This is a genomic window from Micromonospora saelicesensis (genome assembly GCF_900091575.1).
Classification (GTDB): Bacteria; Actinomycetota; Actinomycetes; order Mycobacteriales; family Micromonosporaceae; genus Micromonospora; species Micromonospora saelicesensis.
The window spans coordinates 785,132-841,543 of record NZ_FMCR01000003.1; the positions used below are offsets into that span (position 1 = coordinate 785,132).

General features: G+C 72.0%; 49 protein-coding genes and 1 pseudogene (1 of these 50 running past the window's edge). 23 read left to right on the top strand and 27 right to left on the bottom strand.

Annotation, left to right across the window (positions count from 1 at the left end; genetic code table 11):
* Window positions 1-66 precede the first annotated feature (66 nt).
* From GA0070561_RS16585 to GA0070561_RS16615, 7 genes are all read right to left on the bottom strand, one after another.
* A complete protein-coding gene (locus GA0070561_RS16585; RefSeq protein ID WP_091401520.1) occupies window positions 67-1,236 on the bottom strand; it encodes an MBL fold metallo-hydrolase in 1,170 nt (389 codons plus the stop codon).
* A 124-nt stretch (window positions 1,237-1,360) separates the two neighbouring features.
* Entirely contained in the window at window positions 1,361-2,365 is a 1,005-nt protein-coding gene (locus GA0070561_RS16590) for a serine hydrolase (RefSeq protein WP_244166268.1), read from the bottom strand.
* Between the two features lie 112 nt (window positions 2,366-2,477).
* Window positions 2,478-3,398, bottom strand: a complete 921-nt coding sequence (locus tag GA0070561_RS16595) for an SDR family NAD(P)-dependent oxidoreductase (RefSeq protein ID WP_244166269.1) — start codon at window positions 3,396-3,398, stop codon at window positions 2,478-2,480.
* A gap of 64 nt (window positions 3,399-3,462) precedes the next feature.
* Window positions 3,463-4,647, bottom strand: coding sequence for a zinc-dependent alcohol dehydrogenase (locus tag GA0070561_RS16600; RefSeq protein WP_091401527.1), 1,185 nt, complete (start codon window positions 4,645-4,647; stop codon window positions 3,463-3,465).
* A 239-nt stretch (window positions 4,648-4,886) separates the two neighbouring features.
* Window positions 4,887-5,651: a succinate dehydrogenase/fumarate reductase iron-sulfur subunit gene (locus tag GA0070561_RS16605; protein WP_091401529.1), complete on the bottom strand. Its 765-nt coding sequence runs from the start codon at window positions 5,649-5,651 to the stop codon at window positions 4,887-4,889.
* Window positions 5,648-7,585, bottom strand: coding sequence for a fumarate reductase/succinate dehydrogenase flavoprotein subunit (locus GA0070561_RS16610; RefSeq protein WP_091401532.1), 1,938 nt, complete (start codon window positions 7,583-7,585; stop codon window positions 5,648-5,650). Before GA0070561_RS16610 ends, GA0070561_RS16605 begins: the two co-directional genes overlap by 4 nt.
* Window position 7,586: 1 nt before the next feature.
* The gene (locus GA0070561_RS16615) at window positions 7,587-8,270 is read right to left on the bottom strand and encodes a succinate dehydrogenase cytochrome b subunit (RefSeq protein WP_084597936.1); all 684 of its coding nucleotides are present in this window, start codon (window positions 8,268-8,270) and stop codon (window positions 7,587-7,589) included.
* Between the two features lie 83 nt (window positions 8,271-8,353).
* Here GA0070561_RS16615 and GA0070561_RS16620 point away from each other — a divergent pair, with 83 nt between their 5' ends.
* Window positions 8,354-9,286: a LysR family transcriptional regulator gene (locus GA0070561_RS16620; RefSeq protein ID WP_091401535.1), complete on the top strand. Its 933-nt coding sequence runs from the start codon at window positions 8,354-8,356 to the stop codon at window positions 9,284-9,286.
* 79 nt (window positions 9,287-9,365) lie between these two features.
* Here the strand turns inward: GA0070561_RS16620 and hrpA are convergent, their stop codons facing one another.
* Entirely contained in the window at window positions 9,366-13,430 is a 4,065-nt protein-coding gene (gene hrpA, locus GA0070561_RS16625) for an ATP-dependent RNA helicase HrpA (RefSeq protein WP_091401537.1), read from the bottom strand.
* A 143-nt stretch (window positions 13,431-13,573) separates the two neighbouring features.
* Here hrpA and GA0070561_RS16630 point away from each other — a divergent pair, with 143 nt between their 5' ends.
* Window positions 13,574-13,966 (top strand): cytidine/deoxycytidylate deaminase family protein, encoded by a 393-nt coding sequence (locus GA0070561_RS16630; RefSeq protein ID WP_091401540.1) that lies wholly within the window; start codon window positions 13,574-13,576, stop codon window positions 13,964-13,966.
* A 12-nt stretch (window positions 13,967-13,978) separates the two neighbouring features.
* Here the strand turns inward: GA0070561_RS16630 and GA0070561_RS16635 are convergent, their stop codons facing one another.
* The gene (locus GA0070561_RS16635) at window positions 13,979-14,338 is read right to left on the bottom strand and encodes a YciI family protein (protein ID WP_091402189.1); all 360 of its coding nucleotides are present in this window, start codon (window positions 14,336-14,338) and stop codon (window positions 13,979-13,981) included.
* Between the two features lie 118 nt (window positions 14,339-14,456).
* Between GA0070561_RS16635 and GA0070561_RS16640 the strand changes: the two genes are divergently transcribed.
* From GA0070561_RS16640 to GA0070561_RS16660, 5 genes and pseudogenes are all read left to right on the top strand, one after another.
* A complete protein-coding gene (locus GA0070561_RS16640; RefSeq protein WP_091401542.1) occupies window positions 14,457-16,442 on the top strand; it encodes a multicopper oxidase family protein in 1,986 nt (661 codons plus the stop codon).
* 60 nt (window positions 16,443-16,502) lie between these two features.
* Complete coding sequence (locus tag GA0070561_RS16645) at window positions 16,503-17,549, top strand: FecCD family ABC transporter permease (protein WP_091401545.1); 1,047 nt, start codon at window positions 16,503-16,505, stop codon at window positions 17,547-17,549.
* A 59-nt stretch (window positions 17,550-17,608) separates the two neighbouring features.
* Complete coding sequence (locus GA0070561_RS16650) at window positions 17,609-18,682, top strand: FecCD family ABC transporter permease (RefSeq protein WP_244166270.1); 1,074 nt, start codon at window positions 17,609-17,611, stop codon at window positions 18,680-18,682.
* 19 nt (window positions 18,683-18,701) lie between these two features.
* A pseudogene (locus GA0070561_RS16655) lies at window positions 18,702-19,472 on the top strand (ABC transporter ATP-binding protein); the annotation flags it as partial.
* A 224-nt stretch (window positions 19,473-19,696) separates the two neighbouring features.
* Complete coding sequence (locus tag GA0070561_RS16660; RefSeq protein WP_091401547.1) at window positions 19,697-20,644, top strand: ABC transporter substrate-binding protein; 948 nt, start codon at window positions 19,697-19,699, stop codon at window positions 20,642-20,644.
* A 226-nt stretch (window positions 20,645-20,870) separates the two neighbouring features.
* On the opposite strand, the gene GA0070561_RS16665 is transcribed toward GA0070561_RS16660, so the two are convergent.
* The 4 genes from GA0070561_RS16665 to trmB form a co-directional block, all read right to left on the bottom strand.
* Window positions 20,871-21,773, bottom strand: a complete 903-nt coding sequence (locus tag GA0070561_RS16665) for an endonuclease domain-containing protein (protein ID WP_141710393.1) — start codon at window positions 21,771-21,773, stop codon at window positions 20,871-20,873.
* Between the two features lie 262 nt (window positions 21,774-22,035).
* Window positions 22,036-22,680 carry a hypothetical protein gene (locus GA0070561_RS16670; protein ID WP_091401551.1) on the bottom strand — a complete coding sequence of 215 codons (645 nt, stop codon included), beginning with the start codon at window positions 22,678-22,680 and terminating at the stop codon, window positions 22,036-22,038.
* 157 nt (window positions 22,681-22,837) lie between these two features.
* Entirely contained in the window at window positions 22,838-25,351 is a 2,514-nt protein-coding gene (locus GA0070561_RS16675) for a DEAD/DEAH box helicase (RefSeq protein ID WP_091401553.1), read from the bottom strand.
* Window positions 25,352-25,463: 112 nt separating this feature from the next.
* Complete coding sequence (gene trmB, locus GA0070561_RS16680; RefSeq protein WP_373861691.1) at window positions 25,464-26,171, bottom strand: tRNA (guanosine(46)-N7)-methyltransferase TrmB; 708 nt, start codon at window positions 26,169-26,171, stop codon at window positions 25,464-25,466.
* A 130-nt stretch (window positions 26,172-26,301) separates the two neighbouring features.
* Here trmB and GA0070561_RS16685 point away from each other — a divergent pair, with 130 nt between their 5' ends.
* Both GA0070561_RS16685 and GA0070561_RS16690 read left to right on the top strand, forming a co-directional pair.
* On the top strand, window positions 26,302-27,069 hold the full coding sequence (locus GA0070561_RS16685; protein WP_208603799.1) for a hypothetical protein: 768 nt from the start codon (window positions 26,302-26,304) through the stop codon (window positions 27,067-27,069).
* A 296-nt stretch (window positions 27,070-27,365) separates the two neighbouring features.
* Entirely contained in the window at window positions 27,366-28,031 is a 666-nt protein-coding gene (locus GA0070561_RS16690; protein ID WP_091401558.1) for a class F sortase, read from the top strand.
* Window positions 28,032-28,068: 37 nt separating this feature from the next.
* Here GA0070561_RS16690 and GA0070561_RS16695 read toward each other — a convergent pair whose 3' ends face one another.
* The 4 genes from GA0070561_RS16695 to GA0070561_RS16710 all read right to left on the bottom strand — a co-directional run bounded on the left by GA0070561_RS16695 (window position 28,069) and on the right by GA0070561_RS16710 (window position 31,369).
* Window positions 28,069-28,944 (bottom strand): alpha/beta fold hydrolase, encoded by an 876-nt coding sequence (locus tag GA0070561_RS16695; protein ID WP_091401561.1) that lies wholly within the window; start codon window positions 28,942-28,944, stop codon window positions 28,069-28,071.
* Window positions 28,945-29,194: 250 nt separating this feature from the next.
* The gene (locus GA0070561_RS16700) at window positions 29,195-29,512 is read right to left on the bottom strand and encodes an antibiotic biosynthesis monooxygenase family protein (protein ID WP_091401564.1); all 318 of its coding nucleotides are present in this window, start codon (window positions 29,510-29,512) and stop codon (window positions 29,195-29,197) included.
* 101 nt (window positions 29,513-29,613) lie between these two features.
* The gene (locus GA0070561_RS16705) at window positions 29,614-30,411 is read right to left on the bottom strand and encodes an exodeoxyribonuclease III (protein WP_091401567.1); all 798 of its coding nucleotides are present in this window, start codon (window positions 30,409-30,411) and stop codon (window positions 29,614-29,616) included.
* A 37-nt stretch (window positions 30,412-30,448) separates the two neighbouring features.
* The gene (locus tag GA0070561_RS16710) at window positions 30,449-31,369 is read right to left on the bottom strand and encodes a proteasome assembly chaperone family protein (RefSeq protein WP_091401570.1); all 921 of its coding nucleotides are present in this window, start codon (window positions 31,367-31,369) and stop codon (window positions 30,449-30,451) included.
* A 419-nt stretch (window positions 31,370-31,788) separates the two neighbouring features.
* On the opposite strand from GA0070561_RS16710, the gene GA0070561_RS16715 reads away from it, so the two are divergent.
* From GA0070561_RS16715 to GA0070561_RS16720, 3 genes are all read left to right on the top strand, one after another.
* The gene (locus tag GA0070561_RS16715) at window positions 31,789-32,649 is read left to right on the top strand and encodes a peptidase M23 (RefSeq protein ID WP_091401572.1); all 861 of its coding nucleotides are present in this window, start codon (window positions 31,789-31,791) and stop codon (window positions 32,647-32,649) included.
* Between the two features lie 106 nt (window positions 32,650-32,755).
* Window positions 32,756-32,902, top strand: coding sequence for a hypothetical protein (locus tag GA0070561_RS33625; protein ID WP_167362424.1), 147 nt, complete (start codon window positions 32,756-32,758; stop codon window positions 32,900-32,902).
* Between the two features lie 49 nt (window positions 32,903-32,951).
* On the top strand, window positions 32,952-33,707 hold the full coding sequence (locus GA0070561_RS16720) for an EcsC family protein (protein WP_091401575.1): 756 nt from the start codon (window positions 32,952-32,954) through the stop codon (window positions 33,705-33,707).
* 18 nt (window positions 33,708-33,725) lie between these two features.
* Here the strand turns inward: GA0070561_RS16720 and GA0070561_RS16725 are convergent, their stop codons facing one another.
* Both GA0070561_RS16725 and GA0070561_RS16730 read right to left on the bottom strand, forming a co-directional pair.
* On the bottom strand, window positions 33,726-34,577 hold the full coding sequence (locus tag GA0070561_RS16725) for a GDSL-type esterase/lipase family protein (protein ID WP_091401577.1): 852 nt from the start codon (window positions 34,575-34,577) through the stop codon (window positions 33,726-33,728).
* A gap of 120 nt (window positions 34,578-34,697) precedes the next feature.
* Window positions 34,698-35,291, bottom strand: coding sequence for an antibiotic biosynthesis monooxygenase (locus GA0070561_RS16730; protein ID WP_091401579.1), 594 nt, complete (start codon window positions 35,289-35,291; stop codon window positions 34,698-34,700).
* 122 nt (window positions 35,292-35,413) lie between these two features.
* Between GA0070561_RS16730 and GA0070561_RS16735 the strand changes: the two genes are divergently transcribed.
* Genes GA0070561_RS16735 through GA0070561_RS16755 form a run of 5 tightly spaced genes read left to right on the top strand, consistent with a single transcriptional unit; the run spans window position 35,414 to window position 39,980 of the window.
* Window positions 35,414-35,677 (top strand): DUF6343 family protein, encoded by a 264-nt coding sequence (locus GA0070561_RS16735; protein ID WP_091401582.1) that lies wholly within the window; start codon window positions 35,414-35,416, stop codon window positions 35,675-35,677.
* Window positions 35,678-35,689: 12 nt separating this feature from the next.
* Window positions 35,690-37,105 (top strand): NADP-dependent succinic semialdehyde dehydrogenase, encoded by a 1,416-nt coding sequence (locus GA0070561_RS16740; RefSeq protein ID WP_091401584.1) that lies wholly within the window; start codon window positions 35,690-35,692, stop codon window positions 37,103-37,105.
* 52 nt (window positions 37,106-37,157) lie between these two features.
* Complete coding sequence (locus GA0070561_RS16745) at window positions 37,158-38,123, top strand: TIGR03885 family FMN-dependent LLM class oxidoreductase (protein ID WP_091401586.1); 966 nt, start codon at window positions 37,158-37,160, stop codon at window positions 38,121-38,123.
* Window positions 38,124-38,154: 31 nt separating this feature from the next.
* Complete coding sequence (locus GA0070561_RS16750; protein ID WP_091401588.1) at window positions 38,155-39,726, top strand: Na+/H+ antiporter; 1,572 nt, start codon at window positions 38,155-38,157, stop codon at window positions 39,724-39,726.
* On the top strand, window positions 39,723-39,980 hold the full coding sequence (locus GA0070561_RS16755) for a UBP-type zinc finger domain-containing protein (RefSeq protein WP_091401591.1): 258 nt from the start codon (window positions 39,723-39,725) through the stop codon (window positions 39,978-39,980). Before GA0070561_RS16750 ends, GA0070561_RS16755 begins: the two co-directional genes overlap by 4 nt.
* Window positions 39,981-40,134: 154 nt before the next feature.
* Here the strand turns inward: GA0070561_RS16755 and GA0070561_RS16760 are convergent, their stop codons facing one another.
* On the bottom strand, window positions 40,135-41,385 hold the full coding sequence (locus tag GA0070561_RS16760) for an HNH endonuclease signature motif containing protein (protein WP_091401594.1): 1,251 nt from the start codon (window positions 41,383-41,385) through the stop codon (window positions 40,135-40,137).
* Between the two features lie 154 nt (window positions 41,386-41,539).
* Window positions 41,540-42,499, bottom strand: a complete 960-nt coding sequence (locus GA0070561_RS16765) for a hypothetical protein (protein ID WP_208603782.1) — start codon at window positions 42,497-42,499, stop codon at window positions 41,540-41,542.
* 243 nt (window positions 42,500-42,742) lie between these two features.
* On the opposite strand from GA0070561_RS16765, the gene GA0070561_RS16770 reads away from it, so the two are divergent.
* Window positions 42,743-43,399, top strand: coding sequence for an HAD family hydrolase (locus tag GA0070561_RS16770; protein WP_091401597.1), 657 nt, complete (start codon window positions 42,743-42,745; stop codon window positions 43,397-43,399).
* Between the two features lie 66 nt (window positions 43,400-43,465).
* On the opposite strand, the gene GA0070561_RS16775 is transcribed toward GA0070561_RS16770, so the two are convergent.
* A complete protein-coding gene (locus GA0070561_RS16775) occupies window positions 43,466-46,075 on the bottom strand; it encodes a glycoside hydrolase family 9 protein (protein ID WP_091401600.1) in 2,610 nt (869 codons plus the stop codon).
* A gap of 274 nt (window positions 46,076-46,349) precedes the next feature.
* Here GA0070561_RS16775 and GA0070561_RS16780 point away from each other — a divergent pair, with 274 nt between their 5' ends.
* On the top strand, window positions 46,350-47,075 hold the full coding sequence (locus GA0070561_RS16780; protein ID WP_091401603.1) for a PP2C family protein-serine/threonine phosphatase: 726 nt from the start codon (window positions 46,350-46,352) through the stop codon (window positions 47,073-47,075).
* Window positions 47,076-47,083: 8 nt separating this feature from the next.
* Here GA0070561_RS16780 and hrpB read toward each other — a convergent pair whose 3' ends face one another.
* The 3 genes from hrpB to GA0070561_RS16795 are packed head-to-tail and all read right to left on the bottom strand — an operon-like array spanning window position 47,084 to window position 50,719.
* Complete coding sequence (gene hrpB, locus GA0070561_RS16785; protein ID WP_091402197.1) at window positions 47,084-49,624, bottom strand: ATP-dependent helicase HrpB; 2,541 nt, start codon at window positions 49,622-49,624, stop codon at window positions 47,084-47,086.
* 28 nt (window positions 49,625-49,652) lie between these two features.
* The gene (locus tag GA0070561_RS16790; protein ID WP_091401605.1) at window positions 49,653-49,853 is read right to left on the bottom strand and encodes a DUF397 domain-containing protein; all 201 of its coding nucleotides are present in this window, start codon (window positions 49,851-49,853) and stop codon (window positions 49,653-49,655) included.
* 41 nt (window positions 49,854-49,894) lie between these two features.
* Window positions 49,895-50,719: a helix-turn-helix domain-containing protein gene (locus GA0070561_RS16795; RefSeq protein WP_258395541.1), complete on the bottom strand. Its 825-nt coding sequence runs from the start codon at window positions 50,717-50,719 to the stop codon at window positions 49,895-49,897.
* A gap of 183 nt (window positions 50,720-50,902) precedes the next feature.
* Between GA0070561_RS16795 and GA0070561_RS16800 the strand changes: the two genes are divergently transcribed.
* From GA0070561_RS16800 to GA0070561_RS16810, 3 genes are read left to right on the top strand one after another with little or no spacing between them, the layout of a single operon-like run.
* On the top strand, window positions 50,903-51,529 hold the full coding sequence (locus tag GA0070561_RS16800; RefSeq protein WP_091401608.1) for a GOLPH3/VPS74 family protein: 627 nt from the start codon (window positions 50,903-50,905) through the stop codon (window positions 51,527-51,529).
* Between the two features lie 46 nt (window positions 51,530-51,575).
* Entirely contained in the window at window positions 51,576-53,087 is a 1,512-nt protein-coding gene (locus GA0070561_RS16805) for an APC family permease (RefSeq protein ID WP_091401611.1), read from the top strand.
* The gene (locus tag GA0070561_RS16810) at window positions 53,084-53,674 is read left to right on the top strand and encodes a GNAT family N-acetyltransferase (RefSeq protein WP_091401614.1); all 591 of its coding nucleotides are present in this window, start codon (window positions 53,084-53,086) and stop codon (window positions 53,672-53,674) included. Before GA0070561_RS16805 ends, GA0070561_RS16810 begins: the two co-directional genes overlap by 4 nt.
* Window positions 53,675-53,798: 124 nt before the next feature.
* Here the strand turns inward: GA0070561_RS16810 and GA0070561_RS16815 are convergent, their stop codons facing one another.
* Window positions 53,799-54,623 carry a SigB/SigF/SigG family RNA polymerase sigma factor gene (locus GA0070561_RS16815; protein WP_091401616.1) on the bottom strand — a complete coding sequence of 275 codons (825 nt, stop codon included), beginning with the start codon at window positions 54,621-54,623 and terminating at the stop codon, window positions 53,799-53,801.
* 389 nt (window positions 54,624-55,012) lie between these two features.
* On the opposite strand from GA0070561_RS16815, the gene GA0070561_RS16820 reads away from it, so the two are divergent.
* Window positions 55,013-55,762, top strand: coding sequence for a hypothetical protein (locus GA0070561_RS16820; RefSeq protein ID WP_091402199.1), 750 nt, complete (start codon window positions 55,013-55,015; stop codon window positions 55,760-55,762).
* Here the strand turns inward: GA0070561_RS16820 and GA0070561_RS16825 are convergent.
* Window positions 55,711-56,412, bottom strand: the 3' end of a protein-coding gene (locus GA0070561_RS16825; RefSeq protein WP_091401619.1) for a phospholipase D family protein. Its footprint extends 888 nt past the window's final position; the window shows 702 of its 1,590 coding nt (coding positions 889-1,590); its start codon lies beyond the right edge, outside the window; its stop codon occupies window positions 55,711-55,713. The genes GA0070561_RS16820 and GA0070561_RS16825 overlap by 52 nt on opposite strands.

Below are 56,412 nucleotides of genomic sequence, written 5' to 3' on the forward strand. Positions count from 1 at the left end.
GCCTGCCTGGCCTGACTCAGGCGATGCCTGCCTGGCCTGACTCAGGCGATGCCTGCCTGGCCTGACTCAGGCTACGGCCTGCCACCAGCCGTCGACGGCGGGCGGCTCGTCGACGACCACCCGCTCGCCCGGCCGGGGCACGGCGAGCCGTACGTCGCGGGCCTTCGCCTCGGCCCACAGCCGGTCGACCGGCTCGGACCAGTCGTGCAGGGCCAGGTTGAACGTCGCCCAGTGCACCGGCACGAACAGCCCACCGCGCAGGTCGAGGTGGGCGCTGACCGCCTCCTCCGGGAACATGTGGATCGTCGGCCAGGCCCGGTCGTACGCGCCGATCTGCATCAGCGTCACGTCGAACGGCCCGTGCTCGGCGCCGATCTCGGCGTACCCGTCGAAGTAGCCGGAGTCGCCGGTGTAGAAGACCTTGCGGTGCGCCCCGGCCACCACCCACGAACTCCAGAGCGTGCCGTCGCGGCGCAGCCCGCGTCCGGAGAAGTGCTGGGCGGCGGTGGCGGTGATCTCCAAGCCGGCCACCTGGTGCGACTCGGACCAGTCCAGCTCGATGATCCGTTCGGCGGGCACGCCCCAGCGGTCCAGGTGTGCGCCCACGCCGAGCGGCACCAGGAACGGCGCGGACTGCCCGGCGAGCAGCGCCCGCACGGTGGCCATGTCGAGGTGGTCGTAGTGGTCGTGCGAGATCAGGATGGCGTCCAGCGGGGGCAGCTCGTCGATGCTCACCGGTGGCTCGTGCAGCCGGCGCGGGCCGACTATGCCCGAGGGGGAGCACCGCTCGCTCCAGACCGGGTCGAGCAGCACCCGCCGGCCCTCGATCTCGATCAGGGTCGAGGCGTGGCCGTACCAGACGATGTTGAGCTCGCCGGTGGTGTCAGTGGCCGTCGACCCGCTGGCGGGCCCGGGCGGCACGGACGCGCTGGGGCGCAGCAGCGGCACGGGCGCGGTGGGACGCCGCTTCTGCTTGCCGAAGATCAGCTCGCGGACCAGGTTGCGCCCCGGCTCGGCGATCATCGTGCGGGTGCCGGCCCGGTTGTGGAAGGTGCCCTCGCGGAACTGCGGCGAGCGGGCCGCCCGTTCGGCCCGCGCCCCGCTGAGCCGGCCACCCAGGGCCGCCGGCACATCCCGGGCGACCCACGCCAGGCCGGCCAGCGCGGCCAGGCCAGCGGCGCCCCGCATCCGTCGCCCGAGCGACCGTTCGACGTCCGTGTTCTGCGCTCGTGCCATTGCCGTCCCTCCGACGTGTCCGCCCTACACGGTAGTCACCCGGGCCGACCCGTGCCTCGGTGGTCGCCACGCCGGGTCGGTCGCCGACAGCGGCGACCGACCCGGGAAGGGCTGACGGTGTGCCCTAGCCGCCGTTGCTGGGGCGTCGGGCGGTGATCCGGAACGTCCTGCCCACGCCCGCGATCCGGTCCACCGCGGCCAGGAACTTCGGGCCCATGGCGGCCCGGGCCTGCACCGCCGGGTGGGTCGCCCCGAAGTCCTCCGGGTTGGCCTGCCCGTCGGCGAAGAGGGCGTAGGTGAGCACCGCCGCGCCGGAGCGGTCGAAGATCACGCCGGCCTCGTGCCGGGCGTCGGCGTACCAGCCGGCCTTGGTGGCGATCCGGGCCCGCTCGTCGGAGGACATGGTGCGCCGGATGCCGTCGGTGAACGCCACCGGGGAGCGCAGGATGCCCAACAGGTACGTCGTCGAGGCGGGGGAGAGCAGCGTGCCAGCGACCAGGGCGCGCAGCAGGTCGTGCGTCTCCCGGGGGGTGCTGGTGCCGAGGAAGAACCGGTTCGGGTTGGCCACCGGCTGGACCTGGGTGTTCGGGAAGCCCTTGGCGACCAGGATGGAGTTGATCTCGGCGGCCGGGGCGACCAGCCCGCACAGCCGCACCGCCGTGTCGTCCGAGACGGTCAGCAGGTTGGCCAGCACATGCCCGATGGTCACCAGGCTCGGGTACGCGCCGTCCAGGCTGAAGATGCCGTCACCGCCCGGTACGACGATCGCCGCGCTCACCTCGACCTGCTGGTCCAGGGTGAGCAGCCCTCGGTCGACCTTGTCGAGCACCGCCGTGGCGACGGCGATCTTGTTGACGCTGTACGCCTCGATCCGCCGGTCCGCGTCGGCCTCGACCGCGACCACCGGCGCACCGGCCGGGTCGGCGACGCTGACGTACGCCTGCCAGTTGCCGCCGGCCTCGGCGCTGTGCCTGGTGAAGACGGAGGCGACCCGGCGGGCGGCCCGAGCGGGGGTGGTCGGCGACGCCTCGGTGGTCTCGGCGGCGCTCGCCGGGGCGGCAGCGCCCAGCACCGTGCCGGCGGTGGCCACCGTGCCCAACCCGAGTGCCGTTCTGCGGTTCAGTCGCATGGTCAATCGTCTCCCCGATCGTGATGTGCCAGAGCGCTTGCTGGCCCACCACCCTAGGCGAGTTGATCGATGCACGACGCCCCCGAATTTGTCCCGAACAGTCCCGAACAGGTCAACCGAACCGTCGGCGCAGCGCGGCGCCCACCGCAACCACCGGCCCGGACACGAGTTGCCGCAGGTCGGGCAGGTGGCCGCCGCGTACCGCCTCGCCGGCCGGGTTCGCGGCGAAGACCGAACCGTCGTGCGCGGCGACCGACCGTCCACTCAGGCCCGCCGCCCGCATCAACGGCCCGACGAGGACGTCGTAGACGCCCGGCAGTACGGTGAAGCCGGCCCGCAGCACGACGTTGAGCCGACCCACCGACACCTCCCGGCGGGGCCGGTCCACACAGTCCACGATGGCCCGGGCCACCCGCTGCGGGCCGGCGACCGGCGGCGGAGGTCGCCCGATCCGACCCAGGTAGTTGGCCGCCTGCTGGTACACCGGTGTGTCCACGCTGCCCGGGTTGACCAGACACAGCCGGATCTCCGGGCTGTCGCGCAACTCCTGCTGCACCGTCCGGACCAGACCCTGCAACCCCCACTTGCTCGCCACGTACGCGCTCATGTACGGCGCGGTGATGTGTCCGAGCACCGAACCGGTGAGGATCACCGTGCCGGCCCCGGTGGCCCGGAAGTGTCGCAGCGCCACCCGCACCGAGCCGGCCGCGCCGAGCAGATCGGTCCGTACCACCTGGTCGAAGACCCGTTCCGGCAACTCGTCGAAGCGACCGTAGGCCATCACCGCCGCCGTGTGCACCCACACGTCGATGCGGCCGAAGCGGTCGACCGCGGCGCCCGCGAGCGCGTCCAGCGCGTCCGGCTCGGTCACGTCGGTCGGCACGGTCAGCACGTCGACGTCGGCGCACTCCGCGCGTACCTCGGCCAGGGTCGTGGTGGCGCGAGCGGCGAGGACCAGGCGGTCGCCGCGCTCGGCGAACGCCCGGGCCGTCGCCCGGCCGATCCCGCTGCTCGCGCCAACGATCACGACCACCCGGCTCACGGTGCGAGTTGCAATCGTGACTGCGGGGCTCGCAACCCCGGCTCACTCCTCGCACTCATGGTTCGAGCACGACCTTGATGCAGCCGTCCTCCTTCTTCTGGAACATCTCGTACGCCTGCGGTGCCCGGGCCAGCGGCAACCGGTGGGTACGCAGGTCCTCCACGCCCAGCGGGTCGTCGTCGCCGGAGAGCAGCGGCAGGATCTCGTCGGTCCACCGGCGCACGTGGCACTGCCCCATCCGCAGCTGAACACCCCGGTCGAACATCTCCATCAGTGGCATCGGGTCCGCCTCGCCGCCGTACACGCCGGACAGCGACACGGTGCCGCCACGGCGAACCGCCTTGAGCGCGGCGTGCAGGACGGACAGCCGGTCCACGCCCGCCCGGTCGGTCATCGTCTGGGCCAGCTTGTCCGGCAACAGCCCGGCGGCGGTCTGGGCCAACTTCCCCGCTGGCGAACCGTGCGCCTCCATCCCGACCGCGTCGATCACCGCGTCCGGACCGCGCCCGTCGACCAGATCGATCAACGCGCCCGGCACGTCGGACAGCTGGCTCACGTCGAGCACTTCGATGCCGTGCCGGCGGGCCAACTCCAGCCGCTCGGGAACCAGGTCCAGCCCGATCACCCGGCCCGCGCCGAGGTGGCGGCCGATCCGCGCGCAGAACTGCCCGACCGGGCCCAGGCCGAAGACGGCCAGGGTGCCGCCTCGTGGGGTGTCCGCGTACTTCACCGCCTGCCAGGCGGTGGGCAGGATGTCGGACAGGTAGAGGTAGCGCTCGTCCGCGCCGGTCTGCGGGATCTTGATCGGCCCGAAGTGGGCCTGCGGGACGCGCAGGTACTCGGCCTGCCCACCCGGCACGGAACCGTAGAGCGAGGTGTAGCCGAACAGGGAGGCACCCTTGCCCTCGCTGGTCACCTGGGTGGTCTCGCACTGCGCGTAGAGCTGGCGCTCGCACATCCAGCAGCTGCCGCAGGCGATGTTGAACGGCACCACCACCCGGTCGCCCGGCTTGAGCCCGGTCACCTCCGACCCGACCTCCTCGACGATGCCCATCGGCTCGTGGCCCAGGACGTCACCCGGCTTCAGGTACGGCCCGAGCACCTCGTAGAGGTGCAGGTCGGAACCGCAGATCGCGGTCGAGGTGATCTTCACGATCGCATCGGTCGGCTCCTCGATCCGAGGGTCCGGCACCTCCTCGACCCGTACGTCCCGCTTGCCCTGCCAGGTGAGCGCCTTCATGTCCCTCATCCCTTCTCACTGCCGTCTCAAAAGACTGCTACCCGGGCTCGGGCACTTGAACCGGCGGCGTGTCCCTGGCGTGTCTCTCGGGCTGGCGTCGGGCTTGGCGGTGGTTGCGGTGGGAGCCGGGGACGGTCGCCCCAGCCCTCACCGCATCCAGAGGCCAAGAGCCAGAACGCCAGACCGCCGTACCCCCGAGGAAAGCGGGATACGGCGGTCTGGCGTGGTACGACGGACTCTCAGGAACCGGGGGTGTTGTTGGCTCCCTTGGCGGTGGCCGCGAGGTAGTCGCGGTTGAGCCGGCCGATGGTGTTCAGCGGGATGCCCTTCGGGCAGGCCGGGGTGCATTCGCCGGCGTTGGTGCAGCCGCCGAAGCCGGCCTCGTCGTGCGCGTCGACCATGCCGATCACCCGGGTGTAGCGCTCGGGCTGGCCTTGGGGCAGCAGCGAGAGCTGGGTGAGCTTGGCGGCGGTGAAGAGCATGCCGGAGCCGTTCGGGCAGGCTGCCACGCAGGCCCCGCAGCCGATGCAGGCCGCCGACTCGAAGGCGGCGTCTGCGTTGGCCTTGGCCACCGGGGTGGAGTGGGCTTCGGGGGCGCTGCCGGTCGGCGCGGTGACGTAGCCGCCAGCCGCGATGATCTTGTCGAAGGCGCTGCGGTTGACGACCAGGTCCTTGACCACCGGGAAGGCGCTGGCCCGCCACGGCTCGATGTCGATCGTCTCGCCGTCCTTGAACTGCCGCATGTGCAGCTGGCACGCGGTGGTGCCGCGCTGCGGCCCGTGCGCGTCGCCATTGATCATCAGGCCGCACATGCCGCAGATGCCCTCGCGGCAGTCGTGGTCGAACGCCACCGGGTCCTCGCCAGCGAGGATCAGCCGCTCGTTGAGCACGTCGAGCATCTCCAGGAACGACATGTCCGGGGACACGTCGTCGACCGGGTAGGTCACCATCCGACCCTTGTCCTCAGGGCCCTTCTGGCGCCAGATGCGCAGGGTCAGGTTCACTTGTAGCTCCGCTGCGTGGGGTGGACGTATTCGAACTTCAGGTCTTCCTTGTGCAGCACCGAGGGCTCGCCGTCGGCGGTGAACTCCCAGGCCGCCACGTACGCGAACCGGTCGTCGTCGCGCTGCGCCTCACCGTCGGGGGTCTGGTGCTCGGCCCGGAAGTGGCCGCCGCAGGACTCCTCGCGGTGCAGGGCGTCGATGCACATCAGCTCGGCCAGCTCGAAGAAGTCGGCCACCCGGCCGGCCTTCTCCAGCGACTGGTTGAGTTCCTCGCCGGTGCCGGACACCTTGACCCGCTGCCAGAACTGCTCGCGCAGGGCACGGATCTCGTCGATCGCCTTGCGCAGCCCGGCCTCGCTGCGCTCCATGCCGCAGTGTTCCCACATGATCTGGCCCAGTTCCCGGTGGAACGAGTCCACGGTCCGGTCGCCGTCGACACCGAGCAGCCGCTGGACGCGGTCCTCGACGTCGGTGCGCGCCTCGACGGCCGCCGGGTGGCTGGCGTCGACCTTCTCCAGCGGACCGGAGGCCAGGTAGTTGGCGATGGTGGTGGGCAGCACGAAGTAGCCGTCGGCGAGGCCCTGCATCAGCGCCGAGGCGCCGAGCCGGTTCGCACCGTGATCGGAGAAGTTCGCCTCGCCGATCACGAACAGGCCGGGGATGTTCGACTGGAGGTCGTAGTCGACCCACAGGCCGCCCATCGTGTAGTGCACGGCGGGGTAGATGCGCATCGGCACCTCGTACGGGTCCTCGCCGGTGATCCGCTCGTACATCTCGAAGAGGTTGCCGTACTTGGCCTCGATGGCCTTGCGGCCCAGCCGGCCGATCGCGTCGGCGAAGTCGAGGTAGACGCCGAGCTTCGTCGGCCCGACGCCCCGACCCTCGTCGCACACGTTCTTCGCGGCGCGGGAGGCGATGTCGCGGGGGACCAGGTTGCCGAAGGAGGGGTAGATCCGCTCCAGGTAGTAGTCCCGCTCGTCCTCTCCGATGTCCTTCGGGCTGCGGTCGTCACCCTTGGTCTTCGGCACCCAGACCCGGCCGTCGTTGCGCAGCGACTCGCTCATCAGGGTCAGCTTCGACTGGTGGTCGCCGGAGACCGGGATGCAGGTCGGGTGGATCTGCGTGTAGCACGGGTTGGCGAAGTACGCGCCCTTGCGGTGCGCGCGCCAGGTGGCGGTGACGTTGCAGCCCTTGGCGTTTGTGGAGAGGTAGAAGACGTTGCCGTAGCCGCCGGAGGCGAGCACCACGGCGTCGGCCATCTCGGTGCTGATCTCGCCGGTGACCAGGTCCCGGACGACGATGCCCCGGGCCTTGCCGTCCACCAGGACCAGCTCCAGCATCTCGTGCCGGGCGTTCATCTCCACGTTGCCCAGGCCGATCTGCCGCTCCAGGGCCTGGTACGCCCCGAGCAGCAGCTGCTGGCCCGTCTGGCCCCGGGCGTAGAAGGTGCGCTGCACCTGGGCGCCACCGAAGGAGCGGGTGTCCAGCAGGCCGCCGTACTCGCGGGCGAACGGCACTCCCTGGGCGACGCACTGGTCGATGATGTTGACCGACACCTCGGCGAGCCGGTGCACGTTCGACTCCCGGGAGCGGAAGTCGCCGCCCTTGACGGTGTCGTAGAAGAGCCGGTGCACGGAGTCGCCGTCGTTGCGGTAGTTCTTCGCCGCGTTGATGCCGCCCTGTGCCGCGATGGAGTGCGCCCGCCGCGGGCTGTCCTGGTAGCAGTAGGACTTGACGTGGTAGCCCTGCTCGGCCAGGGTCGCGGCGGCGGAGCCGCCGGCCAGGCCGGTGCCGACCACGATCACCGTCATCTTGCGGCGGTTGGCGGGGTTGACCAGCTTGGCCTCGAAGCGCCGGGTCTCCCAACGCTTCTCGACCGGGCCGGCGGGAGCCTTGGTGTCGGCGATCGGGTCGCCCTCGGTGAAGAGTTCCATGTCAGGACACCAATCCGGTGAGTACGGCGAACGGGACCACCAGGTACCCGGCGCAGAGCAGCACGGCGAAGATCAGAGCCGCGGTACGCGCTCTGCGCTCGCCGCGGGGCGTCTGCTGGCCGAGGCTGCGGAACGCGCTGAACGCGCCGTGGCGCAGGTGGAAGCCCACCGCGAGGATGGCCAGCGTGTAGAAGAGCGTGACGTACCAGCGCTCCGGGGCGAAGTCGGCGACGACGTTGCCGTACGGCTTGCTGGCGTCACCGACCGGGTTCAGCGTGCCGGTGGTCAGGTCCAGCAGGTGGTAGATCACGAAGAGCAGGATGATCACTCCACCCCAGCGCATCGTGCGGGCCGCGTAGCTGCCGTTGACCTTCTTGCGGTGGGCGTACTTGACCGGGCGGGCGGCGCGGGCCCGGCGGGCCAGCACGGTGGCGGCCACGATGTGGGCGACGACCGCCACCACCAGCACGGTGCGCAGGATCCACAGGAACCAGACGCCGGGCAGCAGTGGCTTGCCGATGTCGCGCAGCCAGTGGGCGTAGTGGTCGAACGAGGTCTCCCCCGTGAACACCTTCAGGTTGCCGAGCATGTGGGCGATGAGGAACAGCGCCAGCAGGATGCCCGTCACCGCCATGACGGCCTTGAGGCCGACGTTCGAGCGGATGGGCGACCGAGTCTTCGTGATTACCACAGGACCGACGCTAGGAGTACTTCGATCAGTCGTCCAATGCATCAAACTCGCAGTGTTGATAGCCGTAGGCTATGTAGATGCAGCTCCATCAGCTCCGGTACTTCGTCGCGGTGGCCGAAGTACGACATTTCACCCAAGCCGCCGACCTCGTGGGCATCACTCAGCCTTCTCTCAGTAAGCAAATTCACGCTCTGGAGGCCGACCTCGGAGCACCACTGTTCGAGCGGGTAAGGGGCAACATCGCACTCACCGCGGCGGGTGAGGTGCTGCTGCCGTTGGCCACCCGGATCCTCGCCGACGTGGAGACCGCGACCCGGGAGGTCCAGGAGTTGGTCGGGCTGCGCCGGGGCCGGGTCCGGCTCGGGGCCACCCCCAGTCTGGCCACCTCGCTCGCCCCGCCGGTGCTGCGCCGCTTCCGCGACGCGCACCCCACCGTCGACCTGCGCGTCGAAGAGGGCGGCTCGCAGGATCTGGTGCGCGACCTGCTCCGCGGCGACCTCGACCTGGCCCTCATCATCATGCCGGCGCAGGGGGCAGACCCCGGGCTGCGGGTCGACCCGATCCTGCGCGAGAGCCTGGTGGTGGCCTCGGTGGGGGAGGTGGCGACCGCGTCGCCGACCGGGGAGCTGCGGATCACCGACCTGCGGGACCAACCGATGGTGATGTTCCGGGAGGGGTACGACCTGCGCGACGCGACCATCCAGGCATGTCGGGAGGCGGGCTTCGAACCCACCTTCGCTGTGGACGGCGGCGAGATGGACGCGGTGCTCAGTTTCGTCGAGGCGGGGCTCGGCATCGCTCTCGTGCCCGGCATCGTGCTGGCTCGCCGGCCGGGCGTGCGGATCACCCCCCTCGCCCCGCCCGGGGTGCGGCGGACCATCGCGGTGGCCCGTCGGCGCGACGTCGTACCCACCCACGCCGGTAGGGAGCTTCGCCGCATCCTGCTCGACTACATCCAGTCGGCGATCGACCTCGGCGAACTGCCCCCCGGCGTCGAGCCACTGACCTGACCCGCCGGGGCCCGCCGCAGCGAAGAGGCCGGACGGGGGCCGCCGCCGCGAAGATGTCGGCAGCGGCCCGGCCGTCGGCTCAGCGGCCCTCGGCGTCGTCCATCGCCCGGTAGATCCGCTGCTCGGAGACGGGGTACGGGGTGCCCAGCGCCTGGGCGAAGACGTTCACCCGCAACTCCTCGATCATCCAGCGGATCTGCCGGACGGCGGTCTCCTGGCGGCGGGCCGGCGACAGGTTGGCGAGCAGGTCGGCGTACTCCTTCTGCACCACCGCGATCCGGTCCTGCTGCTGGCGGTCCCGCTGCGGGTTGCCGCCCAGCCGCTCCAGCCGACGTTCGATGGCGGTGAGGTAGCGCAGCAGGTCGGGCAGGCGCGCGTACCCGGTCTCGGTGATGAAACCGGCGTGCACCAGACCGGCGAGCTGGTTGCGGATGTCGGCCAGCGCCGCCACCACGGCGAGGTTGCGGGTCGCACCGAGTCGCTGCTCGACGGCGTACGCGGCGGCGAGGACCTTGCGGACCCGGTCCATCACCTCGACGACGGTGTCGACCAGGTCGGCGCGGACCTTCTCGCGCAGGGCCGCGAAGCCGTCGGCGTCCCACGCCGGCCCGCCGGCCACGCCGATCAGCCGGTCGATGGCGGCGCCCGCCGCGTCCTCGATCAGCTCCTGCACGCCGCCGTGCGGGTTGCGGCTCAACGCCAGCTTCGCCTCGTTGTCCAGCCGCCCCTGCAGGAACCGCGCCGGGGACGGCACGGTGAGCCGCAGCAGTCGGCGGGTGCCGGCCCAGTGCGCCGCCTCCGCCTCGGCGGGGGAGTCGAACACCTTCACCCCGACCGTGGCGCCCTCGTCGACCAGCGCCGGGTACGCGGTGACCGCGTAACCGGCACGGACCTGCTCGATGGTCCGGGGCAGCGTGCCGATGCTCCACTCGCGCAACCCGGTACGGGCCACCTCCGGTGCGGCGGCCGCCACCACCTGGCGTACCTCCTGGCGGAGTTGGCGTTGCAGGGCCGGTAGGTCCTTGCCCTCGGCGACCGGCTTCTCGTCGTCACCGAGGACCCGGAAGGTCACCCGGAGGTGCGCCGGCAGCTTGCCCGGCTCCCATGCGTCGCGGGGCACTGTCACCCCGGTCATCCGGCGCAGCTGCCGGGTGAGCGCGTCCAGCAGCGACTCCTCGCCGGGAGTGATCGCCGCCAGGGCGGCCCGGGCGTAGTCCGGCACCGGGACGAAGTTGCGGCGGATCGCCTTGGGCAGCGAGCGGATCAGCGCGATCACCGTCTCCTCGCGCAGCCCCGGCACCTGCCAGTCGAAGGTCTCCGCCGGCACCTGGTTGAGCAGCGGCAGCGGGATGTCCACCGTGACGCCGTCGTCCGGCGTGCCCGGCTCGAACCGGTAGGTCAGCGGCAGCCGCACCCCGTCGGCCTGCCACTCGTCCGGGTAGTCGTCCTCGTCCACCCCGGGTCGGCCGTCGTTGATCAACAGGTCACGGGTGAAGGTGAGCAGGTCGGGTTGCTCGCGGCGGGTCTTCTTCCACCAGCTGTCGAAGTGCCGGCCGGAGGACACGTCGGCGGGGATCCGCTGGTCGTAGAAGCCGAAGATGGTTTCGTCGTCGACCAGGATGTCCCGGCGTCGGGCCCGGCTCTCCAACTCCTCGATCTCGGCGAGCAGCCGCTTGTTGTCCGCCCAGAACTGGTGGTGGGTCTGCCAGTCGCCCTCGACGAGGGCGTGCCGGATGAACAGCTCCCGGCTCAGCGTCGGGTCGATCCGCCCAAAGTTGACCTTGCGGGAGCTGACCAGCGGGACGCCGTACAGGGTGACCTTCTCGTAGGCCATCACCGCGGCCTGCTTCTTCTCCCAGTGCGGTTCGCTGTAGCTGCGCTTGACCAGGTGCTGCGCCAGCGGCTCGACCCACTCCGGCTCGACCCGGCCGGCGATGCGCCCCCACAGCCGGGAGGTCTCCACCAACTCGGCGGCCATCACCCAACGCGGCGGCTTCTTGAACAGCGCCGACCCGGGGAAGAGCGCGAACTTCGCGCCCCGCGCACCCAGGTACTCGTGTTTCTGGGCGTCCTTCAGGCCGATGTGCGACAACAGGCCGGGCAGCAGAGACTGGTGCACCTTTGGGGTGTCGATCTCCTCCGGCAGGTCCGCGCCACCCCGGCGGCCCCGGCCGGCGTCCGCGTCGTCCGAGCTGTCGCGCGCCGGCCGCCCGCCACGCCGGTCGCCGTCGGACGGGGTACGCAGCACCTGGCGCAGCTGGCTGACAATGTCCTGCCACTCGCGGATGCGCAGGTAGTTCAGGTACTCGGCCTTGCACATCCGGCGGAACGCGCTGGAGGACAGCTCCCGCTGCTGCTCGCGCAGGTAGCGCCACAGGTTGAGGAAGGCGACGAAGTCCGACTCCTTGTCGGCGAACCGGGCGTGTGCCTGGTCGGCCTGGGCCTGCTTCTCCGCCGGCCGCTCGCGCGGGTCCTGGATGGAGAGCGCGGCGGCGATCACCAACACCTCGGTGGCGCAACCGTTGCGTTCGCCCTCGACCACCATCCGGGCCAGCCGCGGGTCGACCGGCAACTGGGCCAGCCGCCGGCCCAGCGCGGTGAGCCGCTTCGCCGGGTCCGCCTCGGTCGGGTCCAGCGCGCCCAGCTCGTGCAGCAGGTTGACGCCGTCGGTGATGTTGCGCTTGTCCGGTGGGTCGATGAACGGGAACGCGGCGAGGTCGCCGAGCCCGATCGCGGTCATCTGGAGGATGACCGACGCCAGGTTGGTCCGCAGGATCTCCGGGTCGGTGAACTCGGGCCGGGAGAGGAAGTCCTGCTCGTCGTAGAGGCGGATGCAGATGCCGTCCGAGGTACGACCGCACCGGCCCTTGCGCTGGTTGGCCGACGCCTGGGAGATCGGCTCGATCGGCAGCCGCTGCACCTTGAGCCGGCTGGAGTAGCGGGAGATGCGGGCGGTGCCCGGGTCCACCACGTACTTGATGCCGGGCACGGTCAGCGAGGTCTCCGCGACGTTGGTGGCGAGCACCACCCGGCGTGAGGAGTGCGCGGCGAAGACCCGGTGCTGCTCGGCGGAGGAGAGCCGCGCGTACAACGGCAGGATCTCGGTGCCGAGTAGCGTTCGTTTCTTCTGCACGAGCTTGCCCAGCGCGTCGGCGGTGTCCCGGATCTCCCGCTCACCGCTGAGGAAGACCAGGATGTCGCCGGGGCCCTCGGCGGCCAACTCCTCGACGGCGTCGCCGATCGCCTGGATCTGGTCGCGGACGGTCTCCTCGTCGCCGTCGCCGTCCTCCTCGCCCTCGGCGAGCTCGACGAGGGGCCGGTAGCGCACCTCCACCGGGTAGGTACGCCCCGAGACCTCGACCACCGGCGCGGGCACGCCCTCCGGCTCGTCGGCCGTGGGTGGCCCGGCGAAGTGCCGGGCGAACCGGTCGGTCTCGATGGTCGCCGAGGTGATGATCACCTTGAGGTCGGGTCGTCGGGGCAACAGCTCCCGCAGGTACCCGAGGATGAAGTCGATGTTGAGGCTGCGCTCGTGCGCCTCGTCGATGATCAGCGTGTCGTACTGGCGCAGCATCCGGTCGGTCTGCAACTCGGCCAGCAGGATGCCGTCGGTCATCAGCTTCACCAGGCTGCGCTCGCTGACCTGGTCGGTGAAGCGCACCTTGTAGCCGACCACGTCGCCCAACTCGGTGCCCAGCTCGTCGGCGATCCGGTCGGCCACCGTCCGGGCGGCCAACCGCCGGGGCTGGGTGTGCCCGATCAGGCCGTGCACCCCGCGCCCCAACTCCAGACAGATCTTGGGGATCTGGGTGGTCTTGCCGGAGCCGGTCTCGCCCGCCACGATCACCACCTGGTGATCGCGGATGGCAGCGGCGATGTCGTCCTTGCGCTCACTGACCGGCAAACCCACCGGGTACGTGATCACGGGCACCGCCGCCTGCCGGGCGGCGAGCCGCTGCTCGGCCCGGACCAGGTCGGCGGTGATCTCGGTCAGCGCCGCCTCCCGACGCTGCGGGTCGCGCAGCTTGCGGGCACCGTCCAGTCGCCGCTGGAGCCGGCGCTGGTCGCGGAACATCAGAGGTGTGAGGCGGCGGTGCAGCTCGCGAACGGGGTCGGACGCGACGGAGGCGGTTGGATTCTGCATGTCGTGCCCAAGGATAGGCAGCCCGGCGGCGCACCGCCCCTGGGTTACCGAGCGGCCGGCTCTCCGACGGCCACCTCCGGTCCCTTGACGGCCGCGAGCGGGCCCTAGAGTTGGCGGCCGACGTCGAGCGCTGGGGGAGCCGGATGGAGATGCGCGACACCGACCGCGCGTTGGTGCAGGCCGCGACGGCGGTCTCCAAGCTGCGCTGTCGCAGCCAGCATCACACTGTCGCGTCGGCGGCCCGGACCGCGGACGGGCGCGTCTTCACCGGCGTCAACGTCCAGCACGCCACCGGAGGGGCCTGCGCCGAACTTGTCGTCATCGGCACGGCCGCCACACAGGGCGTCACCGCGCTGGAGACGATCGTCACGGTCGCCGACCGTGGCCGCGAGGTCGTCGCGCCCTGTGACCGGTGCCAGCAGGTGCTGCGGGACTACTTCCCGCAACTGCGGGTGGTCGTCGGCCCGATGGACGCCCTGCGGGTGGTCCCGCTCGGTGAGCTGCCGGCGGAGACCGGCAGCGGCTCGGCCGGCTGACCGGGCCCGGGGTCAGTCCCCGGAGGCCGCCTCCAGCATCGACTGCGGCACCGGCACGCTCTCGAACCGCAGGGTGCCCTCCGGAAGCAGCCACGACGTGACCCGGGCGACCAGGCGACCGGCCCGCACGGCGGGGTCGTTGGCGAACAGCGCGCGTGCCTCGTCCGGGGCGATGGACAGCACCACGAAACCCCTCAGCTGCTCGTCGTCGGGGTGCAGGAACGGGCCGGCCGCGAGCACCAGCCCCTGCTGCACGAGGCCCGCCTGGTGGGCCAGGTGCGCGTCCCGCAACCGGTCGATCGCGTCCTGCGGCAGCTCCGGCGGATCCGACGGCCGGGTCAGCAGGACGACCGTGTGCTGGTCGAATCGCATGGTCACACCCTATGGTGCGAATCTTCCTCTTCTGGGTGTCATCTGCTATCTGTCCGGCCTGTGATCGTCTGCGAATCTCATTCTCGAATCGAGGTTCTTAGCGATTGGGAGGTGCGGCATGGTCACCAGACGACGACTGCTCGCGGCTGGTGCCGCTGGCGGCGCCGCGGTGCTGGTCCCGGCGGGCGGGAGGGCGTCGGGCCGGGCGCTCGCCGCGGCGGCACCGCTGGACGCCGGCGAGATTCCGAAGTACGTCACGCCGCTGCGGATCCCACCTGCCATGCCAGCGGTGGCCACCGGCCCGGAGCGGGACGAGTACGTGATCGCGGTACGACAGTTCCGCCAGCAGATCCTGCCGCCGTCGTGGCCGCGCACCACGGTGTGGGGTTACGGCTCCACCGCCCACCCCGGCAGCTTCGGCTACCCGGCGCCCACCATCATGGCGCGGGTGGGCCGCCCGGTGCGGGTGACCTGGGTCAACCAGCTCGTCGACGACCGGGGCGACTACCTGCCGCATCTGCTGCCGGTGGACCCCAGCCTGCACTGGGCCAACCCGCCCGGCGGGCCGGCGGGCCGGGACCGGCACGGTCACTGGGACGGCGACCCCCGGGGTTACCGCGGCCCGGTGCCCCAGGTGGTGCACCTGCACGGTGGGCACAGCACGCAGGAGAGCGACGGACACTCCGAGGCGTGGTACCTGCCGGTCGCCCGCGACCTGCCGCCGGACTTCGCCGTGACCGGCAGCGCCTACCGCGAGTTCCGGTCCCGCTTCGCCGAGGGTTCCGGCCTGCGCTGGGCACCGGGCTCGGCCACCTTCGAGTACGCGAACGACCAGCGGTCCTGCACCCTCTGGTACCACGACCACTCGCTCGGACTCACCCGGGAGAACGTCTACGCCGGACCGGTCGGGTTCTACCTGCTCGGCGGCGGAGACGACCTGTCCGACGGCGTACTGCCCGGGCCGGCGCCGGCCCGCGACGATCCGCCGCACGCCCGGTACCACGACATTCCGCTGCTGATCCAGGACCGCAGCTTCACCGCGGACGGCGATCTGCTCTACCCGGACACGCGCTCGTCGCACGGCGATGTGCCACCGCTCTGGACCTCGGGGTTCTCCGGCTCCGCCATCGTGGTCAACGGTCGCACCTGGCCCACGTTGACGGTCCAGCGTCGGCGTTACCGGTTCCGCCTGCTCAACGGCTGCAACAGCCGGTTCCTGCTGCTCAGCGTGGTCGCTCACGCCACCGCGCGGCCGGCCCGGCCGGTGCTGCCGATCTGGCAGATCGGCAGCGACGGCGGTCTCCTGCCTGAGCCGGTGCCGCACGAACGGGTGACCCTCGGCCCGGCCCAGCGGGTCGACGCGATCGTCGACTTCACCGACGTGCCGGCCGGCACCGAGCTGTACCTGGTCAACGAGGGACCCGACTGGCCGTACGCCGGCGGTCGGCCCGGGGTGGACTTCGACCCCGCCGACCCCCACACCACCGGGCAGGTGCTGCGCTTCGTGGTCACCGACGCGGCCGGCGCGGATCCGAGCGTGCCACCGGAGCAGTTGCGGCTTCCGTCACACCCTCGGCTCGGCCCGGCCCAGCGGATACGCCGGTTGTCGCTCAACGAGCGGAGGTCAGGCGGGGCGGGCGGGATGACCATGCTGCTCGGCGTCCTCGACGAGCGTGGCCGGGGCCTGCCGTTGCGCTGGAGCGACCCGGTGACCGAGCAGCCCACCCTCGGCGACACCGAGGTCTGGGAGGTGCGCAGCTTCACCCGGCACGTGCACCCGGTCCACCTGCACCAGGTCCAGTTCGAGCTGCTCGGCCGGGGGCACTCGGGGAGGGCGCAGCCCGGCCCGGGGGAGCGGGGATGGATGGACACGGTGCTCGCGTACCCGTGGGAGGTGACCCGGATCAAGGCGCACTTCGACCTGCCGGGTCGGTACGCCTGGCACTGCCACCTGCTGGAGCACGAGGACAACGAGATGATGCGGCCGCTCAACGTGCTGCCGCGCGGTGCCGCGGCGGCCGGGGACGGTGGCCCGTCGGGCGGGGACGGTGGCTCGTCGGGCGGGCCGGGGGGACCCGGGACGGTATCGACAGACGCCGGTTAGGCCCCTTTCCGCAGCTCGGCTAAGGTTAGGCGAACCTAAGCATGAACGTGCAGGAGACTCGTGACCACCCTCGCCACCCGGCCGACCCCGGCCCGCAACCGGTCCGGCACCCGCACCGGCCGCCGGGTGGCCGTCACCGTCGGGGCCGCGCTGGTGCTGCTGCTCACCGTGCTGGCCAGCTTCGCGCTCGGCAGCCGACAACTCGGCGTCGACCAGGTCTGGCACGCGCTCGTCGCGCCGGACGGCGGCGACGCCAGCACCATCGTCCGTGAGCTGCGGATGCCCCGGACCGCGCTCGGCCTCGCGGTCGGGCTCGCGCTCGCCGTGGCCGGGGTGTTGTTCCAGGCGCTCACCCGCAACCCCCTCGCCGAGCCGCGCATCCTCGGCATCAGCGCGGGCGCGTCGTTCGGGGTGGTGCTCGCGATCTCCGTCTTCGGCGTCGGCACGCTCGCCGGGTACGTCTGGTTCGGTATCGCCGGGGCCCTGATCGCCGGGCTGCTGGTCTTCGCCATCGCCACCCGCGCCCGCGAGGGCGCCAGCCCGGTCACGCTCGCGCTGGTCGGCGCGGCGCTCGACGCCAGCCTGGCCTCCGGGGTGTACGCGCTGCTCAGCATCGACGCCCGCACCTTCGAGGAGTACCGCTTCTGGGTGGTCGGCGGGCTGGCCGGACGGGACCTGTCGGTCGCCGCGCAGGTGCTGCCGTTCGTCCTCGTCGGGTTGGTGCTGGCCGCCCTGGTGGCCCGGGGCCTGGACGCGCTGGCCCTCGGCGACGACGTGGCCCGTGGTCTCGGCCACCGAATCGGCCTGGTCCGCCTCGGTGGTGGCCTCGCCGCCGTGCTGCTGACCGGTGCCGCGGTGGCCGCCGCCGGACCTGTCGCGTTCGTCGGGCTGGCCGTGCCGCACCTGGCCCGCGCCCTGGTCGGCGCGGACCACCGCTGGACCCTCGCCGTCTCCGCCCTGCTCGGGCCGGCGCTGCTGCTCGCCGCCGACATCGTCGGTCGGCTCGTCGCCCCGCCGGGTGAGATCCCGGCCGGGATCGTCACCGCGCTGATCGGCGCGCCACTGCTGGCCGTGCTGGTCCGCCGCGCCCGGGTGGTGACCGCGTGACCACCACCCGCCGTTCCTCCGGCCCCGCTGACCCGCCCAGCCCGGCTGGGTCCGCTGGCTTGTCGACCGTCGTGTCCGCCGGCTCGCCTGGCGGTGACGGTGCCCGGCTGGCCGGGCGGTCGCTGCTGCGGGTCGGCCCGGTCAGCCTGCTGATCCGCCGTCGCGCGGTACTGGTGGCCGCCGTGCTGACCGTGCTGCTCCTGCTGGCCGTTGTGCTCAGCCTCTCGCTGGGCACCCCGTACGTCGCCCCGGCCGACGTGCTGCGCGCCCTCTCCGGAGCTGGCACCCCGTACGACCTCGTGGTCTTTGATCTTCGGCTGCCGCGGGTCGTGCTGGCCGCCGTGGCCGGCGCCGCCTTCGGCGTGGCCGGCACGCTGATCCAGAGCGTGGCCCGCAACCCACTCGCCAGCCCGGACGTCATCGGCATCACCCAGGGCGCCGGCCTCGCCGCGACCGTGGCCCTGACCAGCGGAATGGCCGCGGTGCTGGTGGCGCCCACCGCCCTGGTGGGCGGGCTGCTCGCGGCGGTGCTGCTGTTCGCCCTCGGTGCCCGGCACGGGCTGGCCGCGCAGCGGTTCGTGCTCGCCGGGGTGGCGGTCGCGTTCGGCTTCCGGGCGCTCACCGAGGTGGTCATGCTCACCGCCGATCCGATCGACGGGCTGCGCGCGCAGATCTGGCTGATCGGCACCCTGGCCGGCAAGGGCTGGACCGAGGCGGCCTGGATAGCCGGCACGCTGCTGGTGCTGCTGCCGGTGCTGGCCTGGGCCGGCTGGGCGCTGAACAGCAGCGCCCTGGACGACGACACCGCCCGGGGCGTCGGGCTGCGCCCGGTGGCGCGTCGGATCGGCCTCGCCGGCACCGGCGTACTCGTCGCCGCGATGGTCACCGCCCAGGTCGGCGCCGTCGACTTCGTGGCGCTGGTCGCCCCGCAGGTGGCCCGACGACTGGTACGCGCCGAACGACCACCGCTGGTCTGCGCGGCGTTGCTCGGCGCCCTCCTGCTCGTGCTGGCCGACCTGGCCGGCCGGCGCCTGTTCGCACCCACCCAACTACCCGCCGGTGTGCTGACCGCCGCGATCGGCGGCCCGTACCTGATCTTCCTGCTGCTGCGTGGCCGGCGGCGGTCGTCGTGACGCCTCAAGGAGTCGTGTGATGCTCTCCACCCGCGACCTGGTCGCCGGCTACGACGAGCGGACCGTGCTCGACGGGCTCGACCTCGACCTGCCCACCGACGCGTTCACCGTGATCGTCGGACCCAACGCGTGCGGCAAGTCCACCCTGCTGCGCACGATGGCCCGGCTGCTCACCCCCCGCCGCGGCACGGTGCTGTTGGACGGCACCGCCATCCGCGACCTGCCGACCCGGGAGGTCGCCCGCCGCCTCGGCGTCCTGCCGCAGAGCCCGCTGGTGCCCGAGGGCGTCACGGTGGCGGACCTGGTCGGGCGCGGCCGACAGCCCTACCAACGGTGGTGGCGGCAGTGGTCGTCGGAGGACGGCGCCGCGGTGGACCAGGCGATGGCCCTCGCCGACGTCACCGACCTGGCCGACCGACCGGTGGACAGCCTCTCCGGCGGTCAGCGGCAACGAGTGTGGATCGCCATGACCCTCGCCCAGGACACCGACGCCCTGCTGCTGGACGAGCCGACCACCTTCCTCGACCTGGCCCACCAGGTGGAGGTGCTGGACCTCCTGCACCGGCTGCGCTCCGAGCGGGGCCGCACCGTGGTCGCCGTCCTGCACGACCTGAACCAGGCCGCCCGCTACGCCGACCACCTGGTCGCCATGCGCGCCGGCGCGGTGGTCGCCGCCGGCCCGCCCCGGGAGATCCTCACCGCCGACCTGGTCCGCGACGTCTTCGGGCTGGCCTGCGTGGTCGTGCCCTGCCCGGTGACCGGCGCGCCGCTGGTGGTGCCCGCGTACACCGGTGGCAACGCTCCGGCTCCCGCTGCCGCGTCGGGCGGCCCGGTCGCTTCGCCGGGTGGCGCTGGTGACCCGGCTGCCGCGTCCGCTGGCGCTGGTGACGCGGTCGCCGCGTCCGCTGGCGTGAAAGACCCCGATTCGTCGACGGCGTCCGTACCGGACGCCCGACCCGCCACCGGCGACGCGGCCAACCCGCTCGCCGGCTCGCACCCCTCGAAAGGACTCTGATGCGTCGTCTCGTCGCAGCTCTCGCCGCGGCCGTCGCCCTCGGCGCCGGCCTCACCGCCTGCGGTGAGAGCGACCCGGTCGCCGGCTCCACCACCGGGGACACCCGGGAGATCACCCACGCCATGGGCACCACCAAGGTTCCGGCCGAGCCCAAGCGCGTCGTCGTACTCGACACCGACAAGATCGACACTGCGCTCTCGCTGGGCATCACGCCCGTCGGTGCGGCCACCGCCGGTGAGGCGAAGAGCTGGCCCACGTACTTCGGCGCGGACAAGCTCGCCGGCATCAAGGAGGTCGGGGTGCTCACCGAGCCCGACCTTGAGGCGATCAACGCGCTGAAGCCGGACCTCATCCTCGGCAGCAAGTTCCGCCAGGAGAAGTTCTACGACGAGCTGGCCGCCATCGCGCCGACCGTGTTCACCGACAAGGTGGGCATCACCTGGAAGGACAACCTCCTCCTCGACGGCAAGGCGCTCGGCCGCGAGCAGCAGGCCAAGGATCTGCTCGCCACGTACGAGAAGCGGGCCAAGGACTTCGGCGCGACGCTCGGCGACGCCGCCGCGCGCAAGGTCTCCATCGTGCGGTTCCTGCCCGGCAACATCCGGGTGTACGGCCCGGACTCGTTCTCCGGCATCGTCATCGGCGACACCGGCCTGGGGCGCCCCGAGCGGCAGCTGCTCGCCAACAAGGAGGACAAGCGCTTCGACCTGGTCAGCCCCGAGCGGATCAACGAGGTCGACGGTGACGTCATCTTCGTGACCGCGTACGGCGACAAGGCCGCCGCCGAGCAGACCAAGGTCGCCGGCGGGACGCTGTGGAAGGGCCTCGGCGCGGTCAAGGCCGGCAAGGCGTACCCCGTCTCCGACGAGGTCTGGATGACCGGCATCGGCGTCGGCGCCGCCAACAAGATTCTCGACGACCTGGCCAAGTACCTCCCCGCCGCCTGACACACCCTCCACCACCAGGGCCGCTCGCGCGAGGCACGCACTCCGCGCACCCGCGCGAGGCGTTGCTCCGCGCACCGCGCGAGGCGCTCACCCCGCGCACCCGTGCGAGGCACGCGCTGCGCACCCCGCGCACCCGTGCGCCGGCACATGATCGTGCTCGATCCATGAAGTAGTGGCCTCCCTAGACGGGGGAGGCCACTACTTCCATGTTCGAGCACGATCATCGTCACCGGGGGGAGCGCGAGCGCGCTCGTAGGGCGGCTCGAACCTCGGCGAGGAACCCGTCGAAGTCGTCCCGGAGGCGTTTGGCGGTCAGGTGCAGCACGATCCAGTCGCCGCCGAGCAGTCGATTGAGGCGTTGGCGGTCCCGATGGAACTGCTCGGGGTCGTCGTGCCAGAGTCCGTCGTACTCCACCGCGACCTTGAACTGTGGCCAGGCCAGGTCCAGGCGGGCCACGAACCGGCCCCGATCGGCCACGACCCACTGCGTCTCCGGCCTCGGCAGGCCGGCGAGCACCAGCCCGACCCGCGTGCGGGACTCCTGGGGGGACTCCGCACCCGCGTCGGCCAGGTCGACCGCGCGGAGCAGCGATCGCCAGCCGCGTCGACCGGCCCGGCTCAGCGCGTACTCGCGCAGGGCTGGCGCGGTCGTCAGCCGGTTGGCCAGCATGGCGTCGATGACGACCACCGCCTCGACCACGTCGAGCCAACGGGCCAGGTCCCAGCAGGTACGCGCCGGGCTGGTCACCGTGACCCCGGCCCGGTCCACGGTGTCGCCGGAGTCGATCTCTCCGTGGTGGACCCTGATGCCGGCGGTCGGGCCGATCCGGGTGGCGGCGGGAACGAGGACGTCGACCGGCTCGCTCGCGCCGGGCTTCGCGCAGCCGTACAGGCCGGCGGCAGCGCGCCCTGCGATGGCCGCACCGGGTGGGACCAGCCAGCGTCCGACGGCGGTGCATCTGATGGTGTGGGTGACTGCGATCTGGGCATCGGCGTAGACGTCGCGGAAGAGCGGTCGCCACGCCGAGCTGCGTAGCTCGTTGCGGGTCAGTAGGCCTCGCGAGACGGCGGTCGAGCCACGGAAGACCCGACCCCGCAACTGCGGCGGCCGACGAGGAACTTTCGGCATGGACCTCAGGCTGGCCGAACCCCTTCGCGTCACGCTGCCCCTGTGGATAACCACGGTCACCACCCCGGCGCCGATGCGCGTCGTTATCCCCATGATCACGCTCGAACATGGATGTAGTGGCCTCCGCTTCTCGGGAGGCCACTACATCCTGGATCGAGCGCGATCATGCCGGGCAGGCGCGTGGAGCGCGTGGAGCACGTGGAGCGCGTGGAGCGCTTGGGTGTTGGGTGTTGGGCGTGGGCGGCGTGGAGAGCGGGGTGGGTTAGGCGGCGGTGGACCAGATGGCGCGGAAGGCGGCGGCCTCGCCGGAGAGCCATCGTTCGATCTGGTCGGGCTTGGCGTCGGTGGGCATGCGGTGGGCCAGACCGCGGCGGACGTCGACCAGGACCGGCTCGGCGTGCGGGAGCACCGCGTCCATGTGTCGGGCCATCAGGTGCAGGGTGGCGAGCACCGATTCCTCGCTCGGTGGGGCCTCGTCGAAGTGCAGGCGGACCGCTTCGGCGCGGCCGTCGGCGTGGCGTACCCCGAAGTGGGGGTTGATCTTGACGGGCAGATCGCCCAGCATGGCCAGGGCGTCGCGGGTCTGGGCGAGATCGACGGCGGCCGGCTCGCCGAGGGAGTGCAGCCAGGTCGTGGCGCCGGGGACGAGTGCCTGGTAGAGCGGGCGCCATCGTGGCTTGACGATGTCGGCCACCCCGGCCAGGTGGGTGCCGCCGGTGTGGAAGGCGATGTCGGCCTTGAGCGCCTTGACGAACTGGCCGTGCGGGTTGAAGCCGGACCGGCTGGCGCGCTGCTTGCGCAGCCCGCCGACGAAGGTCGCCTTGGTGGGGCCGGTGCGGTCGACGTAGCGGGTGAAGCCGAGCAGTGTGGCGTAGGGGGTGAGGGGCGTGGAGGCGGGCGCGGTCACGGGCGTCCTCCCGGATCGTAATCCTGCAGGTCAGGAACTCGATTAGTACATACATTCTAATCGACGGGTCTGACATCGCCCAGCGAAAGAAGGGGTGCGGAAGACGCGACAAAGGGGGCCGTCCGGCGTACGGACGACCCCCCTTTCGAGACGCTCGCTAGAGCTGGCCGACGTCGGTGATCCGCACGACCGCCGCACCGACCTCGTCGGAGGCCACCAGGTCGATCTCGGCGCTGATGCCCCAGTCGTGGTCGCCGTTGGGGTCGTCGAAGCTCTGGCGGACGGTCCACCGTTCCCGCCCCTGCTCGATCATGAGCAGCGCCGGCCCTCGGGCGTCCGGCCCGACGCCGATCGAGTCGTACTCCTCGAAGTACGGCGCGAGCGCGTCGGCCCACGCGTCGTAGTCCCAGCCGTCCTCGGCGTCCAACTCGGCGAGCAGGTCCCAGCGGCGTAGCGCGGCCAACTCGACGCGTCGGAACAGCGCGTTGCGCACCAGCACCCGGAACGCCCGCGCGTTGCGGGTCACCGCCGGCGGCCGATCGGTCAGGGCGGCGTGCGCCTGGGCCACCTCGGCCACGTCGGACGGGTTGCGCAGCCGCTCCCACTCGTCGATGAGACTGGAGTCGACCTGGCGGACCAGCTCACCCAACCACTCGATGAGGTCGATCAGCTCCTCGGTCTTGGCGTCCTCGGGCACGGTCTGGCGCAGCGTCTTGTACGCGTCGGCCAGGTAGCGCAGGACGAGACCTTCCGAGCGGGTCAGCCCGTAGAACTGCACGTACTCGGTGAAGGTCATGGCCCGCTCGTACATGTCGCGGACGACGGCCTTGGGGGAGAGCTGGTGGTCGGCGACCCAGGGGTGGCCCTGCCGGTACATCTCGTACGCGGCCTCCAGCAGCTCGGCCAGAGGTTTCGGGTGGGTCACCTCGTCGAGCAGTTCGAGGCGCGCCTCGTACTCGATGCCCTCTGCCTTCATGGCGGCGACCGCCTCGCCGCGCGCCTTGAACTGCTGCGCGGAGAGGATCTGCCGGGGGTCGTCGAGGATCGACTCGATCACGCTCAGCACGTCGAGCGCGTACGACGGGGACTCGGCGTCGAGCAGCTCGATGGTGGCCAGCGCGAGGGGGGAGAGCGGCTGGTTGAGGGCGAAGTCGAGCTGGAGGTCGACGGTGAGCCGGATCCGCCGGCCGGTCTCGTCCGGCTCGGGCAGTTCCTCGACGACGCCGCCGGCACGCAGGGCGCGGTAGATGGCGATCGCGCGGCGGATGTGCCGGCGCTGCGCGGCGGGTTCCTCGTGGTTGTCGGTGAGCAGGTGCCGCATCGCGGTGAACGCGTCCCCGGGCCGGCCGATGACGTTGAGCAGCATCGAGTGGCTGACCTGGAAGCTGGAGGTCAGTGGCTCCGGCTCGGCGTCGACGAGCCGGTCGAAGGTGGGCTGGCCCCAGCCGATCGAGCCCTCCGGCGGCTTCTTGCGGACCACCTTGCGCCGCTTCTTCGGGTCGTCACCGGCCTTGGCGAGGGCCTTCTCGTTGTCGATGACGTGCTCTGGGGCCTGCACCACGACCCGGCCGATGGTGTCGTAGCCGGCCCGGCCGGCCCGCCCGGCGATCTGGTGGAACTCCCGGTTCTTCAGCAGCCGGGTACGGACCCCGTCGTACTTGGACAGGCCGGTGAACAGCACGGTCCGGATCGGCACGTTGATGCCGACGCCGAGGGTGTCGGTGCCGCAGATGACCTTGAGCAGGCCGGCCTGGGCGAGGGTCTCCACCAGGCGGCGGTACTTGGGCAGCATGCCGGCGTGGTGCACGCCGATGCCGTGGCGGACCAGCCGGGACAGCGTCTTGCCGAAGCCGGCAGTGAACCGGAAACCACCGATCGCCTCGGCGATCATGTCCTTCTCGGCGCGGGTGCAGACGTTGACGCTGGTCAGCGCCTGGGCGCGTTCCAGTGCGGCGGCCTGGGTGAAGTGCACCACGTACACCGGGGCCTGCTTGGTCTCCAGCAGCTCCTCAAGCGTCTCGTGCAGCGGCGTCATCGCGTACGAGAAGATGAGCGGAACCGGCCGCTCCGCCGTGCGTACGACGGCGGTCGGCCGCCCGGTGCGCCGGGTCAGGTCGTCGACGAAGCGGGTGGTGTCCCCCAGAGTGGCGGACATCAGGATGAACTGGGCCTGCGGCAGCTCGATGATCGGCACCTGCCACGCCCAGCCCCGGTCGGGCTCGGCGTAGAAGTGGAACTCGTCCATGATCACCTGGCCGACGTCGGCCTTGGTGCCCTCGCGCAGCGCCAGGTTCGCCAGGATCTCCGCGGTGCAGCAGATGATCGGGGCGTCGGCGTTGACGCTGGCGTCGCCGGTGAGCATGCCGACGTTCTCGGCGCCGAAGACCTCGCAGAGCGCGAAGAACTTCTCCGACACCAGGGCCTTGATCGGCGCGGTGTAGAAGGTCGTCCGGCTGTCGGCGAGGGCCGCGAAGTGCGCGGCGATCGCCACCAGGCTCTTACCCGAGCCGGTGGGCGTGTTCATGATCAGGTTGGCGCCGGAGACGATCTCGATGACCGCCTCTTCCTGATGGGGGTAGAGGTCGAGGCCGCGCTCCTTCGCCCAGCCGGCGAACGCGTCGAAGAGGGTGTCGGGGTCGGCGCTTGTCGGCAGCGCGGCGGTGAGCGTCATAGCCTGTCCATGGTGCCTGGATCATGCCCCGGTACGCCAACCCGGCCTGCACCGGACCCCCGTCCGGGCGTCCCGAACGCGCCGCGGCGTGCCGGTTCGGGCGTTTCGCCGGTCACCGTCGGCGGTACAGCAGGTCGGCGACCGGCCGACCGGCAGTGATCGCTCGCCGCTCGAACTTCGTCACCGGTCGGTGCGCCGGCCGCGGCGCGAAGCCGCCGTACGTGTCCACCAGCTCCGGGTCCGCCTCCAGCGTCTCCCGCATCACGTCGGCGTACTCGGCCCAGTCGGTCGCGCAGTGCAGCATGCCGCCGGAGCGCAGCCGGGACCGTAGCAGCGCCACGTGCGCCGGCTGGATGAGCCGCCGCTTGTGGTGGCGGGACTTCGGCCACGGGTCCGGGAAGAAGACGTGTACGGCGTCCAACACGCCCTCGGGCAAGCCGCTGACCAGGGACAAGGCGTCACCCTGCGCTATCCGCACGTTGCGCAGGCCACCACGCTCCACCAGGTCGAGCAGGTTGGCGATTCCCGGCGTGTGCACCTCGACCGCCAGATAATCTCGATCCGGGTCGGCAGTGGCCATCGCAGCGGTGCTGTCGCCCATGCCCGAGCCGATCTCCAGCACCACGGGCGCCCGGCGACCGAACAGGTCGGCCAGGTCGACGGGCACGACAGGCCCGTCCGGCACATCCAGGCCGTACGCGGGCCAGAGCCGGCTCAGCGCGTCGGTCTGCCGGTCGCTCATCCGACCCCGGCGGGGGTGGAACGTGCGGATCGTCCGGCTCGCGGGCGGGACGGCGGGGTCATGGTCGGTGGCGGTCACAGCGACCCGAGCGTACGCGACGCCGCCGGCGGATCGGATGTGATGTGCGACCGGAAATGAGAGGATCCAACTGGTACGGCAGGTCGGGTGCTCCACTGCCCGACCCGGCCGCACGGCGTCGAGAGGGGGCATCGTGACAGTGACCCGCGGCGTCGTGACCCTGTCGCTGGTGACCGTGCTGGCCGGCCCCCTGCTGGCCGCCACGCCCGCCCTCGCCGTGCCCGCCCTCGCCACGCCTGTCCTCGCCGCGCCTGAGCCTGCCGCCGTTGCTCTTGCCGCGTCCCAGCCTGCCGTCGCCGTCTTTGCCGTGCCCGAGTGGCCTACTGGCGTTCTTGCCGTGCCCGAGCGGGCTGTTGCCGTCGCGCCCGTGCCCGAGCGGGCTGTTGCCGTCGCGCCCGTGCCCGAGCGGGCTGTTGCCGTAGCGCCCGCGCCGCAGCCCGAAGGGCTGCCCGGCGGAGCGCCCCAACCGACTCCGGCGGTGGACATCTTCGTCGAGGTGAGCCCCAGCACTGTGCAGCCCGGTTACCTGGTCGGCATCCGGGCCAGTTGTCGGGACAACTCGGTGGGCGCCACAGTCGTCTCCGACGCCTTCGGGGCGGTCGGCGTGCAGCCGCAGCGCGGAGTGCTCACCGCCGCGCCGATGGTCCGCGAGCGCACCCGCCCCGGCAACTACCGGGTCAAGCTGGAGTGCCGCGACGGCGAGACCGCCTCGACAATGCTCCAGGTGGTCAAGAAGGTCCCCGTCCAGCCCAGCCGTGGTCCGGCGACCGGCTTCGGTGGGGGCACCGGCGGGATGACCGGCAAGCTGCTGCTGCCCGGCGGCGCGGCACTGATCATCACCGGGCTGGTCCTCGCCGTGATGGCGCTGCGCCGCCCCCGAGCCGCCGCGCGTCGCTGAGGCCCACCATGGAGATCTTCCGTCCCACGCCGCCGCCGGCCGGTTCACGCCCGCCGGCGCCTGGCCGTCCCGCCTCGCCTCCGGACGCTGTCCGCCAGCCGTTCGCCGGTCGCCCCGCCTCGCCGCCGGACGCTGCCCGCCAGCCGTTCGCGGGCCGCCCCGCGTCGCCGCCCGATGACGTTCGGCTGCCCTTGGACGACGGTTGGCCGGGCGACCGCCCGCCAAAGCCCCACCGCCCGCCGGATCCAACCCGCCCGTTGGATCCAACCCGCCCGTCGGATCCCGACCGCCCGTCGGTGGCGGCGCGCCCGCCGACCGCCGTTGCCCCCCGGCGTAGTCGTCCCTCCGGTCGCAGCCCCTGGTCCGTACCGTTGGCCGTGGTGTTGGTGTTGGCCGGGGTCTTCGCCACCGGGGCGGGGCTGGGCCGTTCGGTCGGCCCGTTCGACCTGGCCCCGACCGGCGGCGACCGGCCGGCCCGCAGTGAGTCGGTCGGGTTGTCGGCCAGTCGCCCGGTACGCCTCTCGGTGCCGGCGATCAAGGTGACCGCGCCGGTGGCGCCAGTCGGGCAGGCACGGGACGGCTCGATCGCCGTACCGCCGTTGGAACGGCACAACGAAACCGGCTGGTACGACCGGGGGCCCACCCCCGGTGAGCCTGGCCCTGCGGTGATCGTCGGGCACGTGGACACGAAGACCGGCCCGTCGGTCTTCTACGACCTGGGCAAGCTGCACCCCGGCGACCTGATCGAGGTGGCCCGGGCGGACGAGTCGGTGGTGGTGTTCCGGGTCGACACCGTCGAGCACTTCCCGAAGGACCAGCTGCCCGCCGAGCGGATCTACGGCCATGACGGGCCACCCGGGCTGCGGTTGATCACCTGCGGTGGGCAGTTCATCGGTGGCCGTACCGGCTACGCCGACAACGTCATCGCCTTCGCCACCCTCCAGTCGTCCCGCAAGTCCTGAGGCCGGCCCCGGACAGGCCGGCGGACCGGCGTCGGCGTCAGCTCAGGAACGCCAGGAGTTGGCGGGTGGTCTCGTCGGGGGCTTCCTCCGGAATGAAGTGCCCGACCGGGACCGGCTCGCCGCGTACGTCGTCGGCCCACTCGCGCCAGATCGCGAGCGGGTCGTCGTAGAGCTTCGCGACCTGGCCGCGTTGGCTCCAGAGAAGCAGCACCGGGCAGGTGATCTTCCGGTTCCCGCGATCCGCCTCGTCCTGCTGGTAGTCGAGTGTCGCGGCGGCGCGGAACTCCTCGCAGATCGCGTGCACAGTGGCGGGGTCGCTGAACTGCTTGACGTACGCCGCCCGGACCGCGGCGGGGAAGGCGTCCTGCACCTCGGGCCAGTTGTCGAGCATGAAGTCGACGAGCACCGCGGGCGCCGCGTCGATGAACTGCTCGGGCACCGGCGCGGGCGCCGCCAGGAAGGACCAGACCCAGTAGGAGAGGCTGAACGTCCGGTCGGCGCGGTCGTAGACGTCCCCGATGGGCACCACGTCCATCACGGCCAGTCGGGTGACGGCGTCCGGTTCGTCCAGCGCGAGCCGGTACGCGCACCGCGCCCCGCGATCGTGGCCGACGAGTCGGAACCGCTCATGGCCCAGGCTGCGCATCACCGCGACCTGGTCGCGGGCGATGGCTCGCATGCTGTACGGCTCATGATCCGGACTGCTCGGAGGCTTACCGCTGTCGCCCCAACCCCGCAGGTCGGTGGCGACGACTGTGTAGTGCTCGGCGAGCCGTGGCGCGACCTGGTGCCACATGAGGTGCGTCTCGGGGATGCCGTGCAGCAGCAGAACCGGCGGCCCACTCCCGCCGCGGCGTCCGTGGATCGTTGCGCCGGGCGTGTCGATGTCGAACTCTTCGAAGCCGTCGAACATGGCCGGACCCCGCACCTTCCTGGACCGCCCAGCGTGAACGGCCTGCGCCGGCAGGTAGGGCGACCGGTGGCCGGCTACCGCTCGGGCCGCTTCGACGCTAGCAACGGAAACGTCCGGCCCGGCGCGATTTGGCTGGAGGCAGGGCCCAGCCCCACGGTGGTGATCGACACGGATCCTTGATGTCGCGGTAGCCCACGGACTCGGACACCCCGGTTTCACTGAACCAGAGTGGATCAAGCCGCGTGGATGGTCAGGGCTGGGGGACGTGCAGCGCCACCTCGAACTCCAGCAGGCTGGCGCCAGCGGAGACCGGGGGACGGGGCTTGTCGCCGGGAGCGGTGGCGTGGGCGGCGCGCGAGGGGCCGGCGGCCCACGCCTGGAACGCTTCTTCGCTCTCCCACTTCGTGTAGACGAAGTAGCGGGTCTCGCCGGCCACCGGGCGGAGGAGTTCGAAGCCGAGGAAACCGGGGGAGTTCTCCACCGTGCCGGCCCGGGCGGTGAACCGCTTCTCCAGCTCCGCGCCGCCACCGGGCGGGACGTCGATTGCGTTGATCTTCACGACTGCCATCTGCCCACCCTAGCCAGCGGACGCGGCACCAGGACGGCAGCCCGCGGCACCAGGACGGCAGCCTGCGGCACCAGGCGGGCAGCCGGGACGGTGGAGCGGGCTCAGAACGTCTCGACCGCCGGGACCAGGTCCACGTCGACCACGATCGGCGCGTGGTCGGAGGGGCCCTTGCCCTTGCGGGCCTCCCGGTCCACGTACGCGGAGCGGACCGCTCGGGCGAACGGCGCGGACGCGTACACCAGGTCGATTCTCATGCCCTTGTTCTGGTGGAACATGCCGGCCCGGTAGTCCCAGTAGGTGAAGGGGTGCGGGCCCTTCATCGGGGTGGGCACGACGTCACTGAGGCCCAGGTCGCGCAGCGCCGCGAGGGCTGCCCGCTCGGCCGGGGTGACGTGCGTGGAGTGGGTGAAGACCGCCGGGTCCCAGACGTCGGCGTCGGTCGGGGCGACGTTGAAGTCGCCGCAGACCGCCAGCGGCACCCCGCCGGCCAACTCGGCGTCCAGTGCGTCGCGCAGCGCCGCGAACCAGGCCAACTTGTACGCGTAGTGCGGGTCGTCCGGCGTCCGGCCGTTGGGCACGTACACCGACCAGACCCGCACCCCGTCGCAGGTGGCGGAGATGGCCCGGGCCTCCGGCTCGGGGAAGCCGGGTTCACCGGCGAACCCGACCCGGACGTCGCCCAGCCCGACCCGGGACAGGATGGCCACCCCGTTCCACCGGCCGTCACTGTGGCTGGCCACGGTGTAGCCCAGCGCGCCCACCTCGGTCACCGGAAAGGCGCCGTCCGGGCACTTGGTCTCCTGCAGGCAGACGACGTCCGGCCCGGTGTCGGCCAGCCACTCCAGCAGCCGGGGTAGGCGGGCCTTCACCGAGTTGACGTTCCAGGTCGCCAGGCGCATGCCCCCAGCCTGCCGCATCCGCCGCCGCGACGCCGGGTCAGCTGCCCGGGGTGTCGCCGGGACGGGTCTGTTCGGCCAGGAACCGTTCCAGTTCGGCGCCGAGTTCGTCGGCAGTGGGCAGTGGGCCGGCATCCGGGGCGAGCAGGCTCTTCTCGCCCCGACCTCGGGCGAACGCGTCGTACTGCTCCTCCAGGGCCTGGACCAGGGCCGCGGCGTCCTCGGTCTGCGCGACCTGCCGGTCGATCTCCACCCGGACCACCTCGGCGGCCGAGCGCAGCCCGTCGCCGGGCAGCAGCAGCCCGGTGCTGCGCGACACCGAGGTGAGCAGCACCTCGGCGGCTGCCGGGTACTCGGTCTGCGCCACGTAGTGCGGCACGTGGGCGGCGAAGCCCAGCGCGTCGCGGCCCTGCTCGCCGAGGCGGAACTCCAGCAGGTGACCGACGCTGCCGGGCACCTGGACGCGTTGCAGCCAGGGCTCGTAGCCGGCGATCAGTTCAGGGCGGGTGGCGTGGGCGGTCACCCCGGTCGGCCGGGTGTGCGGGACCGCCATCGGGATCGAGTTGAGCCCCACGGTGAGCCGAACGTCCAGCCGAGCGGCGAGCCCGGCCACGGCGGCCACGAAACGCTCCCACTGCAGGTCTGGTTCGGGGCCGGTGAGCAGCAGGAACGGGGTCTCGTCGTCGTCCTGCAGCAGGTGCAGCTCCAGCTTGGGCGCGTCGACGCTCTCCCAGTGGTCCTCGACGAAGGTCATCACCGGTCGTCGCGATCGGTAGTCGAAGAGCTGGTCGACGTCGAACGTGGCGATCGGCCGACCCTCCAGCGAGGTGAGTAGCTGCTCACGCGCCAGTCGGCTGGCGTTTCCGGCGTCCACGAACCCGGTGAGGGCCTGGATCAGGACCGGCTGCCCGAGGTCGGGCAGATCGTCGGTGAGCTGGTAGAGCTCGTGTGGGTCGAGCACCGGTGCGGACCTCCCTGAAATGTGCCTGCGGGGTGCCTCGCGACGGAGGGCACCCGTTCGGGCAACGTACCCGCCATCCTGGTGCATTCCTGCGCCGGGCGATCCGTTGGCCGGGTGGTGGGCGTGACCGGACCAATCGGCTGTTTACGCCACCAGGCCGAGCCTCCTGGCCGATCGGCCGAGGGACGGTTCGGCCCAAAGGCCGAGTTTGTCGATCATGTCAGGCTCGGCGGTGGAATATCCGGTCCTGTCCGGGCTCGTGCCGGTCCGCGTGCGGCGCCAGCTTCATCCGGTACGCGAGGTCCGTTCCCCGGGCGGGTCACCCCGCCCAGGTCGTCCACCAGTACGGCTCCGATCTGTGTCGAGCGCCACGTGATCACCGTGCGTGATCAGGGTTTCCACCTGCCTAGCCTCGGTTGATGCGTGACGACGGCACCCTCGACGACCCGTACGCCCCGAGCAGGCCCACTGCCGATACGGAGGATGGCACCTCAACCGAACGGACAACCACCGCGAGCCGGCTCCGGGCGTACGCCCGGGACCTGACCGGTCGACGCCGGGCACAGCTGGCGCTGGCCACCGGTGTGGTGTGCTGCCTCGGTCTGACCGCCGTCGTCCAGGTTCGTAACGAGGACGCCGACGCGGCGACCCGGAGTGGATCGCTCTCCAGCTCCGAGCTGGCGCAGCGCGCCGAGCAGCAGCGCGCCTCCCGTTCCCTCGACCGCACGGCGGCCCCGAGCACCTCCGCCGCCGCCCAGTCCGCCTCGGCGAGCCCCGCCGACCCGGACGCCAGCGCACCGGCCCGCAAGGTCGCCCCGGCTCGCCCGACCGATCCCGCACCCGTCGCCGGGCTGGACGAGGACCAGATGGAGAACGCCGAGGCGATCGTCCGTACCGGCCGCAAGATGGGTGTGCCGCGCCGGGGTCTGGTGATCGCGGTGGCCACCGCCATGCAGGAGAGCAATCTCTACAACGTGGCCAGCGGTGTGCTGCCCGAGTCGCAGGACTATCCGCACCAGGGCGTCGGCTGGGACCACGACTCGGTCGGGTTGTTCCAGCAGCGTTCCAGCAGCGGCTGGGGTCCGGTGGAGCGGCTGATGGACCCCGAGTTCGCCACCCGGCAGTTCCTCAGCGCGCTGGAGCAGGTGCCCGGCTGGCAGCGGATGCGGCTCACCGACGCCGCCCAGGCGGTGCAGGTCTCCGCGTACCCCGAGCACTACCAGCAGCACGAGTGGCGGGCCACCCGGGTCGTTGACGCCATCGTGCCGGCGGGGCGGTAACCTACCGCCCACTATGGACGGTCAGGGTTGAGGCTGTCGCATCCCGGGTACATGTGTTGCGGGTTCGGGGTACACATGACTACGGGACCATCGACAGGAGGACGCCATGTCACTGATGCAGCGGATCACCACGTTCCTGAGATCGCCGAAGGGACAGCAGTTGGTCGAGCGAGGTCGCCGCGAGATGGCCAAGCCGGGCAACCAGCAGAAGCTGAAGGGGTTGGCAGCGCGGTTCTCCAACCGCCGCCGCTGACCGCTTCATCGGCCGCCCTGTCCACCGTTTCCACCCCTGGGGAGACCTGGTGACCGACACCCCGCCCATCGGCGGTCAGCCCGCCGCCCCTACTCCGCAGCCGTCCGTCGACCTGCCGGCCGGGTCGGTGGACGCCCCCGAGGGTCCGCCGGCCCGGCTCTGGGACCGGATGCGTGACGACCCGCAGTACGCGCCGGAGCACCTTGCCCTGGAGGCGGTGCGACGCCTCGGGCCGGAAGCCGTGCAGTGGGCCACCCGTGCCCGGGCCGAGCAGCCCGGGGTTTCCGCCGACGTCCTGGCCGACCAGGCGGCCCGCAAGTTCGTCAACCTGGCCCGACTGTCCGGAGCGGTCTCCGGCGCGGCCGGGCTGCCCGGCGCCGTGATCGACGTGGGCGTGCTGGCCTGGACCCAGGCGCGGATGGTGCTGCACATCGCCGCCGCGTACGACGTCGACCCCCTGCACAATGACCGGGCCACCGACCTGCTGGTGCTCCAGCGGGTGCACAAGGTCGCCGAGAGCGCCCGGCTGGCGCTCGGCGTGGCCGCCGGCCGGGAACGCGCCGACGCGCTCTTCGGCCTGGGCGGCCAGCGTCCGCTGGGTCGGGTCATGCTGCAACTCGGCATCCGGCTGGCCCAGATGGCCGGCGTCCGGGCCGCGAAGCGGATGGTTGCCAAGATCGTCCCTGGTGCGGCCATCGTGCTCGGCACCTGGGCCAACTCGTCGGCTACAAAGGATCTCGCCCAGCGATCCCGTGCCCTCTACGGCTCCCGCGGCAACGCCGTCCCCGAGCCGCGCCAACCCTGACGGCCCGTCCGGGGTCGTTCAGCTGGCCAGGCCGGAGGAACGCCAGGTCACCTCGGCGATACGGCCCTGGCCGGTGGCGTTGGGGTGGAACCAGTCCAGCGGGTTGAGCAGGTCCAGGGTGAACCGGACCTTGTGCAACGCGCCGCCGTCGTGCCGGCACCGTGCTCCGTACGCCCGGCAGGCCGCCTTCAGCTCGGCGTTGTACGCGTCGATCCGGTCCCGGACGGCGGCCCGGCGCGCCCGGTCGGCCGGTGCGGTCGAGGTCGCGTCGGCCAGCAGGGCCGGGCAGATGCCCCGCCGCCACGCGCGGGTCGCCCGGGCGTCGCCGTGCCCGACCTCCCAGAGCCGGTACAGGTCGGGGATGCTCACCACCAGCACCCGGGCCTTCGGCCGGCCGGTCCGTAGGACCCGCAGCCCCCGGTCGACGTCGGCCCGGAACTGGGCCACCGGCGTCATCGCGTCCACCCCGCCCCGGCAGACGTCGTTGGCGCCGATCAGCACTGTGACGTAGTCGGCGCGGTCGCGTACCGCTGCCTGGGCCTGACCCGCCAGGGCGTCCGCGCGGGCGCCGGGACGGGCATGGTTGTACGTCCGGTCGCGAATCGCCGGGCTCTGTTCGAGCAGCCGCCGGTAGTGGCTCTGCACCCGCAGCCCGTCCCCGGTGGACCAGGAGTTGCGCTCGCAGGAGGTGAGCACCAGGCAGGAGGCGAAGCCGGTGCTGATCGAGTCACCGAGGGCGGCGATGCCGCCGGGCCCGCTCGACGGTCCGGCGCTCGTGGTGGGGCGGGGTGTCGCGGAGTTGCCGCCCTCGCAGGCCAGCGCGACCAACGCCGCGAGACAGGCCAGTGCGGCGACCCAGCGTCGAGGCATGACGTCTCCCGTTCCCGCAGCACAGAGCGACAGCGCGGTAACTCTATGCGCAGGATGTGGTTTGCCGGGAAGTTGCTGTCGGGTATGCGGCAGAGTGCCGACGCGGAAGCCGCAGGGGTGCTATGCGTCCCGCCACGGTGCCCGCTGACCGTGCAGCCACCAGTGCAACGCCCGGGTGATCCGGGGCAGCACCAGATAGGTCATCAGCGGGGTCAGGCAGAGCGTCATCAGCAGCACCCGGGCCGCCAGCGGCACCGCGTCGAGAAAGCGGCTCGTCAGCAGTGTGGCGGTCAGGCTCAGGGGGAAGAACGCCAGCCAGATCGTCACCGCCTGCTTCCAGCGGGGCGGCGATGCGGGCGGGGCCGGCTCCACCAGGTCTACCGAGTGCTCCAGCGGCCTGTCGAACCAACCCTCGATTCCGGTACGCCGCTCGACCCGGGTGTGCTCGACGATGCCCTGCGCCGAGCTGAGCCACCAGTGCCGCTGCGGCGACTCCTCCCACCGGCGCAGCGTCTCGGCGTCGGCGAAGCGGTAGAGCATGTGCCACTCCGGCGAACCGGGGCCGCTCTGCACCCAGCCTGCGCCGAGGAAGCCGGGGAACGCCTCGGCCAGCGCGGTGCCGGCCCGCATCCAGGCCACCATCTCGCTGGCCCGGCCGGGATCGACGCGGCGGGCGATGGAGACGGTCACCGGCACGGCGAGGGTCATTGACATGCGCCCATCCTGCGGTCGACGAGGCCGCGGCGCGAACGGATGTGCCGGAGCACACCGGTGGGTGCGGCTGTGCGGGCGCGCGGTACCGGTTAATCCGGCCGATCGGGGGTAGATCGGTGGGTATGACGAGATCGCAGCCCCGGCGTGCCCGTGGCACGGTCGGCCACGCGAACAGCGCGTTGAACCTTCGGCTCACCCTCGCCAGCTTCGGGCTGGTGATCATGGTGCTCTTCGCGGTGCTGGCGTTCTGGGCCGGTATCGCCTGGCTCGGCGTACTCTGCGCGATCTTCGCCGTGGTCGCCGTGGTCGACCTGGTCGTGATCCAGCGCCGCCGCGCCGCCCGCCGCCGCGAGGAGCCGGGCGTACGACACTCGTTGTTCGAGTGACAGGAGGACGGAATGCCCCACATCGCCACCACCAACCCCGCCACCGGACAGGTGCTCAAGACCTATGAGGCGATGTCCACCGAGCAACTCGACGACGCCATCGAGCGCAGCGACCTCGCGTTCCACCAGCTGCGGGCGACGACAGTCGACCAGCGCGCCCAGTGGATGAACGCCGCGGCCGACCTGCTGGACGCCGAGCGCGACGAGATCGCCCGGATCATGACCACGGAAATGGGCAAGACGTACGTCGCGGCGCAGGCCGAGGTGACCAAGTGCGCCACCGCCGCCCGCTTCTACGCCGACAAGGCCCCCGCGTTCCTCGCCGACGAGCCCGCAGACGCCGACGCCGTGAAGGCCACCCGGGCGTTCATTCGCTACCAGCCGATCGGCGTGGTGCTCGCTGTGATGCCGTGGAACTTCCCGCTCTGGCAGGTGATGCGCTTCGCCGCCCCGGCGCTGATGGCCGGCAACACCGGCCTGCTCAAGCACGCCTCGAACGTGCCGCAGACCGCGCTGCTGCTGGAGGACGTGTTCCGGCGGGCAGGCTTCCCCGAGGGGGCCTTCACCACAGTGCTGGTCGACTCGGAGGCGGTCGACCACATCCTCAGCGACCCCCGGGTACGCGCCGCGACCCTCACCGGCAGCGAGCCCGCCGGCCGGTCCATCGCGCAGATCGCCGGACGGGAGCTGAAGAAGACCGTCCTCGAACTCGGCGGCAGCGACCCCTTCGTGGTGATGCCCTCGGCCGACGTGGACCGCGCCGCCGAGGTCGCCACCACCGCCCGCTGCCAGAACAACGGCCAGTCCTGCATCGCCGCGAAGCGGTTCATCGTGCACACCGACGTGTTCGACGCCTTTGCCGAGAAGTTCGCCGCCAACATGGCCGCGCTGCGCGTCGGCGACCCGATGGACCCGAACACCGACGTCGGGCCGCTGGCCAGCGAGCGTGGCCGCGACGAGGTGCACGCCCAGGTCCGCGACGCGGTCGACAACGGCGCGACAGTGCTCTGCGGCGGCGAGCCGCCGAGCGGCGACGGCTGGTTCTACCCGCCGACCGTGGTCACCGACCTCACCCCGCAGATGCGGATGTGGTCCGAGGAGGTCTTCGGCCCGGTGGCCGGCCTGTTCCGGGTCTCGTCGTACGAGGAGGCGATCGAGGTCGCCAACGGCACCAGCTTCGGGCTCGGCTCGAACGCCTGGACGAGGGACCCGGCCGAGCAGGAGCGCTTCGCCACCGACCTGGACGCCGGCAACGTCTTCATCAACGGGATGACCACCTCGTACCCCGAGTTGCCGTTCGGCGGTGTGAAGAACTCCGGGTACGGGCGGGAGCTGTCGGCGCTGGGCATGCGGGAGTTCTGCAACACGAAGACGGTCTGGGTGGGCGAGGGCGCCGCCTCGGCCGGCGCAGGGGCGCACGCCGAGTAGTTCGGGACGCGGCACGCGTCAGCCGGTGCCGTCGTGGGTAGGAAGTGTGCCCATGACGTCGTTCGGGTTTCACGCCTCGCATGAGCAGATCGGTCCACGCGCCCTGTTGGAGGCGGTGATCCACGCCGAGCGGGCCGGCTTCGACGCCGCCATGTGCTCCGACCACTTCTCCCCGTGGAGCGCCCGGCAGGGCGAGTCCGGCTTCGCCTGGTCCTGGCTGGGCTCGGCGTTGCAGGCCACCGGCATGCCGTTCGGCGTGGTCAACGCGCCCGGTCAGCGGTACCACCCGGCGATCATCGCGCAGGCGATCGGCACCCTCGGCGCGATGTACCCAGGCCGGTTCTGGGCGGCCCTCGGCACCGGCGAAGCCAGCAACGAGCACATCACCGGCGACCCGTGGCCGCGCAAGGACGTGCGCGCCGCCCGGCTGCGCGAGTGCGTGGACGTGATCCGGGCCCTGCTGGCCGGCGAGGAGGTCAGCCACGACGGCCTGGTCCGGGTGGATCGGGCCCGGCTGTGGACCCGCCCCGAGCAGCCGCCCGCGCTGGTCGGCGCCGCCGTCAGCGTGGCCACCGCCCGCTGGTGCGCCGAATGGGCGGACGGGCTGATCACCGTGAACGCTCCGGTGGCACACCTGCGCGAGATGATCGACGCGTACCGGGACGCGGGCGGACGTGGGCCACTGCACCTCCAGGTGCACGTCTCCTGGGCGCCGGAGCAGGCCCAGGCCGAGGCGCTCGCGTACGACCAGTGGCGCAGCAACGTCTTCGCCCCGCCGGTCTGCTGGGACCTGGAGACCGTCGAACACTTCGACGCGGTCTCCGCCGACGTGCCGGCGCAGCGGGTCGCCGAGGTGGTGAACGTGTCGGCGGACCTGGGTCGGCACGTCGGCTGGCTGGAGGAGTACGCGCAGCTCGGCTTCGACCAGATCGCCCTGCACCACGTCGGGCAGGAGCAGCGCGGCTTCATCGACGCCTTCGGCGCGGAGGTGCTGCCGAAGCTGCGCCCGGGCGGCTGATCGAACAGGCGTACCCCTAGGCTCGTACCCCATGGAAAGCCTGTTTCCGGTCGTCGTCTTCCTGGCGATCGCCACCCTGGGCGCCGCGTTGGCCCGCCGGCTCGGTCTGCTCGCGCCGATCGTGCTGGTCGTCCTCGGCCTGGCGCTCTCGTTCGTGCCAGGCTTCCCGCAGATCGAACTCGACCCGGAACTGGTGCTGGTCGGCATCCTGCCGCCGCTGCTCTACGTGGCCGCGCTGGAAACCTCGGTGCCGGCGTTCAAGAACAACATCCGGCCGATCCTGCTGCTCGCGGTCGGCCTGGTGTTGTTCACCGCGTTCGTGGTCGGGTTGGTGTTGCACCTGCTGTTGCCGCAGCTGCCGTTCGCGATCTGCCTTGCCCTCGGCGCGGTGGTCGCCCCACCGGACGCCGTGGCCGCCACGGCCGTCGCCCGTCGGGTCGGGCTGCCCCGCCGGGTCGTCACCATCCTGGAGGGCGAGAGCCTGGTCAACGACGCGACCGCGCTGGTGCTGCTGCGGGTCGCGACGATGGCCACCGTCGGCTCGGCCGTCGGCGCCGACAAGATCGCCATCGAGGTGCTGCGGTCCACCGGCGGCGGCATCCTGATCGGGGCGCTCGGGGCGCTGGTGTTCGGCTTCCTGCATCGGCGGATCACCGACCCGCTGCTGGACAACGCGCTGTCGTTGATCATCCCGTTCGCTGTGGTGTTCACCGCCGAACACCTGCACGCCTCCGGTGTGGTCGCCGTGGTCGTCACCGGTCTCGTGCTCGGGCACAAGCTGCCCCAGCTGCTGTCGGCAGCGTCCCGGTTGCAGATCGGCGCGTTCTGGCGGCTGGTCCGTTTCCTGCTGGAAGGCCTGGTCTTCCTGCTGGTCGGGCTGCAACTGCGGGAGGTGCTGCGCGATCTCGACGAGCCGATCGGCTCGCTCATCCTGATCACCTTCGCGGTGCTCGGCACCGTCTTCCTGACCCGGTTCCTCTGGCTCTTCCCGGCCACCTACCTGGCCCGGTTGGTCCCCCGGGTCCGCCGCCGGGACGCCCGGCCGTCACCGAAGATCCCGATCATCATCGGCTGGGCCGGCATGCGGGGCGTGGTGACCCTGGCCGCCGCGCTGGCCCTGCCGCTGACCCTGGCCGGCGGCGAGTCGTACCCCAGGGCGTTGTTGATCTGGTTGGCCTTTGCCGTGATCGTTTTCACCCTGGTCGGCCAGGGCGCCACCCTGCCGCTGGTCGCCCGCCGGTTGAAGCTGCCAGCGGACGACCCGGTGCAGGACGCGCTCTCCGCGGCCGCCGTGCAGCAGCAGGCCAGCAAGGCCGCCCAGGACCGCCTCGACGAGTTGGCCGACAGCGCACCGGATGCGGTGGTGGACCGGCTGCGCCGAGCGGTGGAGGACCGCACCAACATGGCGTGGGAACGACTCGGCGGCGACGAGCGGGAGACCCCGTCGCAGGCGTACGGTCGGCTGCGGCAGGAGATGATCGACGCCGAGCGGGATGTGTTCCGGGCGGCCCGGGACTCCGGCCGGATTCCTGAGGAAGTCTTGGTGCGGGCCTACCGTGACCTGGACCTGGAAGAGTCGTTGCTGCGAGAGGTTGAGAAGTGAGCTGTCAGCACCTGACCGAGGCCGGTGCCGCCGAGCCGCGTACCCCCGACGAGTGCGCGGACTGCGTCGCCATCGGCGACACCTACTGGGTGCACCTGCGCACCTGCCTGAGCTGCGGGCAGGTCGGCTGCTGTGACTCGTCGCCGAACCAGCACGCGAGCAAGCACTTCGCGTCCACCGGCCACCCGGTGATCCGCTCGGCGCAGCCGGGCGAGGCCTGGCGCTGGTGCTTCGTCGACGAGGAGATCGGCTGATCGTCGGCCGGCGGGTCGACGCGGCTCGCCGGGGCGTTCCGGTGAGCGGTGGCAGCACGTGGGCGGCGGCGCGACGTGGGCGGCGGCTCGGCGTAGGCGGCGGCTCGGCCGGGGGTGGCCAACCGACCGGGCCGCCGTCGGTTGCGCGCTCTGGTCACGTCCGTCGGTGGTACTGGTTGCGGCGGGGGAGCTGGTCGGGGTCGAGCCATGCCGGCGGAATGAACTCGGGGTGGCCGTCGCCGCCAAGGCGGACGGCCCAGTCGCTGCGGTGGACGTGTCGGTGATGGTGGCCGCAGAGCAGGACGGCGTTGGTGAGGCTGGTGTCGCCGCCGTCGGCCCAGTGCTTGATGTGGTGGGCGTCGCACCAGCGCGGTGGGCGGTCGCAGCCGGGAAACGCGCAACCCCGGTCGCGCAGCACCAGGGCGCGGCGTAACGGGCCGGTGATGAGTCGGCGTTGCCGGCCAACGTCGAGTGGTTGGCCGGCGCCGCCCAGGACGGTGGGCAGGATCGCCGCGTCGCAGGCGAGGCGGCGGACCGTCTCCGGGGTGAGCTGCAAGCCCGTGTCCAGGGCGCCGGCACCCAGTTCACGCGTCAACCCGTCGTAGCTGGTCGTGACGACGAGTTGGGTGGGGTCACCGCCGTGGTCGGGGAGTTCGCCACCGCGGAGGGCGAGCCGGCAGACATCGGCGAGGGCGTCGTGGCGGCGTTGCCCGGCGGTTCGCGTGTCGTCCGGCCCGGTCAGTGCACTGAGAGGGTCGATGGCGGTGCGGAGCACTGCGGCAGCCTCTGCATCGAGGATGCCGGTGAGGCGTAGCCGGCCGTCGCTCTGTTCGCTGATGGTGACGTGCCGGTCGCGGGCCGCGCGCGACTCGTCGGCCCGTAGCGCCGCTTCGGCGGCCGCGTCGGCGACCTCTGGGGCGACGTGGTCGAGGATGCGGGTGCCGAGCCTGCGTAAGAGGGTGGCGTCGAACTGCGCCGCCCAGTCGACGAGGACGCCGACCGCCTTGTCGGCGGCGTCTGCCCGGGCGGCGGTGCGGACGGTTTCGACCGTGCCGGCGATGACCCGGACCTGCTCGACGTCGACCACCCCGTCGGCCAACGCGTCCCGCACGGCGGCCGGGGCGGCGTCGAGCATCGCAGCCAACTCGACCAGCCGCCGGGCGGCACCGACCCCGAGGCGCAACCGGTCCCGCAGCCACACCGCCGTCGAGGACGCGCCCTGCGCGGTCGCGGTGCCTCGACCGTCCACCTCCCGCACGAGGGACAGCTTGACCGCGGCCAGACGTTGCTCGAGTCGGTGCGCGGCGTCGAGTGCCGTGACGAGGTCGTCCTCCGCAAGAGCCCACGCCGAGGCGTCGAGGCAGTCGGCGACTGCCGCCTCCGCCTGCGCCAAACCCTCCAACATGGACCGACGATAGAACAGGTGTACGACAGTTTCGGGCTCGGTTGGCAGGCCGAATTCGGTTGACTCCGGCGGTGGCGATGGGTGGCCACTCGGACGGTGGGCAAGGCGGTCGTCGGCAGGCCCGGTTCAGCGGCTGATGCCGTTGACGAGACGTTCAGCGGCTCATGCCGTCGACGAGACGTTCGGTGGCGAGGCAGGAGACGAGGCAGCGTTCCTTCGCGTCGCCGCGCAGCCGGGCGGTCCAGTCGGTGAGGCCGCCGTCGCCGATCTCCAGCCTGCCGTCCAGGACGGTGATCCGTAGGGCGCACCCGGTGTAGTAGCCGCGACCGCGAGACCGCTCCGGTTCGTCCACGAGCGGCACCACGCCTGCGTCGAGTGCCGGTCGGACGGTGTCGGCCAGCCGCTCCCGGACGGCCTCATCGTCGAAGGTGGTGACGTGCAGCTGAGGCGCGGCGGCCGGTGCCAGCTCGGCGAGGACGGTCCGCCAGTAGGTGAGGTGCCGGACCAGCAGCGGTGCCTGCGTGTCGCCCGAGCCCGTGTCCCGGGCGCTGGACACCAGGGCGAAGAGCCGGAAGTGCGCCGACGCGTCGCCGCCGAAGTCCTGCGTCCGCAGCACCCGATGGGCGGCGGCCAGGTGGACCTCGCTCTGTCGGCGGCGACGTACGGCCGCCTCGACGGCGAGGGCGTTGGTGGGATCGCTCAGCACCTCGCTGGCGCGCATCGTGGTGACGATCCTGTTCTGGCTGACCGGTGCGACCGCCGAGCAGGTGCCGACCGGTACGACCGGCGACAGCTCCACCCCGGCGACGTCGGCGGGCAGCAGTTGCCACATCCGGGCCTCCACCCGCGCGAGCACGCGCGGATCGGCGCGGGCCGGGCGGACGAAGCGGTCCTCGCGCCACCGCCGTACCACCTCGGACGGTCGCGCGGCCGCCGCCCGGTCGCGGGTCACGCTCAACAGCAGACTGCGCAGGTCTGCGCTGGACAGCCCCGACAATGCGCTGCGGGACCCCGGCGGCATCGCCGCCCACACTCGACGCTCCGCACCAGCCAGACCACCGGCAGTCGGGTCACCGCTGGTCAAGTCACCGCCAACCAGATCGCCGCCATCCATGGCGTCACCATGGCTTACTCGGGGCGTCCGATCCATCGGTTTTGCCGCGTGCCCGGTGATTCGTTCACGGCATCAGCTCGACAGCGCCAGCCGCAGGCACCCTGCCCGCGCGCCCCCGAACTGTCCTGCGGAGCGCCACACCGCCGCCGTGTTCCAGCCACCACCTCAACGGATCATGGAAGCCGGCCGCTCGTACCCCCTTCTATGCTTCACGGACGGATCGAGCGTCAACGGGGGACGGACATGATTGACACGGTGATCTTCGATGTTGGCGGGACCATTCTCGACGAGTCCCACGAGTTCGCTGCCTGGGCCGACTGGCTCGGCGTGCCCCGGCACACCTTCTCGGCGGTCTTCGGTGCGGTGATCGCCCGGGGTCTGGACTATCAGGAGACGTTCCGGGTCTTCCGGCCCGACTTCGATCTCACCCTCGAGCTGGAGCGTCGGGCGGCTGCCGGCAAGCCGGAGTCGTTCGCCGAGGAGGATCTCTACCCGGACGCGCGGGGGTGCCTGGAATCCTTGAAGGACCAGGGCCTGGTCGTGGGCCTGGCCGGTAACCAGCCAGCTCATGCCGAGGCGACCCTGCGCGATCTCGACCTTCCGGTGGACGTGATCGGCACGTCGCACGGGTGGGGTGTGGCGAAGCCGTCACCAGCGTTCTTCGAGCGGGTCGTCGCCGCAGGCGGTGGTGTCGCGTCGTCGATCCTGTACGTCGGCGACCGGCCCGACAACGACGTGCGTCCGGCCCTGGAGGCGGGCATGGAGACGTGCCTGATCCGACGCGGTCCGTGGGGGCACATCCTCGACCCCTCCACAGTGGCCGAGCGGTGCCTGTTCCGGATCGACTCGCTGGACGAACTCCCGAGCCTGGTGGCGAAGCACAACGCGGCCGGCGGTTGACCCGCCGGCCGCGCTGATCGTGCGGTCCTGGTGACCGCCCGGGAAGGGCGGCCACCAGGACGTCGGTCAGGTCAGCGAGCAGGCCGTTCCGTTGACAGTGACCAGGCCGGGGCTCGGGTTGGCGCCGCCGCCTGTCGTCGCGTTGAAGCCGAACGTCACAGTGCCGCCGGGTGCGATCTTGGCGTTGTACGACTCGTTGCGCGCGGTCACCGTCGCGCCGGACTGGGCGACCTTCGCCAGCCACGCCTCACGTACCCGCTGGTCACCGGTGAACGCGAAGCGCACGCTCCAGCCGTTGATGGCCGCGGTGCCCGTGTTCTGGATGGTCAGCTGCCCGGTGAACCCGGTGCCGCCCTGCCAGGCGCCGTAGTTGGTGTAGCGCGCCGTGCAGGTGGTCGCCGGCACCGCGCCGGCGTCACCCTGGTCGGCCAGGAACGAGGAGATCCAGGCCAGCGCCGAGTTCCAGTTGATCGCCACCTCGTTGGTCGAGTACGAGTTGATGTCGTCGACGTAGCAGAACATCGGCTCGCAGCCGGCGAGCAGTTGCGCCACGAACGGGTCCTGGAGGGCCGCGTTCGGGCCACCGGCGAGGGAACCGGCGGGCGGTCGGGGCAGGTTCGGGTCGAGCTGGTGGCCGAAGATCCGGCTGTGCTGGTTCTGCGCGGCGTGCTCGCCCCACCCGGTGACGTAGGAGATGTTCAGGGCGTTGCGACCGAGGATGTAGTCCATGGCCTGCACGGCGCCGTCGCGGTAGACGGGGTTGCGCGTCAGGTCGAACGCGGTGGCCAGCACCACGGCGTTGTTGATGACGTTGCTGTTGCCGCCCCAGAAGTAGCTGTTGGCGTCACCGGGCATCGGCAACCCGTATGCCTGCCGGCGCAGCTCGGCGAGGTACGTGTCGGCCGCGGCGGTGACCGAGGCGCGGACCCGGGCCAGGTCGGCGGCGGGTAGCCCGTTCGGCACGGTGGCCAGGTCGAGGCGGCCCAGCGCCGCCACGCTCTGCCAGCCGAAGCCCCGTGCGTCGAACACGTTCCCGGTGTGGTGCGGTGAGGCGGTCAGATCGGCCAGGTAGTTCTGCGCCCCGGTGGTCAGGTACAGCTCGGCCGCCGCCCAGTAGAACTCGTCGGTGACGTTGCTGTCGTCGTACGCGCCGCCGCCGGTGCCGTCGGTCGGGCTGGCGTACACCGCCGGGTGGGCCTTGGCCGCGGCGTAGGCGGTCTTCGCGGCAGTGCCGCAGCGGGTCGCGAACGCCGCGTCGTACGGGGCGAAGAGCCGGGCGCACTGGGCGGCGGTGGCGGCCAGGTTGAGGGTGGCCGCGGTCGACGGCGGGTGCAGCTCGCGCGGCTGCGGGTCGTCCTGCGGCGAGAGGGGCAGCCCGGTCCAGTTCTGATCGTGGATCTTGTGGTGGACCATGCCGGCGAGCGGCTTGCCGGCGGGCACCTGCATGCGCAGCAGGAACTCCAACTCCCAGCGCGCCTCGTCGAGGATGTCCGGCACCCCGTTGTCGCGCTCGGGCACCCGCAGCGTGCCGTCGGCGAGCTCCGCGCCGCCGTTGGCGGTGGCCGCCGTCCTGGTCCGCTCGAAGGTGTTCAGCAGCTGGTAGGTGGCGATGCCGCCGTTGACCACGTACTTGCCGTGGTCGCCGGCGTCGTACCAACCGCCGCGCACATCCAGGGAGTAGTCGCAGACACCCGGCTGGCAGGGCACGTTGGTGTCGCCCTGGTTGGGTGCGACGCCGAGGTGGCCGGCGGGTCGGGCGTACTCGTCGCCGATCAGGTCACCGTCGATGGCGATGCCGCTGCGCTGGGCGTAGAAGAACTGCAACGAGTCGGAGCGCAGCTGGTCGTAGAGGGCGCCGGAGATGTCGAACGGGTGGCTGGTCTCGCCGTCCACGGTGAGCGTGAGCCCGGTGCCGGGGGTGCGGTAGCTGGAGAAGTCGACAGTCTGCACGTTCTGCCCGGAGGCGGCGTCGACACCGCGAGCGGTGGTGGTGCCACTGGCCACGACGGCACCGGCGGCGCTGCGCAGCTGCCAGGGCAGCGCTTCGGTGGCCTCGGTGACGACAGTGGCGTTCTTCGGGCCGCCGGGAAGGTAGCCGACCTGGTTGACGCGCACCCGTGGCCCGGTGTCCGGCTCGTACGGCTCGGGTGGCTCACCGCCGCGCAGCGAGACGTCGTCCAGGCAGATGGTCTGCGCCTGGGCGGAACCGCCGACCTGGAAGATCAGTTGGGCGCTGGGGTTGTCGTCCGGGACGGTGAAGGTCTGCTCGACCCGCTGGAGGGTGCCGGTCGCGGTGGCGTCCACTGCCGCGTACGTGGTGTACGGGGCGCTGCCGAGCTGCAACACGGCCTTGACCGCGGCGCCCGGGGTGGCGGAGACCGCGAAGCCGAGGGTGTATTCGGCGCCGGCGATCAGCGGTACGCCGTCCTGGCCGATGCCGGCGTCCCACGGGTTGGCCAGCCCGCCCGCGACGGTGGTGCAGAGCTGGCCGTCGGTCACCGCCAGCGCGCCGGTGCCGAAGGAGAACCAGGGGCTCACCCCGGCGCTGAAGTCGCCGTTGTCGATCTGCTCGGGAGCGTCCGGTGGTGGGTCGGCGTGGGCCGCGCCGGCGCCCGCGCCGGTGAGGGCCAGTGTGGTCGCCGCAGCCAACAGGAGGCGGCGTCGGGATGGCGTCACGGGGAGTCCTTCCGGGACGGAAAGTGGGACGTTGGTGGTGGCACGGTGATGCGGAGGGAACCTGGGAGCGCTCCCAGGTATCGGCTCGATGTTTCCAGTGCCGGTACGCCATGTCAATTGATCTGGTTGGATGGGTTTCAGCATCCGACGAGGGCGGTCACCCGAGCGGTGCCCCCCGACGCGACGCCACCCGGACGTGAGATTGGCCGCGCCACGCGCCGTCGTCCTGATCTCCTAGAGACAACTGCGCCCTTCGCCTGGCAGGCTGCCTCCCATGACCCTGAAGCTGCGTTCCGTGGGAACGAGCGACCGTGGGCTGATCCGCAGCGGAAACCAGGACGCCCTGCACGCCGGCAGCTGGCTCGTCGCCGTCGCCGACGGCATGGGCGGAATGGCCGCCGGCGACCTGGCCAGCGCCCTCACCATCGACGCGGTCGCGCCACTGGACGTGGAGACACCCGAGGACGCCCTGGTGGCCGCGCTCGAAGGTGGCATCGCACTGGCCACCTCCCGGATCCGACAGGCGGTCGCCGAGGATCCCGAGCGCCAGGGCATGGGCACCACGCTGACCGCCCTGCTCTTCGCCCGTACCGGCAGCTGCCTGGCACTCGCGCACGTCGGCGACTCCCGGGCCTACCTGTTCCGCGAGGGCGTGCTCAAGCAGGTCACCCGGGACGACACGTTCGTCCAGATGCTGGTGGATCAGGGCGTGATCACCGCGGACCAGGCCAGCAGCCACCCGCGCCGGGCCGTGGTCACCCAGGCGTTGCAGGGTGAGGAGGTCTCCCCGTCGTACGCGACCATGGTGCCCCGGGCCGGCGACCGGTGGCTGCTGTGCAGCGACGGCCTCTCCAACGTGGTCCGTCCGGACACCCTCACCGAGGTGCTCAGCGGCTATCCGGACCGGGACGCCTGCGCCGCCAAGCTGATCGACCTGGCCCTGCACGCCGGCGCGCCGGACAACGTCACAGTCGTGGTGGCCGACGTCGTCGAGGAGTAGGCCGGCGCTCAGCGCCGGCGTGGCGTGGCGTGCCGGGTGGGTGTCGCCGTTCCCGGATCCTCCGGCCACGGGTGCCGAGGATAGCGCCCGCGCAGCTCGGAGCGGACCTGCGGATAGCCGGTACGCCAGAACGACGCCAGGTCGGCGGTGACCGCCACCGGGCGGCCGGCGGGGGAGAGTAGGTGCAGCAGCACCGGCACCCGACCGTCGGCGATGCGGGGGGCCGCCGGCCAGCCGAACGTCTCCTGGAGCTTCACGGCGAGCACCGGCGCGGCCGGGTCGCCGTAGTCCAGCCGGATCCGAGAACCACTTGGCACCTCGATCCGCTCCGGGGCCAGCTCGTCGAGGCGGGCGGCCTGCGCCCAGGGCAGCAGCCGCCGCAGCGCCGACGGCACGTCCACTCGCGCCAGGTCGGCGCGGCGTCGCGCGGCGGCCAGCTCCGGGCCCAGCCAGGTCGGCGCGGCGTCGAGCAACGAGTCGTCGCCGACCTCCGGCCACGGCTCGCCGAGATGGTGCCGGAGGAACGCGAGCCGCTCGCGCAGCGCCCGAGCCGCCGGCGTCCAGGGCAACAGCCCCAGCCCGTCCTGACGCAGGCCGGTCAGCAGTGCGGCGGCCACCTCCGCCCGGTCCGGCCGGTCCAGCCGCCGCTGGACCAGCTCGATCGCGCCCAGCCGGGTCACCTCCCGGGCCACCACGTCCCCGTCGGACCAGCCGACCTCGCGGCCGGTGCGTAGCAACGGACCGGCCGCCTCCCGGGCCGTCGCCTCGTCCACCGGGGAGGCCCGGCGGATGCGGGCCGACGGCGCGCCGGGCGTGCGGTCCGCGACCGCCACCGCCAACCAGTCGGACCCGGTCAGCCCCGAGCCGGCCGCCAGCTCCGCGGCGGTCCCGCCGGTCATCAGGTACGCCGAACCGCCCGGCCGCCGCACCCGTGCCAACCGTTCCGGGTACGCCAGACCGACGAGCAGCCCGGCGGCGAGATCGTCGCTCAGTCCACCCGAGCCGGTGCGGCCGGTGGCGTCGGCGCGGCCCTTCGGCGGGGCGCCGGCAGGCAGCGCGGCCCGCAGCCGGCGTACCTCCGTGCGCCAACGGGCTGTCGCGCCCGCGTCCACGCCGGTGCGCAGCCGACGCCAACCGGCGACCAGATCGTCACCGGGCCCGGCTGCGCTCTCCTCGGCGAGCAGGGCGACCACCTCGGCGGCCCGGTCGGCGCCGACCCGGCCGGCGCCGTCGAGCAGCGCCCGGGCCAGCCGTGGGTGCGCCCCGGCGGCGGCGATCGACCGTCCCCGCGCTGTGATCCGACCGTCGGCGTCGACCGCGCCCAGGGTCTCCAGGGTGTCCCGGGCCACCGTCATCGCGGCTGCCGGCGGCGCGTCGGGCAACGCGAGCCCGACGCCGTCCGGTCGGCCCCAGGCGGCCAGCTCCAACGCGAACCCGGTGAGGTCGGCGGTGGCGATCTCCGGCTCGGCACGGGCGGGCAGCCGCTCGTGGGTCGCCGCCGACCAGCAGCGGTAGACGTACCCGGGGGCCTCCCGGCCGGCCCGGCCGGCCCGCTGGGTGGCGGCGGCGCGGGAGACCGGCACGGTGACCAGTGCGCCCAGTCCGCGGGCCAGGTCGATCCGGGGCACCCGGGACAGTCCGGCGTCCACCACGATCCGCACACCCGGGACGGTCAGACTGGTCTCGGCCAGCGCGGTGGCCAGCACCACCCGCCGTCGGTCCGCGCGACGCAGCGCGGCGTCCTGCTCGGCGCCGCGTTGACGGCCGTGCAGCGGCAGCAGCGCGACCGAGTCCCGCAGGTCGGCCAGCCTGCCGGTGACCGCCGCGATCTCGCCGGCCCCGGGCAGGAAGACGAGCACGTCGCCCTCGTGCTCGCGCAGCGCCCGCCGGACGGTGGCGGCCACGTGGTCGAGCAGGGCCCGGTCCACCGGCCCGGCCCCGGGTGGGGCGATCGGGCGCGCCGGGGGCACCCAGATCCGCTCTACCGGGTGCAACGCCGAGTCGGCCCGTACCACCGGGGCCGGGGTGGGCCCGCCCAGCAGCGCGGCGAACCGGTCGGTGTCCGGGGTCGCCGACATCGCCAGCAGCCACAGGTCCGGCCGGAGGGTGGCGCGCGCCTCCACGGTGAAGGCGAGCGCGAGGTCGGCGTCGAGTTGGCGTTCGTGGCACTCGTCAAGCAGCACGGCACCCGTGCCGGGCAGTTCAGGGTCGTGGTGCAGCCGGCGGACCAGCAGGCCGGTGGTGACCACCTCGATCCGGGTGGCCGGGCCGACCCGGCGCTCGCCGCGCACCGCGTAGCCGACCCGCTCACCGACCCGCTCGCCGAGCAGTTCCGCCATGCGCCGGGCAGCGGCGCGGGCCGCCACCCGGCGGGGTTGGGCGATCACCACCCGACCGGTCACCCGGTCGGCCACGGCCAGCGGCGCGAGGGTGGTCTTGCCGGTGCCCGGCGGGGCCACCAGCACACCGGCGCCGGCCGCGTCGAGTGCCGCGACCAGCGCCGGCAGCACCGGACGGACCGGCAGGTCAAGTGTTACGTCGGAGAGCACGGCCCAGTCTCGCACCGGGACGGGTGCGTCAGGAGCGACGGACCTCGCCGACGCCGCGCACGAAGGCCCGCCAGGCCGGCGCACCGAAGGCGAGCACCGGGCCGGAGCGGTCCTTGCTGTCCCGGACGGCGACCTGACCGTCGACTGTCGCGACCTCCACGCAGTTGCCGTTGCCGCTGCTGCGCGTGCTGGTGCGCCAGTCCGCTCGGGTCAGGTCGTACGCCGTCATCCGCGGTACCTCTCGTCTGCGTCGGCGTGCCGCAGAAGCGGTCACGCAAAGTTACGAGAAGCATGCTCAAGACGGGTCAACGACGCCGTCGGATCGAGCGCCATCCGGCACAGCTCCTCGTGCAGAAGGCTATACCCGAGCACATGATCGGCTTCCTCCAGAGCCAGCCCCATCGTGAGGTTATCCAGGTAAACCACTGACGCGTCGGCGGCGTCGGCGAAGTTGAGGATCACGTACGGGGTGCTCATGGCCGGATGCCCGCCAGCAGCGAATGGAAGTACCTGGATTGTCACGTTGGGTAGTTGCGCGATCCGGCTCATGTGGACCAGTTGTTCGGCCATCACCGCGGCGCCGCCGACCGGGCGCAGGAGCACCGCCTCGTTGAGGATCACCGACAGATCGACCGGCTCCTCGCGGCGCAGCACCTCCTGCCGGCGCAGTCGGGCAGCGATCTTGCGCTCCAGGCCGTCCTCGCCGGCGGTACGCCGGAAGATCTCCCGGGCGTACGCCTCGGTCTGCAACAGCCCGGGCACCGACTCGGCCTCGTACGTGCGCAGCGCCGCCGCCTCCGCCTCCAGCCCGACGTAGAACTCGAACCACTCGGGGAGTACGTCGCTGTAGTTCTGCCACCACCCGCGCTGCTGTGCCCCCCGGGCGATCTCGATCAGCGCCTCGGCATCCGAACCGGTCACCTGGTACAGCGCGAGAGCGGCCCGGACGTCGCGCGGCTTGATGCCGATCTGTGCGGTCTCGATCCGGGAGAGGTTGCTCTTCGACATGTCGAGCTGACGGGCTGCCACATCGAGGGTCATGCCCGCGCGTTCCCGAAGTTGGCGGAGTTCCCGGGCGATGCGGCGTCGCCGCACGGTCGGGCTGGCGGCGGGTCGGATGGTGGGAATGGCGGTCACCGTCCGAGTCTGCCACGACAAGATCCGCAGGTCGCAGATGCACGGAGTGCAACTTTCAAATCTGGGAGTTGCGTTGCAGTAGCTGTCGGTGCATCCTTTCCCGGTCGCGATCACTGTGGACACACCTGTGCGGGAGGACCGTTGCTCATCGCCGACGAGTTCTTCCTGATCGCACACAACGACAGTCGCGGCAAGGCCAAACTGCACCCGGCGGCGACCGGGCTCGGGCTGGCCGGCGGGCTCCTCGGCGAGCTGATCCTTTATGGACACATAACCGTCACGGCCGGGCAGATCTCCGTCATCGACCGGCGTCCGCCGGCCGATGCCCTGGCGCACACGGTGCTGGACCAGTTGGTCGGTGAGTCCCAGCACCGGGAGCTGCGCACCTGGCTGAGCTTCCTGGCGCAGAGCGCCACGACCTCGGTGGGGGAGCGGTTGGCCCGCGCCGGGGTGCTGCGCCGCCAGGAGAGTCGCCGGCTGCTGCGTACCACGGTCAGCTACCTGCCGATCGACCTCAACGCGGTGGCCTGGCCGGCCACCCGGCTACGGGCCCTGCTGGACCGGCCGGATCCGCCGGGCGTGCCGGACGCCCTGCTGCTCGGCCTGGTCGTGGCCGCGGGGCTGACCCGCGAGGTGCTGTGGAGCGCCGGCCCCCGCGCACACCACCGGTTGAACGTCCTCATCCCCGCGCTGCCGGCACCACTCAAGGAACTCGTCGGGCACACCGAGGCCGCCGTCGGCGCCGCCGTGCTGCGCGGCATCCCCTGACCCCCCGGTAACCCCCAACCCTCCCCTCGACAATCGGAGTAGTCGTATGCCCCCGACATCGACAGTCGACCGACCCAGCAACGTCTCCGACGCCCTGGCCCGAGGCCGTCTCGGCATTCCTTCGGTGATCTTCTTCGTCCTCTCCGCCGCCGCGCCGCTGACCGTGGTGGCCGGCGTCGTCACCACCGGCTACGGCGTCATCGGGGTGACCGGCATCCCGCTGGCCTTCCTGCTGATCGCCGCTGTGCTCGCGCTCTTCTCGGTGGGTTACGTGGCGATGTCCCGCCGGGTGGAGAACGCCGGCGCCTTCTACGCCTACGTCTCCCGTGGCCTCGGCCGACCGGCCGGCGTGGGCGCCGCCTGGGTCGCGCTGATCGCGTACAACGCGTTGCAGGTCGGGCTGTACGGCACCATCGGCGTGGCGGCCGAGCCGGTGCTCGACCGGCTCTTCGGCGGGCACCCGCACTGGGCCGTCGTGGCCCTGGTGGCGTGGGCGTTGGTCGGCCTGCTCGGCCTGCTCCGGGTCGACCTCAACGGCTTGGTCCTGGCCGCGCTGCTGGTCGCCGAGATCGTGGTGGTCCTCGTCTTCGACCTGGGACAGCTCGGCAACCCGGCCGAGGGTGGGGTCAGCTTCGCCCCGTTCTCGCCGGACAACCTCTTCGTGCCGGGTGTCGGCGCGGTGCTGGTGCTCGCCGTCCTCGGCTTCGTCGGCTTCGAGTCGGCGGTGGTCTTCAGCGAGGAGAGCAAGGACCCGAAGCGGACGGTGCCGCTGGCCACCTACCTCTCGGTGGCGATCATCGCCGGGCTGTACGCGCTGTCGTCCTGGACCATGACCGTCGCGGTCGGGCAGGACCAGATCGTCGCCGAGGCCGGCGAGCAGAGCGTCGGGCTCATCTTCAACCTGGCCGCCGCGCACCTCGGCGACACCGCGGTCACCATCGGGCAGGTGCTCTTCCTGACCTCGGTGCTCGCCGCGATGATCTCGTTCCACAACACCACGGCCCGCTACACCTTCGCGCTCGGTCGGGAGCGGGTGCTGCCGGCGGTGTTCGGGCAGACCTCGGCCCGTACCGGGGCGCCGCGGGCCGCCTCGGTGGCGCAGAGCGTCCTCGGACTGCTGGTCATCCTGCTGTACGCGGTCAACGGCTGGGATCCGGTGGTCCAGCTCTTCTTCTGGGTCGGCACCACCGGCGGCTTCGGTGTCCTGCTGCTGATCGCCACCACCTCGGTGGCGGTGATCGCCTACTTCGCCCGCTCCGCCGGGGGCGAGAACCTCTGGCGACGGGCCATCGCGCCCGGCCTGGCCACCATCGCGCTCTTCGTGATCATCTGGTTGGCCGTGTCGAACTTCGCCAACCTGCTCGGCGTCGCGCCGGACTCGACGCTGCGCTGGGCGCTGCCCGCCGCGTACCCGGTGGCCGCCCTGCTGGGCATCGGTTGGGCCCTGCTGCTGCGCAGCAACCGCCCGGACACGTACGCCCGGATCGGCCTGGGGGCCGCGAGCGCCGCGGCCACCGTCAAGCCGGAGGCGCCGGCCGCCGTGGAGGTGACCCGATGAGCGTGGTCATCGAGCAACTCGGGCCGGAGGAGACCACCCTCGTGGCGGGTCGGATCGCCGAGGCGTTCACCGTCCTGGAGGTGACGTACTGGCTGGTCCCCGACCCGAGCAAGCGGGAGGCGGTACTGGCCGGCGACTTCGAGATCCTGGTCGGGCACGCGATGCGCCACGGCATCGTCCACGCCACAGCGGACCGGGCCTCGGTCGCGGTCTGGTTTCCGTCGGTCGGCCAGCCGGCGCCGCCGCCGGCGGACTACGACGCCCGACTGGCCGCCGCGTGCGGCGAGTGGACCGACCGGTTCCAGCACCTCGACGAGCTGTTCGCGGCGAACCACCCGCACCCGGACCACCACCACCTCGCGTTCCTGGCGACCCGGCCAGACCGGCAGGGGCAGGGCCTGGGGAGCGCGCTGATGCGTCACCACCACGCCTGGCTGGACGCCAACGGGATGCCGGCGTACCTGGAGGCGAGCAGCCCGCGCAGCCGGGACCTGTACGCGAAGCACGGCTACCTGGCCGGCGAGCCGTTCCGGGTGCCCGACGGAACGCCGTTCTGGCCGATGTGGCGGGAGCCGGTCGGGCACTGAGCTGGTCGGGCACTGAGCCGGTCGGTTGTTGACGCGACCAGCACGTCCCGTGGTCGCGCTGTAACGCTCACGTGACAGAACGGAGGGCCGGGTCCATGGACCCGGCCCTCCGTGCGTCAACCGGTCAGTACGTGCCGTCGAGCTGGCCGCGCAGCTTGGTCAGCGCGCGGGTCAGCAGCCGCGAGACGTGCATCTGCGAGACACCGATCTGGTCGGCGATCTGCGACTGGGTCAGGTTGCCGTAGAAGCGCAGCGTGAGGATCTTCTGCTCGCGCTCGTCGAGGGTGGCCAGCGCCGGGCCGAGGGCGACCCGCAGCTCAGCCAGCTCGAACTCGCTGTCCTCGCCGCCGAGCATGTCGCCCAGCTCGGTGGCGCGCTCGCCGTCGCCGGTCGGGGTGGACAGCGACACCGCGTTGTACGCGCGGGCGCCCTCCAGGCCCTCCAGCACCTCTTCCTCGGTGAGCTTGAGGTGTGCGGCGATGTCGGCGACCGTCGGCGAGCGGCCGAGGGTCTGCAGGAGCGAGCTGTTGGCGTCGGAGATGGCCAGCCGCAGCTCCTGGAGCCGGCGGGGCACCCGGATGTCCCAGGTGCGGTCCCGGAAGTGCCGCTTGAGCTCGCCGATGATGGTGGGGATCGCGTAGCCGGCGAAGTCGACACCGCGCTCGGGGTCGAACTTGTCGATGGCCTTGATCAGGCCGATCGCGGCGGTCTGCGCCAGGTCGTCGTTCGGCTCGCCGCGCCCGCTGTAGCGGTGGGCCAGGTGGTTGGCGAGTGGCAGCCAGGCCTCGATCGCCCGGTCCCGCAGAGCGGCGCGCGACGGGTGGTTGGCGGGCAGCGCCGCCATCGCGTTGAGCAGGTCGGCGGCGCTGTCGGTGAGAGCGCGCGGGTCGAGCTTGGTGGTGGCCTTGACGGCGGCGCTCGGCTGCTCGGTGATCGTTGGCGCGGTCATGGGTGGTCCTCCCTGCACCTCGTCCGCTGACTAAAAAGACGTGACGCTTTGGTTTAGCTTCGAATAGGCCGTTCGGGAGTCACCTTAACCTGATCGTCTCCCAGAAATCTAGCCGAAAGGTTGATGTACTTAAGGTGTGTTGAGCAACAAAAAGGGCATATGGCGCGGAAACCGGGGCGGCTGTGAGGATCCTTACCCGTCGTTGCCGCTGCGGTCCGCCGCCCGGGCCGCTGCCCGGTCGGCCGGCCGGCCCGGCCGATCGGCCCACGGGTCGCGTCGACTGGTCAACATGAAATCCGACAAGTCGCCAGCAGTGTCGACTATCCGTCCTTGTCCCGCTGGTGGGACCGGCCGTAGCGTCGCGTGTACACACCCGGTTCGGAGGCACCGTGCTCGATCCAGCCGCTCCCCAGCTTGTCGTGAACAGTCGCACCCTCTACTTCAGCTGGCTGCCGGCGGATCCCGACGCGGTCGCCGCGCTGGTCCCGCCGGGGCTCTGCCCCCGCCCCGACCGGCAGGTCTTCCTCAACCAGTACATCGTCGACGACGAGACGCAGACCTCCGGCTTCGGCGCGTACTCGCTGACCTACCTCGGCATCTCGCTGCTGGGCGTCGACGCGCCGGGCGGCCTCAACGCCGGTGGCTGGTGGACCCACTACGTGGCCTCCAGCCGGCGGGTCCGCGAGTACGCCCTCGCCCGAGGCGCCCCGGTGCTCGCCGGGCGCACCCGGATCGACGTGAACGGCGAGGACCTGCTCTCCGAGACGGAGATCGACGGCACACCGTTGGTCCGGGCCCGGTGTCGGGTGGGGGAGACCGGTCACGTGATCAGCAGTGGGCACCACCGCTACTTCACCCGGCGCGACGGCCAACTGCTCAGCTCGGCCTACCCGTACGTCGCCGAGCCGGTCGCCCCGTTCGAGATCGAGTCGGTGGAGTTCCTCCAGCCCGACCACCCGATGTACGCGCTGCGCCCGGCCAACCCGCTGACCATCGGCTTCGGCTACTACTCACCCCGCTCGTCGTTCGCCTACCCCGGCGGGCTGAACGTGCACGCAGTCGCCGCGCCGGAGCCGGCCCGACCGCGTCACCAGGTGCCGGCCAGCCTCGCCCGTAGCGGCCTGCCGTCCGGGTCGTAGACCAGCCGGTACACCGGCAGCGCCCAGGCCCGGGTGTACCACGGCAGCCGTTCGGGGCGGTGCGGGCGCAGCCGCCCGGGTGGCCGTTCTCCCACCTGGCCGTCGTCGTACCACTGCTGTAGCGCGTCGGCGGCGGCCGTGACGGCCGCGACGGCGTCCGCCGGGTCCAGCAGGTCGGCGTCGTCCGCGCCGTCCGGGTCGCGGTCCAGGTGCTCGCGCCACAGCCGCAGTCGCAGGTCCCGGGCGAAGCTCCGCGCGCCGTCGCCCCGCCCGGCGGGGTCGGTGGGCTCCCGCTGGTCCCGGGTCTCGTCGAGCACCGCGCAGGACAACTCGCTGTCGTGCGTCCAGGACCGCCGGTTGAAGTTGTCGCTGCCCACGCTGGCCCAGACGTCGTCGACCACGCAGACCTTCGCGTGCACGTAGACCGGGCCGCCGGCGTGGTTCTCCACGTCGAACACGTGCACCCGGTCCGGTGCGGCCCGCTCACACAGTGACAGTGCCTGCTCGCGCCCGACCATGTTCGGCGGCAGCGCCAACTTGCCGTCCACGTCCGGGTGGCGGGGGACGACCGCGATCAGGTGCAGGTCCGGGTTGTCCCGCAACGCGTGCGCGAACAGGTCCGCGACCTCGGCCGACCAGAGGTACTGATC

Excerpts from the sequence above, each read along its gene's own strand:
- GA0070561_RS16740 (WP_091401584.1), top strand. The coding sequence starts at position 35,690 with ATGCCCCACATCGCCACCACCAACCCCGCCACCGGACAGGTGCTCAAG.
- GA0070561_RS16695 (WP_091401561.1), bottom strand. The coding sequence starts at position 28,944 with ATGTTCGACGGCTTCGAAGAGTTCGACATCGACACGCCCGGCGCAACG.
- GA0070561_RS16630 (WP_091401540.1), top strand. The coding sequence starts at position 13,574 with ATGGAGATGCGCGACACCGACCGCGCGTTGGTGCAGGCCGCGACGGCG.
- GA0070561_RS16725 (WP_091401577.1), bottom strand. The coding sequence starts at position 34,577 with ATGCCTCGACGCTGGGTCGCCGCACTGGCCTGTCTCGCGGCGTTGGTC.
- GA0070561_RS16735 (WP_091401582.1), top strand. The coding sequence starts at position 35,414 with ATGACGAGATCGCAGCCCCGGCGTGCCCGTGGCACGGTCGGCCACGCG.
- GA0070561_RS16815 (WP_091401616.1), bottom strand. The coding sequence starts at position 54,623 with ATGACCGCGCCAACGATCACCGAGCAGCCGAGCGCCGCCGTCAAGGCC.
- GA0070561_RS16635 (WP_091402189.1), bottom strand. The coding sequence starts at position 14,338 with ATGCGATTCGACCAGCACACGGTCGTCCTGCTGACCCGGCCGTCGGAT.
- GA0070561_RS33625 (WP_167362424.1), top strand. The coding sequence starts at position 32,756 with ATGTCACTGATGCAGCGGATCACCACGTTCCTGAGATCGCCGAAGGGA.
- GA0070561_RS16715 (WP_091401572.1), top strand. The coding sequence starts at position 31,789 with ATGCGTGACGACGGCACCCTCGACGACCCGTACGCCCCGAGCAGGCCC.
- GA0070561_RS16745 (WP_091401586.1), top strand. The coding sequence starts at position 37,158 with ATGACGTCGTTCGGGTTTCACGCCTCGCATGAGCAGATCGGTCCACGC.
- GA0070561_RS16810 (WP_091401614.1), top strand. The coding sequence starts at position 53,084 with ATGAGCGTGGTCATCGAGCAACTCGGGCCGGAGGAGACCACCCTCGTG.
- GA0070561_RS16590 (WP_244166268.1), bottom strand. The coding sequence starts at position 2,365 with ATGCGACTGAACCGCAGAACGGCACTCGGGTTGGGCACGGTGGCCACC.
- GA0070561_RS16770 (WP_091401597.1), top strand. The coding sequence starts at position 42,743 with ATGATTGACACGGTGATCTTCGATGTTGGCGGGACCATTCTCGACGAG.
- GA0070561_RS16665 (WP_141710393.1), bottom strand. The coding sequence starts at position 21,773 with ATGCCGAAAGTTCCTCGTCGGCCGCCGCAGTTGCGGGGTCGGGTCTTC.
- GA0070561_RS16730 (WP_091401579.1), bottom strand. The coding sequence starts at position 35,291 with ATGTCAATGACCCTCGCCGTGCCGGTGACCGTCTCCATCGCCCGCCGC.
- GA0070561_RS16805 (WP_091401611.1), top strand. The coding sequence starts at position 51,576 with ATGCCCCCGACATCGACAGTCGACCGACCCAGCAACGTCTCCGACGCC.
- GA0070561_RS16640 (WP_091401542.1), top strand. The coding sequence starts at position 14,457 with ATGGTCACCAGACGACGACTGCTCGCGGCTGGTGCCGCTGGCGGCGCC.
- GA0070561_RS16660 (WP_091401547.1), top strand. The coding sequence starts at position 19,697 with ATGCGTCGTCTCGTCGCAGCTCTCGCCGCGGCCGTCGCCCTCGGCGCC.
- GA0070561_RS16750 (WP_091401588.1), top strand. The coding sequence starts at position 38,155 with ATGGAAAGCCTGTTTCCGGTCGTCGTCTTCCTGGCGATCGCCACCCTG.
- hrpA (WP_091401537.1), bottom strand. The coding sequence starts at position 13,430 with ATGCAGAATCCAACCGCCTCCGTCGCGTCCGACCCCGTTCGCGAGCTG.
- GA0070561_RS16610 (WP_091401532.1), bottom strand. The coding sequence starts at position 7,585 with ATGGAACTCTTCACCGAGGGCGACCCGATCGCCGACACCAAGGCTCCC.
- GA0070561_RS16620 (WP_091401535.1), top strand. The coding sequence starts at position 8,354 with ATGCAGCTCCATCAGCTCCGGTACTTCGTCGCGGTGGCCGAAGTACGA.
- GA0070561_RS16705 (WP_091401567.1), bottom strand. The coding sequence starts at position 30,411 with ATGCGCCTGGCGACCTGGAACGTCAACTCGGTGAAGGCCCGCCTACCC.
- GA0070561_RS16765 (WP_208603782.1), bottom strand. The coding sequence starts at position 42,499 with ATGGATGGCGGCGATCTGGTTGGCGGTGACTTGACCAGCGGTGACCCG.
- GA0070561_RS16600 (WP_091401527.1), bottom strand. The coding sequence starts at position 4,647 with ATGAAGGCGCTCACCTGGCAGGGCAAGCGGGACGTACGGGTCGAGGAG.
- GA0070561_RS16675 (WP_091401553.1), bottom strand. The coding sequence starts at position 25,351 with ATGACGCTCACCGCCGCGCTGCCGACAAGCGCCGACCCCGACACCCTC.
- GA0070561_RS16700 (WP_091401564.1), bottom strand. The coding sequence starts at position 29,512 with ATGGCAGTCGTGAAGATCAACGCAATCGACGTCCCGCCCGGTGGCGGC.
- GA0070561_RS16760 (WP_091401594.1), bottom strand. The coding sequence starts at position 41,385 with ATGTTGGAGGGTTTGGCGCAGGCGGAGGCGGCAGTCGCCGACTGCCTC.
- GA0070561_RS16790 (WP_091401605.1), bottom strand. The coding sequence starts at position 49,853 with ATGACGGCGTACGACCTGACCCGAGCGGACTGGCGCACCAGCACGCGC.
- GA0070561_RS16585 (WP_091401520.1), bottom strand. The coding sequence starts at position 1,236 with ATGGCACGAGCGCAGAACACGGACGTCGAACGGTCGCTCGGGCGACGG.
- GA0070561_RS16780 (WP_091401603.1), top strand. The coding sequence starts at position 46,350 with ATGACCCTGAAGCTGCGTTCCGTGGGAACGAGCGACCGTGGGCTGATC.